Source organism: Arthrobacter sp. SD76 (assembly GCF_049726125.1).
Lineage (GTDB): Bacteria > Actinomycetota > Actinomycetes > Actinomycetales > Micrococcaceae > Arthrobacter > Arthrobacter nitrophenolicus.
In genome coordinates this window covers 227,549-283,194 of sequence record NZ_JBNBLR010000001.1, presented here as the reverse complement: position 1 = coordinate 283,194, position 55,646 = coordinate 227,549, and the positions used below count along the sequence as shown (strand labels likewise).

52 protein-coding genes and 6 pseudogenes (2 of these 58 running past the window's edge) are annotated in these 55,646 nt (G+C 66.6%); 34 read left to right on the top strand and 24 right to left on the bottom strand.

What is annotated here, in order from left to right; all coding sequences use genetic code 11:
- The 3 genes in view from ACPEE0_RS01355 to ACPEE0_RS01345 are tightly spaced (at most 58 nt apart) and all read right to left on the bottom strand, a layout consistent with a single transcriptional unit that may run on beyond the window.
- Window positions 1–473, bottom strand: the beginning of a protein-coding gene (locus ACPEE0_RS01355; RefSeq protein ID WP_009356722.1) for a tripartite tricarboxylate transporter substrate binding protein. The gene continues 526 nt to the left of window position 1, outside the view; only the first 473 of its 999 coding nucleotides appear in the window; the start codon lies at window positions 471–473; its stop codon lies off the left edge, out of view.
- A 58-nt stretch (window positions 474–531) separates the two neighbouring features.
- Window positions 532–2,034 carry a tripartite tricarboxylate transporter permease gene (locus ACPEE0_RS01350; protein WP_424573783.1) on the bottom strand — a complete coding sequence of 501 codons (1,503 nt, stop codon included), beginning with the start codon at window positions 2,032–2,034 and terminating at the stop codon, window positions 532–534.
- Between the two features lie 2 nt (window positions 2,035–2,036).
- Window positions 2,037–2,540, bottom strand: coding sequence for a tripartite tricarboxylate transporter TctB family protein (locus tag ACPEE0_RS01345; protein ID WP_407710102.1), 504 nt, complete (start codon window positions 2,538–2,540; stop codon window positions 2,037–2,039).
- A gap of 114 nt (window positions 2,541–2,654) precedes the next feature.
- Here ACPEE0_RS01345 and ACPEE0_RS01340 point away from each other — a divergent pair, with 114 nt between their 5' ends.
- Window positions 2,655–3,455, top strand: coding sequence for an IclR family transcriptional regulator (locus ACPEE0_RS01340; RefSeq protein ID WP_009356718.1), 801 nt, complete (start codon window positions 2,655–2,657; stop codon window positions 3,453–3,455).
- Between the two features lie 19 nt (window positions 3,456–3,474).
- On the opposite strand, the gene ACPEE0_RS01335 is transcribed toward ACPEE0_RS01340, so the two are convergent.
- The 5 genes from ACPEE0_RS01335 to ACPEE0_RS01315 form a co-directional block, all read right to left on the bottom strand.
- Window positions 3,475–3,930, bottom strand: coding sequence for a hypothetical protein (locus tag ACPEE0_RS01335; RefSeq protein ID WP_407710103.1), 456 nt, complete (start codon window positions 3,928–3,930; stop codon window positions 3,475–3,477).
- 280 nt (window positions 3,931–4,210) lie between these two features.
- The gene (locus ACPEE0_RS01330; protein ID WP_407710104.1) at window positions 4,211–4,411 is read right to left on the bottom strand and encodes a hypothetical protein; all 201 of its coding nucleotides are present in this window, start codon (window positions 4,409–4,411) and stop codon (window positions 4,211–4,213) included.
- A 75-nt stretch (window positions 4,412–4,486) separates the two neighbouring features.
- Window positions 4,487–4,906, bottom strand: a complete 420-nt coding sequence (locus ACPEE0_RS01325) for a YkvA family protein (RefSeq protein ID WP_407710105.1) — start codon at window positions 4,904–4,906, stop codon at window positions 4,487–4,489.
- Window positions 4,907–4,976: 70 nt separating this feature from the next.
- Window positions 4,977–5,441, bottom strand: a complete 465-nt coding sequence (locus ACPEE0_RS01320) for a pyridoxamine 5'-phosphate oxidase family protein (RefSeq protein ID WP_407710106.1) — start codon at window positions 5,439–5,441, stop codon at window positions 4,977–4,979.
- 10 nt (window positions 5,442–5,451) lie between these two features.
- On the bottom strand, window positions 5,452–6,279 hold the full coding sequence (locus ACPEE0_RS01315) for a ZIP family metal transporter (RefSeq protein WP_424575217.1): 828 nt from the start codon (window positions 6,277–6,279) through the stop codon (window positions 5,452–5,454).
- Window positions 6,280–6,480: 201 nt separating this feature from the next.
- Here ACPEE0_RS01315 and ACPEE0_RS01310 point away from each other — a divergent pair, with 201 nt between their 5' ends.
- Window positions 6,481–6,957, top strand: a complete 477-nt coding sequence (locus tag ACPEE0_RS01310) for a sensor histidine kinase (RefSeq protein WP_009356713.1) — start codon at window positions 6,481–6,483, stop codon at window positions 6,955–6,957.
- 77 nt (window positions 6,958–7,034) lie between these two features.
- Here the strand turns inward: ACPEE0_RS01310 and ACPEE0_RS01305 are convergent, their stop codons facing one another.
- Complete coding sequence (locus tag ACPEE0_RS01305; RefSeq protein ID WP_133347848.1) at window positions 7,035–7,646, bottom strand: NADPH-dependent FMN reductase; 612 nt, start codon at window positions 7,644–7,646, stop codon at window positions 7,035–7,037.
- Window positions 7,647–7,913: 267 nt separating this feature from the next.
- Between ACPEE0_RS01305 and ACPEE0_RS01300 the strand changes: the two genes are divergently transcribed.
- Entirely contained in the window at window positions 7,914–8,057 is a 144-nt protein-coding gene (locus ACPEE0_RS01300; RefSeq protein ID WP_165976893.1) for a hypothetical protein, read from the top strand.
- Between the two features lie 191 nt (window positions 8,058–8,248).
- Window positions 8,249–9,181 (top strand): SRPBCC family protein, encoded by a 933-nt coding sequence (locus tag ACPEE0_RS01295; RefSeq protein WP_407710107.1) that lies wholly within the window; start codon window positions 8,249–8,251, stop codon window positions 9,179–9,181.
- Window positions 9,182–9,286: 105 nt separating this feature from the next.
- Here the strand turns inward: ACPEE0_RS01295 and ACPEE0_RS01290 are convergent, their stop codons facing one another.
- Window positions 9,287–9,769, bottom strand: coding sequence for an Lrp/AsnC family transcriptional regulator (locus ACPEE0_RS01290; protein WP_133347844.1), 483 nt, complete (start codon window positions 9,767–9,769; stop codon window positions 9,287–9,289).
- A gap of 92 nt (window positions 9,770–9,861) precedes the next feature.
- On the opposite strand from ACPEE0_RS01290, the gene hisC reads away from it, so the two are divergent.
- The 3 genes from hisC (at window position 9,862) to ACPEE0_RS01275 (ending at window position 12,360) form a co-directional block, all read left to right on the top strand.
- Window positions 9,862–10,956 carry a histidinol-phosphate transaminase gene (hisC, locus tag ACPEE0_RS01285; RefSeq protein WP_407710108.1) on the top strand — a complete coding sequence of 365 codons (1,095 nt, stop codon included), beginning with the start codon at window positions 9,862–9,864 and terminating at the stop codon, window positions 10,954–10,956.
- A gap of 11 nt (window positions 10,957–10,967) precedes the next feature.
- Window positions 10,968–11,648 carry a YitT family protein gene (locus ACPEE0_RS01280; protein ID WP_407710469.1) on the top strand — a complete coding sequence of 227 codons (681 nt, stop codon included), beginning with the start codon at window positions 10,968–10,970 and terminating at the stop codon, window positions 11,646–11,648.
- A 70-nt stretch (window positions 11,649–11,718) separates the two neighbouring features.
- Window positions 11,719–12,360 (top strand): NADPH-dependent F420 reductase, encoded by a 642-nt coding sequence (locus tag ACPEE0_RS01275; RefSeq protein WP_407710109.1) that lies wholly within the window; start codon window positions 11,719–11,721, stop codon window positions 12,358–12,360.
- Between the two features lie 9 nt (window positions 12,361–12,369).
- On the opposite strand, the gene ACPEE0_RS01270 is transcribed toward ACPEE0_RS01275, so the two are convergent.
- Entirely contained in the window at window positions 12,370–13,293 is a 924-nt protein-coding gene (locus tag ACPEE0_RS01270) for a hypothetical protein (protein ID WP_407710110.1), read from the bottom strand.
- Between the two features lie 150 nt (window positions 13,294–13,443).
- On the opposite strand from ACPEE0_RS01270, the gene ACPEE0_RS01265 reads away from it, so the two are divergent.
- Window positions 13,444–13,782 (top strand): hypothetical protein, encoded by a 339-nt coding sequence (locus tag ACPEE0_RS01265; protein WP_009356705.1) that lies wholly within the window; start codon window positions 13,444–13,446, stop codon window positions 13,780–13,782.
- 33 nt (window positions 13,783–13,815) lie between these two features.
- Here the strand turns inward: ACPEE0_RS01265 and ACPEE0_RS01260 are convergent.
- Together ACPEE0_RS01260 and ACPEE0_RS01255 are read right to left on the bottom strand one after the other, a co-directional pair.
- A pseudogene (locus ACPEE0_RS01260) lies at window positions 13,816–14,747 on the bottom strand (threonine/serine dehydratase).
- Window position 14,748: 1 nt separating this feature from the next.
- Window positions 14,749–15,021 carry a hypothetical protein gene (locus ACPEE0_RS01255; protein ID WP_407710112.1) on the bottom strand — a complete coding sequence of 91 codons (273 nt, stop codon included), beginning with the start codon at window positions 15,019–15,021 and terminating at the stop codon, window positions 14,749–14,751.
- Window positions 15,022–15,234: 213 nt separating this feature from the next.
- On the opposite strand from ACPEE0_RS01255, the gene ACPEE0_RS01250 reads away from it, so the two are divergent.
- Both ACPEE0_RS01250 and ACPEE0_RS01245 read left to right on the top strand, forming a co-directional pair.
- A complete protein-coding gene (locus tag ACPEE0_RS01250; RefSeq protein WP_407710113.1) occupies window positions 15,235–15,852 on the top strand; it encodes a thymidylate kinase in 618 nt (205 codons plus the stop codon).
- A gap of 110 nt (window positions 15,853–15,962) precedes the next feature.
- Window positions 15,963–17,448 (top strand): annotated as a pseudogene (locus tag ACPEE0_RS01245) (cation:dicarboxylate symporter family transporter).
- Between the two features lie 73 nt (window positions 17,449–17,521).
- Here ACPEE0_RS01245 and ACPEE0_RS01240 read toward each other — a convergent pair.
- Window positions 17,522–18,346: a hypothetical protein gene (locus ACPEE0_RS01240; protein ID WP_424573782.1), complete on the bottom strand. Its 825-nt coding sequence runs from the start codon at window positions 18,344–18,346 to the stop codon at window positions 17,522–17,524.
- A 183-nt stretch (window positions 18,347–18,529) separates the two neighbouring features.
- On the opposite strand from ACPEE0_RS01240, the gene ACPEE0_RS01235 reads away from it, so the two are divergent.
- Both ACPEE0_RS01235 and ACPEE0_RS01230 read left to right on the top strand, forming a co-directional pair.
- Window positions 18,530–18,991 carry a GntR family transcriptional regulator gene (locus ACPEE0_RS01235; RefSeq protein ID WP_424573781.1) on the top strand — a complete coding sequence of 154 codons (462 nt, stop codon included), beginning with the start codon at window positions 18,530–18,532 and terminating at the stop codon, window positions 18,989–18,991.
- The gene (locus ACPEE0_RS01230; RefSeq protein ID WP_424575216.1) at window positions 18,942–19,280 is read left to right on the top strand and encodes a GntR family transcriptional regulator; all 339 of its coding nucleotides are present in this window, start codon (window positions 18,942–18,944) and stop codon (window positions 19,278–19,280) included. The genes ACPEE0_RS01235 and ACPEE0_RS01230 overlap by 50 nt, the downstream gene beginning before the upstream one ends.
- 107 nt (window positions 19,281–19,387) lie before the next feature.
- On the opposite strand, the pseudogene ACPEE0_RS01225 reads toward ACPEE0_RS01230, so the two are convergent.
- Together ACPEE0_RS01225 and ACPEE0_RS01220 are read right to left on the bottom strand one after the other, a co-directional pair.
- Window positions 19,388–19,662 (bottom strand): annotated as a pseudogene (locus tag ACPEE0_RS01225) (PTS sugar transporter subunit IIA).
- An 86-nt stretch (window positions 19,663–19,748) separates the two neighbouring features.
- Window positions 19,749–19,979 (bottom strand): glucose PTS transporter subunit EIIB, encoded by a 231-nt coding sequence (locus tag ACPEE0_RS01220; RefSeq protein WP_009356700.1) that lies wholly within the window; start codon window positions 19,977–19,979, stop codon window positions 19,749–19,751.
- A gap of 231 nt (window positions 19,980–20,210) precedes the next feature.
- Here ACPEE0_RS01220 and ACPEE0_RS01215 point away from each other — a divergent pair, with 231 nt between their 5' ends.
- The 5 genes from ACPEE0_RS01215 (at window position 20,211) to ACPEE0_RS01195 (ending at window position 26,115) form a co-directional block, all read left to right on the top strand.
- Window positions 20,211–21,461, top strand: coding sequence for a PTS transporter subunit EIIC (locus ACPEE0_RS01215; protein ID WP_407710117.1), 1,251 nt, complete (start codon window positions 20,211–20,213; stop codon window positions 21,459–21,461).
- A gap of 45 nt (window positions 21,462–21,506) precedes the next feature.
- Window positions 21,507–22,286 (top strand): glucosamine-6-phosphate deaminase, encoded by a 780-nt coding sequence (gene nagB, locus ACPEE0_RS01210; RefSeq protein ID WP_009356698.1) that lies wholly within the window; start codon window positions 21,507–21,509, stop codon window positions 22,284–22,286.
- Entirely contained in the window at window positions 22,271–23,068 is a 798-nt protein-coding gene (locus ACPEE0_RS01205) for a copper homeostasis protein CutC (protein WP_407710118.1), read from the top strand. The genes nagB and ACPEE0_RS01205 overlap by 16 nt, the downstream gene beginning before the upstream one ends.
- Entirely contained in the window at window positions 23,065–24,267 is a 1,203-nt protein-coding gene (locus ACPEE0_RS01200) for an N-acetylglucosamine-6-phosphate deacetylase (protein WP_407710119.1), read from the top strand. The genes ACPEE0_RS01205 and ACPEE0_RS01200 overlap by 4 nt, the downstream gene beginning before the upstream one ends.
- A gap of 87 nt (window positions 24,268–24,354) precedes the next feature.
- On the top strand, window positions 24,355–26,115 hold the full coding sequence (locus ACPEE0_RS01195; RefSeq protein ID WP_407710120.1) for an HNH endonuclease signature motif containing protein: 1,761 nt from the start codon (window positions 24,355–24,357) through the stop codon (window positions 26,113–26,115).
- Between the two features lie 54 nt (window positions 26,116–26,169).
- Here ACPEE0_RS01195 and ACPEE0_RS01190 read toward each other — a convergent pair whose 3' ends face one another.
- The 6 genes and pseudogenes from ACPEE0_RS01190 to ACPEE0_RS01165 form a co-directional block, all read right to left on the bottom strand.
- Entirely contained in the window at window positions 26,170–27,033 is an 864-nt protein-coding gene (locus ACPEE0_RS01190) for an MBL fold metallo-hydrolase (protein WP_424573780.1), read from the bottom strand.
- Window positions 27,034–27,142: 109 nt separating this feature from the next.
- Window positions 27,143–27,631 (bottom strand): hypothetical protein, encoded by a 489-nt coding sequence (locus tag ACPEE0_RS01185; RefSeq protein ID WP_407710122.1) that lies wholly within the window; start codon window positions 27,629–27,631, stop codon window positions 27,143–27,145.
- A gap of 75 nt (window positions 27,632–27,706) precedes the next feature.
- On the bottom strand, window positions 27,707–28,597 hold the full coding sequence (locus tag ACPEE0_RS01180) for a Rieske 2Fe-2S domain-containing protein (RefSeq protein ID WP_407710123.1): 891 nt from the start codon (window positions 28,595–28,597) through the stop codon (window positions 27,707–27,709).
- A gap of 153 nt (window positions 28,598–28,750) precedes the next feature.
- On the bottom strand, window positions 28,751–29,050 hold the full coding sequence (locus ACPEE0_RS01175; RefSeq protein WP_009358452.1) for a putative quinol monooxygenase: 300 nt from the start codon (window positions 29,048–29,050) through the stop codon (window positions 28,751–28,753).
- Between the two features lie 41 nt (window positions 29,051–29,091).
- A pseudogene (locus ACPEE0_RS01170) lies at window positions 29,092–30,467 on the bottom strand (cation:dicarboxylate symporter family transporter).
- A 366-nt stretch (window positions 30,468–30,833) separates the two neighbouring features.
- Window positions 30,834–31,862: an Lrp/AsnC family transcriptional regulator gene (locus ACPEE0_RS01165; RefSeq protein WP_407710125.1), complete on the bottom strand. Its 1,029-nt coding sequence runs from the start codon at window positions 31,860–31,862 to the stop codon at window positions 30,834–30,836.
- Between the two features lie 131 nt (window positions 31,863–31,993).
- Between ACPEE0_RS01165 and ACPEE0_RS01160 the strand changes: the two genes are divergently transcribed.
- Both ACPEE0_RS01160 and ACPEE0_RS01155 read left to right on the top strand, forming a co-directional pair.
- The gene (locus tag ACPEE0_RS01160) at window positions 31,994–33,280 is read left to right on the top strand and encodes a M20 metallopeptidase family protein (protein ID WP_407710126.1); all 1,287 of its coding nucleotides are present in this window, start codon (window positions 31,994–31,996) and stop codon (window positions 33,278–33,280) included.
- 76 nt (window positions 33,281–33,356) lie between these two features.
- The gene (locus ACPEE0_RS01155) at window positions 33,357–34,646 is read left to right on the top strand and encodes an MFS transporter (RefSeq protein WP_424573779.1); all 1,290 of its coding nucleotides are present in this window, start codon (window positions 33,357–33,359) and stop codon (window positions 34,644–34,646) included.
- A 100-nt stretch (window positions 34,647–34,746) separates the two neighbouring features.
- Here ACPEE0_RS01155 and ACPEE0_RS01150 read toward each other — a convergent pair whose 3' ends face one another.
- Entirely contained in the window at window positions 34,747–36,297 is a 1,551-nt protein-coding gene (locus ACPEE0_RS01150; protein WP_407710128.1) for a glycoside hydrolase family 32 protein, read from the bottom strand.
- A 401-nt stretch (window positions 36,298–36,698) separates the two neighbouring features.
- Between ACPEE0_RS01150 and ACPEE0_RS01145 the strand changes: the two genes are divergently transcribed.
- From ACPEE0_RS01145 to katG, 6 genes and pseudogenes are all read left to right on the top strand, one after another.
- The gene (locus tag ACPEE0_RS01145; RefSeq protein ID WP_407710129.1) at window positions 36,699–38,135 is read left to right on the top strand and encodes a glycoside hydrolase; all 1,437 of its coding nucleotides are present in this window, start codon (window positions 36,699–36,701) and stop codon (window positions 38,133–38,135) included.
- A 43-nt stretch (window positions 38,136–38,178) separates the two neighbouring features.
- Window positions 38,179–39,512 (top strand): annotated as a pseudogene (locus tag ACPEE0_RS01140) (ABC transporter substrate-binding protein).
- A gap of 82 nt (window positions 39,513–39,594) precedes the next feature.
- Window positions 39,595–40,476: a carbohydrate ABC transporter permease gene (locus ACPEE0_RS01135; protein ID WP_424575215.1), complete on the top strand. Its 882-nt coding sequence runs from the start codon at window positions 39,595–39,597 to the stop codon at window positions 40,474–40,476.
- Window positions 40,473–41,375 carry a carbohydrate ABC transporter permease gene (locus ACPEE0_RS01130; RefSeq protein ID WP_424573778.1) on the top strand — a complete coding sequence of 301 codons (903 nt, stop codon included), beginning with the start codon at window positions 40,473–40,475 and terminating at the stop codon, window positions 41,373–41,375. The genes ACPEE0_RS01135 and ACPEE0_RS01130 overlap by 4 nt, the downstream gene beginning before the upstream one ends.
- Before the next feature lie 38 nt (window positions 41,376–41,413).
- The gene (locus ACPEE0_RS01125) at window positions 41,414–42,499 is read left to right on the top strand and encodes a LacI family DNA-binding transcriptional regulator (protein WP_424573777.1); all 1,086 of its coding nucleotides are present in this window, start codon (window positions 41,414–41,416) and stop codon (window positions 42,497–42,499) included.
- 102 nt (window positions 42,500–42,601) lie between these two features.
- Window positions 42,602–44,896, top strand: a complete 2,295-nt coding sequence (gene katG / locus ACPEE0_RS01120; protein WP_424573776.1) for a catalase/peroxidase HPI — start codon at window positions 42,602–42,604, stop codon at window positions 44,894–44,896.
- A 60-nt stretch (window positions 44,897–44,956) separates the two neighbouring features.
- On the opposite strand, the pseudogene ACPEE0_RS01115 reads toward katG, so the two are convergent.
- Window positions 44,957–46,152, bottom strand: a pseudogene (locus ACPEE0_RS01115) (IS30 family transposase).
- 616 nt (window positions 46,153–46,768) lie between these two features.
- Here ACPEE0_RS01115 and ACPEE0_RS01110 point away from each other — a divergent pair.
- The 9 genes from ACPEE0_RS01110 to phnD form a co-directional block, all read left to right on the top strand.
- Complete coding sequence (locus tag ACPEE0_RS01110) at window positions 46,769–47,569, top strand: hydroxypyruvate isomerase family protein (protein WP_424573775.1); 801 nt, start codon at window positions 46,769–46,771, stop codon at window positions 47,567–47,569.
- A gap of 79 nt (window positions 47,570–47,648) precedes the next feature.
- On the top strand, window positions 47,649–48,527 hold the full coding sequence (locus tag ACPEE0_RS01105; protein WP_424573774.1) for a 2-hydroxy-3-oxopropionate reductase: 879 nt from the start codon (window positions 47,649–47,651) through the stop codon (window positions 48,525–48,527).
- A 237-nt stretch (window positions 48,528–48,764) separates the two neighbouring features.
- Window positions 48,765–50,555, top strand: a complete 1,791-nt coding sequence (gene gcl, locus ACPEE0_RS01100; RefSeq protein ID WP_424573773.1) for a glyoxylate carboligase — start codon at window positions 48,765–48,767, stop codon at window positions 50,553–50,555.
- Between the two features lie 3 nt (window positions 50,556–50,558).
- Window positions 50,559–51,755: a glycerate kinase gene (locus ACPEE0_RS01095; protein ID WP_424573772.1), complete on the top strand. Its 1,197-nt coding sequence runs from the start codon at window positions 50,559–50,561 to the stop codon at window positions 51,753–51,755.
- Window positions 51,748–53,091 carry an allantoinase AllB gene (allB, locus tag ACPEE0_RS01090; RefSeq protein WP_009358443.1) on the top strand — a complete coding sequence of 448 codons (1,344 nt, stop codon included), beginning with the start codon at window positions 51,748–51,750 and terminating at the stop codon, window positions 53,089–53,091. Before ACPEE0_RS01095 ends, allB begins: the two co-directional genes overlap by 8 nt.
- A 335-nt stretch (window positions 53,092–53,426) precedes the next feature.
- A complete protein-coding gene (locus ACPEE0_RS01085) occupies window positions 53,427–53,735 on the top strand; it encodes a winged helix-turn-helix domain-containing protein (RefSeq protein WP_424573771.1) in 309 nt (102 codons plus the stop codon).
- 80 nt (window positions 53,736–53,815) lie between these two features.
- Window positions 53,816–54,295 carry a thioredoxin-dependent thiol peroxidase gene (gene bcp / locus ACPEE0_RS01080; protein WP_009358441.1) on the top strand — a complete coding sequence of 160 codons (480 nt, stop codon included), beginning with the start codon at window positions 53,816–53,818 and terminating at the stop codon, window positions 54,293–54,295.
- Window positions 54,296–54,454: 159 nt separating this feature from the next.
- The gene (locus ACPEE0_RS01075; RefSeq protein WP_009358440.1) at window positions 54,455–55,033 is read left to right on the top strand and encodes a GNAT family N-acetyltransferase; all 579 of its coding nucleotides are present in this window, start codon (window positions 54,455–54,457) and stop codon (window positions 55,031–55,033) included.
- Window positions 55,034–55,182: 149 nt separating this feature from the next.
- A protein-coding gene (gene phnD / locus ACPEE0_RS01070; protein WP_354175689.1) for a phosphate/phosphite/phosphonate ABC transporter substrate-binding protein crosses the window boundary here: on the top strand, window positions 55,183–55,646 show its 5' portion. It continues 442 nt past the right edge of the window; only the first 464 of its 906 coding nucleotides appear in the window; the start codon lies at window positions 55,183–55,185; its stop codon lies off the right edge, out of view.

The window sequence follows — 55,646 nt, the reverse complement described above, 5'->3', positions numbered from 1 at the left end:
GCCTTGGCTGCGTCCAGGAGGTCCTTGAGGGTCTGGTACGGGCTGTCCGGCTGGACGGCGATCACGGTGGGGTCGATAACCTGCCGGCCGAGGGGCTGGAAGCTGTCCCGGGTGTACTTGGCGCCACGGCTGGGATCCAGCGGCGAGACAACCACGGACGGGGAACCGGTGGCCCCGATCGTGTAGCCGTCGGGCTTGGCGCTGGTGAGCTGCGTGTAGCCGATCTGTCCGCCGGCTCCGGGCTTGTTGATGACCTCCACGTTGGTGCCCAGTTCCTTCTCGAGGACGGGCTGGATCAGCCGGGCAGCCGTATCCACGGCGCCGCCGGAGCCGAAGGCCACCACAATTTCAATGGACTTGCCCTTCCGCGGGAAGTCACTGGCGGTGTTCGTGGCTCCGGCGTTCGCGCCGCAGCCGGTGAGGGCGAGGAGGCCTGCTGCTGCGACGGCGGCAAGGCGGATGCGGGTCTTCATGGGGCTTCTCCTTTGAAGGTGGTCTGTTGTGCAGAGGTTGGGGATGGAACGGGTGTCTTTAGGTTTCGGGGTCTTCGTTGAGCGCCTTGGGCTTACGGAGCTTGAGGAGCGGGCTGAAGATGATGAGGAGTCCCAGGCCGATGAGGACCGCAGAGATGGGGCGGTTGACGAAAATTCCGAAGTCGCCCTGGGAGATTTCAAGGGATTCACGCAGGGAACGTTCCATCAGCGGGCCCAGCACCAGGGTGAGCACCATCGGGGCCAGCGGGATGTCCAGGTGCCGCAGCGCGAGCCCGAGGAGGCCGAAACCGATCATGACAAAGACGTCGAAGACGGTGAAGTTGATGGTGTAGGCGCCGATGACCATGAACAGCAGGATGAGCGCCGTCAGGATCGTCGTGGGGACCCGGAGGATGGAGGTCCACAGGCCCACCAGCGGGACGTTCAGCAGGAGCAGGATCAGGTTGCCGATGAACAGGCTGGCGATGATGGCCCACGCGATCTCGGAGTTCTCCGTGAAGAGTGTGGGCCCGGGGGTGAGGCCCTGCTGCAGGAAGGCGCCCATCAGCACCGCGATGGTCGGGGATGCGGGGATGCCCAGGGTGAACAGCGGGATCAGTGCTGCGTTGGCGTGGGAGTTGTTGGCGGTCTCCGGGCCGGCCACGCCTTCGATGGCGCCCTTGCCCAGCTCGTTGCGGTGCCGGGAGAACTTCTTCTCGGCGCCGTAGGCAAGCAGGGAGGACACGGAGCCGGTCATGCCGGGAATAAGGCCCAGGCCGAACCCGATGCCGGTGCCGCGGGCCATGGCCGGGGCACTGCGCCGCCATTCCTTGCCGGTGGGCAGCAGCGACCGGAAGTTGGGTGCGTGGACTGCCGGTGCCGCAGCCCCTTTGCGGTAGGACAGCAGTTCCGAGAGTCCGAAGACTCCGACAATCACGGCCACGAAGCTGACGCCGTCCAGGAGCCTGTCCACGCCGAAGGTGAAGCGGGGTGCGCCGGCAACAGGGTCGATGCCGACCATGGAGATCAGCAGGCCGAGGGCGCCGGAGATCACGGCCTTGACCATGGACTTGCCGGCGAGGGCGACGAGCAGGGATATGCCCACTACCATCAGGGCGAAGAACTGGGGGGGCCCGACCAGCAGGCCCAGTTCGCCCAGCGGTTTCGCCGCGGCCACCAGCCCCACGGTCGCTATCGTGCCGCCAACGAAGGACCCGACGGCGGCGATGGTCAGGGCGGCGCCCGCCTTGCCGATCTTCGTCATGGCGTAGCCGTCAATGGTGGTGATGGCGGAGGCCGCCTCGCCGGGAGTGTTCAGCAGGACGCTGGTAATGGTTCCCCCGTAGGCCGTGCCGTAGAAAATGGCGCAAAGCATGATGATGGCGCCGGTCGCGTCCATGTTCAGGGTCAGGGGGATCAGCAGCGCGACGCCGGCCACCGGGCCGATGCCGGGCAGGACGCCGATGACGGTGCCCAGGAGGCAGCCTAGGAAGGCGAACAGCAGGTTCTGCCAGGTCATGGCGGCCGCGAAACCGCCCAGCAGTTCGTTGAAAATGTCCACGTCTAGAGTCCGATCGTGTTCAGCAGGGGGAAGGCAGAGACCGGCAGCGCGACGTTCAGTCCGTAGTTGAAGGCGTAAAAGGCGCCGACGCTTCCGGCCAGGGCAATGATCAGCGACGTGACCCAGGTCCGGCGTCCGCGCAGTTTCAGGTGGTACATGAGGAACAGGAACGTGCTCAGCTGGAACCCGAGAAGATCCATGACGGACGCCAGGATGGCCAGGCTGACCACCACGGCGACCACCAGGCCGCGGTCCACCCCTTCCGCCGTTTCACTTGGCCGGCGCAGCTCCTGGATCAGCCAGACCAGCGCCATGGCGACGAGCACCCCGCCCATCGCAAAGGGGAAGAGCCCCGGCCCGGGGCCGAGGGACGTCCAGAGGCCGAGTCCCAGGGAACTGACCAGGACGTAGATGCCGACGGCCGCGAAAGCGCCGATGCCCACCAGAACGGATGGAGCAACGCGTGCCGCGCTCTTGGGTGTCGTCGTCAGTGACTCCGTTGTCATGGTTTCCTTCTTGTGTTCGTGCCTTTCATAGAATGAAAGAGCCTTACGTGTATAGAAATAGTGACAGCAGACACACCCACTGTCAAGCGCAAGGGGATTACATAGAATGAAACAATGACGACCGCCGCATCCACCCCGCCGCCTTCCACGGATGAGGGGCCCAAAGCGTCAAACATGCGCTCCCTGTCGCGGGCACTGGAGGTGTACGCCGAACTGCAGCGGGCGGAGAGGCCGCAGCGGCTCAGCGACCTGGCCCGGGCGTGCGGCATGAGCCTGCCCACCACGCTGCGCATCCTCCGGGTGCTCCAGGACTTCGGCATGGTCAGCCAGACGGACAAGTCCTACCGGATCGGCCCAGCAGTCCTGCCGGCGGCCCGCAGCTATCTCGAAAACGATCCCCTGGTGGTGTCTTCGCGGCCCATCCTCCAGCAGCTGGCCACCTCGACGGGATTGACGGCGTCGCTCTACACCCGGCTTGGTTACGAGCGGATCCTCGTGGCGCGTGTCGACGGCGCGGCGCCCCTGCGCTACGACCTTCCCCTGGGCAAGCGCCTGCCACTCAGCCTCGGCGCGGCAGGCAAGATACTCCTGGCGTCTGCGCCCAGGGAAGAACTGGAGCAGGTAGCGGCCGCGGCCGTCGCCGCGGGGCACGAAGACAAGTCCTTCACGGCAGATGCCCTTCAGGCAAGGCTCCCAGAGGCGGGTGTGGACTTTTCTTATTCCGCGGACGAACGCGCCACCGGCGTCCTGTCAGTGGCCGTTGCCGTGCCCAACCGGACCGGCCGGCCCACGGAGTCCATTTCGCTCACGAGCCCGGTGGAGGCAGCCAGCGAAGACACGCTTAAGGCCGGCGTGCCGGAGCTCCGGCGCGCGGCCCGCACGCTGTCCGCGCTCCTTGAAGGCTCCGTCTACTAGGCCGGATTCAGCCTGAGGCTTATCGCGCAGCACTCCACCATCTCCCGCCCGACCGAACGTCCTCCCCCGCGGCTCGCACGAACTCCTCGACATCCTCCCGACAGCGCTCTCCTTGCTCGTTCAAACTCCTGCGGTTTTCGAGCTTCTTGAGGGCAGTGATGTTGTCAAGCGCAGTACGTGCTCGTTCTGCTGTCTGATCATTGCTGGTCAACAGGCGGACGCCGTAATAGGCGGACCAGGCTGTTCCTCTGGCGCGATGGACATCGTCATCATCCGTCCTGACGTCTACGCGGTGACCTTCAAACCATTCGTCCATCACCGCTCGCCGGTACTCCATAGCAGCCGCTGCAAAGTTCTTGTAGGTCTCTATTCGGGCCTCATGGAGGCGGGTCTCAAAGGCGTTCTTTCGATTGAATGCATAGGTCAGTATGACCCCGAGCAAGGCGCCAAGGAGGCCGATGATGGCAGCGTCCATCGGAACAAGTTAGCAGCCGATTGAAGAGTCGAAAAGGACTAGCTCCTGTGCGACTGCTCAGTCGTGACATAAGCCCGGCCCCACTGGCCCGCGCGCGTCTGCAGAATGGCGAAACCCCCGCGCGAGTCGGGCTCCAGCGCGGGGGCTTCTGTGCTTCCTAGTTGGGGAACTAACGTGGAAACAAGAAGAATTTACCGGCCAGTAGGGTTTGGAAATCTCCAAAACGGGCCGGTTTGGTAAATCTTGAGGGAATTTTGAGCAGCGCCGCCCACGCGAGGGTTTAGCTGCCCGGCTCCTCCGTGGAGTCCGGGTCTTCCTCGGGCTCGAACGTGTTGGGGTCGGTATCCGCGGCGATTCCGACGCCGTCGCCGGCCCGGGGGATCCCGCTGTCGTTCTGGGCAGATGTTCCCTTGCCTTCGGTGCCTGCCCCGCCCTCCTGAGTCTCGTCGTCGGGCAGGGAATCGGGTGAGTTGATTGTCATCGCTCCTCCTTCGTTGGCCGGGCCTCCACGCTAACAGCCCGCGCCCCGAAAGGAGCCGGAAGCGGGGAACAAAATCTATTGCGTCCGCCGGACGGGCCGCGCCGCCTGCAGGATGATGTCCAGCCCGGCCGGGCTGCCGGGCCAGTGCCGCCGGACGGCGTCTTCGCCGGCCCGTTTGATGACCGAGCGCAGGACCAGCGCGACTATCACGGCGTCATCTGCGTAGCCGATGACCGGAATGAAGTCCGGGACCAGGTCGATGGGAGACAGGAGGTAGGCCAGCAGCAGCACCAGCCGGATGCGGACGCCGACGGCGACGGTACGGTCCCCCGCGAGCCTGCGGATGAGCCGCAACAGGTCCGGCAACAGCCGCAGGGCATCCTTCATGGTCACGGTTTCAGGATGGCGCCGCGCGTACAGCCACAGGAGGAACAGCAGCACGGCGTAGGCCAGCAGGACGCCGGCCACAATTCCGGCAACGGTTTCCCACGACATCTTGCGCTCCTCCCGCGCCGGGGACCGCAACCTCCGGCACCTGAACGAGACTACTTGACCGCGGGGGCCGTCACTCCCAGTCCGAGGTGAAGTCCAGGGGCGGCCACCAGCGCGTCCGCGAATGGACGGCGAACCTGCGCCCGGTGACCTCGGTGGGATCAATCCGGATCAGGTGCTCCTTGAGGCTCGGCTCCCAGGGTTCACGGTCCGGATCGGCCAGTTCCAGGGGCATGGAGCCGTCCTCCACCGGCGAGGGCACGCCTTTGACGACGACGCTCCACACCTCCGTGCCGTAGACGTTGAGCGCATCGGTTTCCAGCGCCACCGGATTTCCCGTGAGCAGCGACCGGAGTTTTGTTCCGGGAGCCGTCCGCAGATAGAGCGTCCTCTCCGCGGGAACGAAGTTCACCGGGAAGATCTCCGGCGTGCTGCCGTTGATCACCGCCAGTCTCCCGATGTAGGAGGAGCCCAGGAGCTTCCAGCATTCCTCGACGGTCAGGACTTCGGTTGCCGATCCCGGCTGAGGGGTTCCCATGGGCGAGATTCTAGGTGTCCGTCACAGGCGGGGGTAGGGCCTTGAGTCCCCAGTCCCGCGCCGGCGCCACTGCCAGGCCGCCTGAACCCCCGAGGTGGTGGACGGTGAAAGCTGTCAGGAAGCCCACGGAGGCCGTGAGCCCGGTCAGGTTGTGGTGCTCCTCGAACGCCTCCGGGATCATCGTGTCCGCCAGCATGGCCAGGATTCCGCCGGCAGCCACGGCGGTGATGAAGGCCACCACCCCGCCGGGCGCATTCTCCAGCGCGGCATAACCCACCAGCGAGGCGACACCGCAGAGCAGGGCGATTCCACCCCACAGCCCAAAGACGTACCGGGCACTCCTGCCCGCCTTCTTCATGCCGGCGGTCCCGGACAGCCCCTCGGGGACGTTGGAAATGAAGACCGCCGCCATCATGGCCGGGCTGACCGCGCCGCCGGCGAGCATGCCCACGCCGAGCACCACCGATTCCGGCACGCCGTCCAGCAGCGCGCCGAAGGCGATGGCCGTACCGCTTCCCGGGTTCTCCTCCTCGGACGGCTGCTGGTGGCCGGAACGCTTGCGGTGTTTCGCCCCTGCCCGGGCGAGCATCGCGTTCGCCCCGACGTAGACCACCGATCCCGCCAGGAAGCCCGCCACGGTGGGCCAGAGACCGCCACCCGCCACCGCCTCGCCCACCAGTTCAAAGGCGAGGGCCGAGATCAGCACGCCGGCCCCGAAGGACATGATGGAGGACACCAGCTTGGACGGCAGCGACCACCGCCAGGACAGTGCCGCGCCCAGCACCAGCGCTGCACCTGCCGCGGTACCCCACACCAGTGCCTGCAGCCATACGGGCATTGCCACCCACTCTCCGGCTCCGCAGCGGAAGCCTTTCCATCCCAAGGCAGCAGCAGCGTGCGGCCGTAGAGCAGCCAGACTAGTGGAGGCCCCTGCCGCACGCAGAATTGATGGGATCTTGACCCAATCCTTGCGGACCCCTGAAGTTGCGGGTCCACGCTGGAGGCATCGGACCAACCAGCTTGTGGGGAGCAGGAAGTCATGGGAAACACGACAGCTTTTGAGGGCGACGTCACCACCGTGGGAGGCGTGCTGACAGACCGGCAGCCGCTCGATTTCCACGCATTGGGGCTGGCCGGCTGCATCGACCGGCTGACCGGGCCCATCCGCCGCAGGGGGACCGCAGTCTGCTGGGATACTCCGCACTGGGGCATCGAGATCCCGTCTGACTGCGCCTCCCTCCTCTACCAGTCCGCCCGCGAGGCGCTCAGCAACGCCTACAAATACTCCGAGGCGTCCCACCTCACCGTCCAGCTCGCCGCGGTGGACCACGGCATCCGCCTGGTAGTGGCCGACGACGGCACCGGCTTTGACAGCCGCCGCGCCACACGCGGGCGGCACCACGGCTATGGGCTGCGCCTCATGGCGGTGGCCGTCCGGGAAGCCGGTGGCAGTGTGGACGTCAGTTCCAGTCCCGGCCACGGCACCAAAGTCACGGTAACCCTGCCGCTGGACTGACACCTTGCCTACACAGACTCGGAGGCCCGCCGTACTGGGACGGCGGGCCTCCGTACGCCCGGAACCGGGTCCTGCGGTTACCGGGTCAGCTTGGCGTCGTCAGTCTCCAGGTCGCCGATGTGGCCCGGCGCGTTGGCGGCCAGGACGCGGGCAACGAACGCGGCGTACTCATCCATGTAGTGGCGCAGGAACTTGGCGGTGCCCTCGTTCTTGACCTCGCCGTCCGCTCCGAACACGGCCGCGTCGTAGTGGATGTAGGCCTCCGGGGCATTCAGCTGCGGCGCGTCCAGGAAGCTGAGGACGCTGCGGAAGGAGGACTGCATCACGGCAGTGCCGATGCTGCCCACGGACGCGCCGATGATGCCTGTGGGCTTGCGGGCGAACGAGTTGCTGCCCCACGGCCGGGAACCCCAGTCGATGGCGTTCTTGAGCGCGCCGGGGATGGACCGGTTGTATTCGGGGGAAACGAAAAGGATGCCGTCCGACGCCTCGATGGCCTCCTTGAGGGCGCGGGCCGCGGGCGGGAAGTCGGCGTCGTAGTCGTAGCTGTACAGCGGGAGGTCCCGGATGGGGATCTCGGTGAACTCAAGGTCTTCCGGGGCGAGCTTGATCAACGCCTTGGAAAGGGTCCGGTTGATGGAGGCCGTTGCCAGGCTTCCCACGAAATATCCGATCTTGAACGGTGCCATGAGTGTTCCTTCCGAGGGCCGGACGGCGCCGGCCTGTCCATGTTCTTTCGAAAAGGTGCCGCCCGGCTTCCTGCGGAAATGGCGGCGCTGGTTGGGTGCCACTGCACCCAACAGTCCAGCACAGATGGACCGTCCCGGCCAGACCTCGGGCCCACCTGGCTACCTCCTTGACAGGCCGCTCCCGGGAGCGCTGAATGATCTGTAGCAACCCGGTGTCGTTGCCGGCCCGCCGCCGCCCCTCTTCGCCTTCCAAGGAGCACACCAGCCATGACGGACAATCCGCTGGACGAGCGAGTCCACACCGAAGCACCCGCCGAGGGCGATCCGGACGCGGATGTCACGGAGATCCGCATGCATTCCCAGGACCCGGCAGAAGGGGCCGACGAACCCGCCCCACCGGCGTCCAAGTAGCGCCTCCGCACCCGGCCGCCCCGGACGCGGCCGGCCTTTGCCATGCCCGACGGCGGCACCCGCGCAGGTGCCGCCGTCGTCCGTTCCCCTTTCCTTGCTCTGGAAACGGACGCGCCCAAAAGGTATGTTGGTAAGCATGCTGATGATTTTTCCCGGGTCATCAGTTCCGGTGACAAAGCGAAGGAGACGTTATGAGCACGAAGGTGGAAAAACGCATTCTGGTGAACGTACCGGTGAGCACGGCCTACAACCAGTGGACCCAGTTCGAGGAATTCCCGCACTTCATGGGCGGGGTCAAGAGTGTCACGCAGCTGACCGATGACCGGCTGGAATGGGTGGCCGAGATCGGCGGCGTCCGCCGCCAGTGGGAAGCGAAGATCCTGGAGCAGGTCCCGGACCGCAAGGTGGCCTGGGCGGCCACCGAAGGCGCCACCAACGCCGGCGTTGTGGACTTCGAGGATGTGGGCGGCGGGCAGACGTCCGTCCGGCTGACGCTCGAATACGAGCCCGAGGGACTGATCGAGAAGGTGGGCGACAAGCTCAACGTGGTTGACCGGCAGGCCGAGGCAGACCTGCAGCGGTTCAAGGAATTCATCGAGGACGAAGGCTACGCGAGCGGCGCCTGGCGCGGTGCCGTCAACCCCGGCGCCACGGTCGGAACGCCCGGCGTGGAAGACGCAGCCGCTTCCCGCGGTGATTCCGGCAAGGCCGGCGTTTCGGGCAAGGTGGCCGCAGGACTCGGTGTTGCCGCAGCCGCCGGCGCCGCAGCCGCCATGGCTGCCGGAGGCAACAAGGGCGAGACTGCAGCTGCGGACGAAACGGTCACTCCAGCAGCCCCGGGTGAGCCGGCGACCGTCACGCCGCTGACGACGGACACCACCACGACGGACGCCACCACTACTACTGGCACGACGGCGGCCGCCGGGTCCACCGGTTCCGTCGCCGACCTGGGTGATGACAGGATCGGGCACGCCTTCGACCAGACGAACGGCCTGGTGGACACCACCGGCGAGTCCGACGAGACCATCGAGGGCGAGAACCTGAGCGCCGGCGAGCGCCGCGAGGATGACCGGCGTCCCGACGGCGGCCTGCCGCCCGTTGGCGGCAACCTCGGCCAGCACTGACCACAGGGCTGCCACACGCCGTCGCACATCTCGTAAGCAAAGCGCCGCCCGCCTCTCCCCCGAGGCGGGCGGCGTTTTGCTGTTACGTCTGCCGCGCTGTACTGGCTACTCCTGGCCCGCCACAGATTGCAGCAGCGGCACGGTCCGCGGGGGCATGACCTCCACCAGGGACATGGCTGTGCTGGTGCGCACGACGCCGGCAATCGCCAGCATCGCATTGGTCACCCGGTGGAGGTCGGCCGGGTCCTTCGCCGCCACCTTGGCCAGCAGGTCGGCATCGCCCGTGGTGGCGTGCATTTCGATGATTTCCGGGATGGTCCGCAGTGCGGCCGTGGCTTCGTCGCTTGAGGACTGGCTGATGGAGATCGAGATGAAGGCTGTGAGTGGCAGCCCCAGCGCCGCCGTCCGGACACGCTGGCTGAACGGCGCCAGGCTCCCGTCATTCACCAGGCGGCGCAGCCGGGCATGGACCGTATTCCGGGCTACCCCCAGCGTCCGGGAGAGCGACAGGACCGTCGCCTGCGGGTCGGCATCGAGTGTGAGGAGGATCTCGGCGTCAAGAGCGTCAAGAAGGTGCATACTGAGCATTTTGCCACTCCATCCGGCTGGCAAGACCGGATCTGTCCTGCCGAAAGCAGCTGTGTTGCGCATACGCACGTTCCTGGCCCACGATGCTTTTCATGACCAGCACCCTCCCCGAAACTGCCGCACCCGGGCTGCGCGCCGCCGTCGCAAACCTTCCCGCGTACGTTGCCGGTAGAAGCGCAGAATCTGAACTGACTGCCGCCCTGGCCTCGAACGAAAGCCACTTTGCTCCGCTGCCGTCCGTCGTCGAGGTTGTCACTGCCGAAGCCGGCCGGATCCACCGGTACCCCAGCATGGGCGCCGTGGACGCCCGCGAGGCCATCGCCCGCCACCACGGGGTGTCACCGGAGGAAATCGCCGCCGGCCCCGGCAGCTCCGGCGTACTGCAACAGATCATCACCGCCGTGTGCGATTCCGGGGACGAGGTGGTCTTCGCGTGGCGGTCCTTCGAGGCCTACCCCATCCTGGTCACCGTGGCCGGCGCCGCGCCTGTCCCGGTCCCGCTGCTGGACAATGAACAGCACGATCTCCCGGCCATGGCCGCCGCGATCACGGACCGCACGCGCCTGGTGATCCTCTGCTCCCCCAACAACCCGACGGGCGTCTCCATTGACGCCGGCGCACTGGAGGACTTCCTGCAATCCGTTCCGTCCCGGGTGCTGGTGGTGCTGGACGAGGCCTACATCGAATACCAGCGCGGCCCCGGCGTGGACGCGCTGGAGTTTTACCGGCGCTACCCCAACCTGTGCATCCTGCGCACCTTCTCCAAGGCCTACGGCCTCGCCGGCCTGCGGATCGGCTATGCCATCGCCCGCCCGTCCGTGGCTGACGGACTCCGCCGGACCGCCATTCCCTTCGGCGTCAACCGGATGGCCCAGGCCGCCGCCGTCGCGTCGCTGGCAGCCGGGGATGAACTCCGTGCACGGACCAACGCCGTGGCACAGGAACGCACACGGGTCATCGCCGCGCTCCGCAGCTTCGGCTGGGACGTCCCGGACAGCCAGGCCAACTTCTACTGGCTCCGCGCCTCGGACGGACTGCGGGAACAGCTGCTTGCTGCCCTGGCCGATGCGGACATCCTCGCCCGGGGCTATGCGGGCGACGGCGTCCGGGTCACCCTGGCGGACCGGGAAACCAATGACCGCGTCCTCGCTGTCCTGGCTGACCGCGGACGGTTCGCTGCCCAGTGAGTACCGCCACGATGCCCACCCCCACCGCAGACGTTCGCAGCGCCGGGCCGGGCACAGCGCACGGCTCGACGACGGCGGCGCCCGCCACGCCGCCGTCGGCCGTCCGCCATTCCCTGCTTGAGGATGTCCTGGGAATCCTCACCGGGACGTTCGCCGCGTCCCTGGGCCTGTACCTGCTCAAGTCCAGCGAGGCTGTCACCGGCGGCACGGCCGGCCTGGCCCTGCTGCTCAGCTACACCCTGCCGCTGCCGTTCGGCGTGATTTTCTTCGCTGTAAACCTGCCGTTCTTTGGCCTGGCGGTGTGGAAAAAGGGCTGGAACTTCGCGCTGCGCACCGGTGCGGCGATTGCCCTGGTCTCGGCCATGGCAAGCCTGCACCCCTGGGCGCTGGGACCGCTGGCCATCGACCCCGTCTACGGCGTGCTCGGCGGAAACCTGCTGGCCGGCGTCGGGCTGCTCATCCTGTTCCGGCACAAATCCAGCCTGGGCGGCTTCAGCATCCTGGCGCTGCTGCTGCAGGAGAAGCTGAAATGGCGGGCCGGGTACGTACAGATGGTGCTGGACGTGGCCATCGTGCTGGCGGCGCTGGTCCTGGTGCCTCCGTTGATGGTGCTGCTGTCCGCAGTGGGCGCCACGCTGCTGAACCTCATCCTCGCGCTGAACCACCGTCCCGGACGCTACCTCGGAAAGTAGGCGCCGAGAGGCTTGTTTATTCCCCGAAACCGCCAGAAATATCTTCGTGCGGGCGGTGGTTGGGGCCGATATGACAACAATCGGAATTATCGGTGCAGGACATATTGGAAGCCAGGTTGCCCGGAAGGCGGTGGAGTTGGGCTACGACGTGGTCATCAGCAACTCCCGCGGGCCGGAGACCCTGGCCGGACTCGTGGCGGAACTCGGGCCGAACGCCCGGGCCGCCACACCGGCGGAAGCAGCAGCGGCAGGCGATTTCGCCGTCGTCACGGTCCCGCTGAAGAACTACAAGGACATCCCCGTGGAACCGCTGGCCGGCAAGGTGGTCATCGACACCAACAACTACTACTGGGAGCGGGACGGCCGGATCCCCGCCCTCGACAACGGCGAGGCCACCACCTCCGGGCTGCTCCAGGAGCACCTGCCCGATTCCAAGGTGGCCAAGGGCTTCAACCACATCATGGCGTCCCAGATCACCACCGACGGCACTCCGACGGGTACCGAAAACCGCCGCGCCCTGGCAACCGCCAGCGACTACCCGGAGGCCGCCGAACTGGTGACCCGGCTGTACGACGAGTTCGGCTTCGACACCGTCAACATCGGGCTGCTCGAGGACAGCTGGCGGGTGGAACGGGACCGCCCGGCATATGTCGTGCGGCAGAACGCGGCCGAGCTGAAGGAAAACCTGGCGCTGGCAACCCGGACCATCTAGGCCGCGGGGCTATTCCCGGGCGGGGACCAGGACCACTTCGTGCAGATCCGCTGCCGGCTCGTCGAACTTGGCGTTCACCACTGCAAGGGTGTTGCCGAACAAGGCCGCCGTGGTGGGAATCTGGAAGCTGTCACTCGTGATGACGTCCCGGACCTCGCCCGAGGACAGGTCGTGGTTGAGCTTGACCCGGCTGACCTGGTTGAGGAAGTTCTGCACCACCCACACGGTCTTGCCACGGGCAATAATGCCGTCCACATTGGGAAGTGCTCCCGTGTCAATCAGCGCGCTCTGACCGGTGTCGGGATCCACTGTGAAAAGGGCCTGCTTGGCGGAATGTGCAACGATCAGCACCCGGTCGCCCTGCACCGACGTGATGCCGTTCAGGTTGAACGGCCCGGGCAGTTCGGCGGCCGGGCCCTTCAGCGGCACCGTCTCAAGGCCCTCCAGCTCCCCCTCCCGGCTGACCTGCAGCCGGTAAAGCTCTCCGCGTGCGGAGTTGGTGAACCAGGCCCCGTCCCTGGTGAGGGTGACGTCATTGATGAAGCCCGGCGCCAGGGTGAATTCCCCTACGGATTCCTTGGTCTCCGTGTTGTAGACGAAGGCCTTGCCCGTTTGGCCCCCTGCCACGAAGAGCAGGTTGGTGCCGGCATCGAACTTCATGCCCACCGCCTGCCGGCCGGCTGGCGCATCTATGAAACGCGTGGCCTTCGGATCCCGGATATCCCCCTTGAAGATGTCCCCGGATTCCAGCTCACCCGCATAGAAGGTAGTCCCCCGGCCCGCCGCGATGCCCTCGGCGGAGGTGGCGCCGTCGAGCACGATGACGCTGTCTCGCGGCGATTCACCCGCGGAGGCGGGAACGGCGGTGGGAAGGATGAGGGCCATTAAAGCGATGAACCCGATGACTGCACGGCGTTGTACTGTTCGGCGCATAATGCTTCCTGATCTGGATAATGCGCGGGGCCCTCTGCGGCAGCTCCACACGATGGTGTAGCCAGTTTAAGTACCGGAGTTGGGCCCGCCAAGGCATCGGAGCCCCCATTCTGCTTACAATCGAAACCTCTATCGACTACTGAGGGATCCATGAAGAAATTCGCCACAGTCCTGTTCGCCGCCGGCCTGGTTGCTTCGGCTACAGCCTGCTCCGCCTCCCACCAACTGTCCACCGCAGAAACCTGCGAGCGGATCCAGTCCGTTGTGTCGAACCCTGCCAACAGCGCCGGCAAGACGGGCATGAACCGGCTGGCAAACCAGATCCGCCCCATCCACGCCGTTGCTTCCGACGACCTGAAGCCTGCCCTCGCTTCGATCATCGAGTACACGGACGAGCAGGCGAAGGAGACGCCGGACGAAGCCAAGCTCGCCGAGCTCCAGGCCGATTACGAGGAAGCCGGCAGCACCTACAGCGAGTTCTGCAGCTAGGCAGCCGTCACGGACCGGGCCCGGCCGCCTGTGCTACAGGCTGGCCGGGTCCGTATTGGCGCCGCAGAGGATCACAGCCACACGCTCGTCCGGCCGCGCCCTGTAGGCGCCGCTGGTGAGGGCGGCATAGGCGGCAGCGGCACCATGCTCCACCACCATCCGGTAGGTGTTCCAGAGCTGCGTTCGTGCCGCAACAATGTGCTCGTCGGACACCAGGACGCTTTCGACGCCGGTGCGGACCGCCACGGAGAAGCCGATGTCACCGACGCGGCGGGCTCCCAGCGAATCGGCCGCGACGCCGGACACCGCCACGTCCACCGGTTCTCCCGCTGCAAGGGCGCTATGCAGGGTGGGCGCACCGTGCGGTTCCACGGCCACGACTTTTGCATGGCCTTCCACGGCGGCCGCAACGCCTGCCATCAGTCCGCCGCCGCCCACAGCCACCAGGACGGTTTCGACGCCGGGCACCTGTTCCAGCAGTTCGGAACCAACGGTTCCGGCGCCCGCCGCAATTTCGGGCTGGTCGTAGGCGTGGCAGTACACCGCGCCGGTTTCCCGGGCGTACACCACAGCCGCCTGGTAGGCCTCGGCGTATTCCGCACCGCCCTGCACCACCGTGGCGCCGATGGCCTTGAGCTTGTGGACTTTGACCTCCGGCGCTGCGGCCGGAACAAACACCGTGGCGGGGACGCCAAGCTGGGCTGCCGCGTAGGCGTTGGCGAGGCCCGCGTTTCCGCCGGAGGCCACCACCACGCCCACATCAGGCCGGAGTTCGCCGCGTTCCTTGCTGGCCAGGATCCGGTTCAGGGCACCCCTGGCCTTGAAAGTACCGGTGTGCTGCATGAACTCGCATTTGAACAGGCCTGCCCGGGGAACGCGTTTCGGTCGGCTTCCATAACGGGTGTCAGGCGGGTGAGGCCGGCGGTCCGGTCCGCAGCCTCGTCAACATGGGTACGGGTGATCACGTCAGACTTCGTCGTCCCAGGTTCCCGGCTCGTCGAGGGCTTCCTCGGGCTTGTGCTCCTGCCCTGGCTCTCCGCTGCCGACGTACGACGCCGGGACGGTGCCGCCGGCATGGGCCTGCTGCTCCTCGCGGATGTTGGATGCGCCCGGCAGTTCGGGGTGCTGGCCGCTTTGCGGAGCTTCCGTCCCCTGTCCGGGGGCGGTCTTGGCTTCGTCGGGGTCGCCTGGGCCGCGGAGGTCTGCGTCGTTCAGGGGCTCGTCATTGGATGTGGTCATGGTCCTGCCTTTCACCTTGGGAAACTCGCTGCTTCCGGCCATGCTGGCCCGGCCGCTTTCCAGCCTACGTTTTCAGGGGCCTGATCGCATGGAAGGGTGGAACCTGTGATTTGCCCGGGAAACCTGTGAAAAACGCCCGCCAGCTGTGAATCCGCCCGCAACCGGGACGTCGCGGGAACGGGGGGCGTTAAACCCTTGGCAGAAGGAGGCCACGTGATCATTGTTCTTACCGGAATCGACGGTTCCGGCAAGTCCACGGCTGCCCATGCCCTGGTGAATTCCGTTGCGGCCCTCGGCGGCAAGGCGGTGCTGCTGAACAACCACGCCGGCCGGCGCACCATGTCCGTCCTGTCGGCAAAAACGGGGATCCGCTTGCCCAAGCGCCTGGCCGAAGCACTCGAAACCACCTTCCGGGTGTGGAACGTGCTGCTTTCCCACCTGCGGGCAAGCCGCTTTGAGGGACTGGTGGTCATGGACCGGCACCTGTACTGCCAGCTGGCATTGCGGACCACTAAGGGACTGCCCCGAGGCCGCTTCCTGCCCTGGCTGCTGAAGGCGCTTCCGGCGCCCGACGCCGTCGTCCATTTTGATATTGACCCCGGCGAGGCGCACCGGCGGATCATGGCCCGGGGAACGGATGCCGAAACGCTGGAGGACCTCATCGCCTTCCGGGATGCCTACCAGCAACTGCCGGAATATCAGGACTTCGTGAAGGTGGACGCTACCTTGCCGCCGGCGGAACTGGCCCGGCAACTGGACGGCATCGTTGCCCGGGTGCAGGCGCACCGGACTGAAAGTACGCAGAAAGGCGCAGTCACAAAGCGAAATTAGTAGTTTCGCATTGTGGAAATGGAATTTCCTCTTGCGGAATAAGTGTGACCGGGATTACCTTGGGCGTAGGCCCGCATGGCGGGACGTTCCCAATTGATAGGCAAAGGTCAATGAAGATCCCAAACCCTGAGGCACTGAAGGCGAGTTCGGTGCCCGCGAAGAAGAAGCGGCTGTACAAGTCGCTCTTCTTCCAGATTCTGATCGCCGTCGTGGCAGGTGTCCTCCTGGGCATTTCTGGCCGGACCTCGGATCACAACTGAGGCCGCTCGGAGATGGCTTCATCAAACTCATCAAGATGATCATCGCGCCGCTGATCTTCCTGGTGATTGTCACTGGAATTTCAGCCGTTGGCGACGTCAAGGCGGTTGGACGGGTTGGGGTCAAAGCCCTCGTCTACTTCACTGCGGCAACCTTGTTTGCCCTCGTCTTCGGGCTGGTGGTGGCCAACATCGTCCAGCCGGGCGCAGGCTTGAACATCGATCCCGCAACACTCTCCCAGGCTGACCTGGATGCCAAGACCGGGGCGGGAGCCCCTAAGGATGCGGCGTCATTCATCCTGGACGTCATCCCCGCGAGCGTCATAGGGGCGTTCGCCAACAACAGCCTCCTGCAGGTGCTGTTCTTCTCCGTATTCTTTGGTGCCGCCATCGTGGTCATCGGACGGGACAAGTGCATGCCGGTCATCAGCCTGATGGAAACGGTCCTGGAACTGGTTTTCAAGATCATGTCCTGGATCATGAAGGTGGCCCCATTGGCGCATTCGGAGCCATGGCGTTCATCATCGGCCAGTACGGGCTGGACACCCTCAGCACCTACGCACTCCTGATCGCCGCCTGCTATGGAGCCGCCGTCGTCTTCATCGGCCTGCTCTTCATCGTTGCCTGGGCCACCGCCCGCGTCCCGCTCTGGCAGTTTTTGAAATACACACGGGAGGAATTCCTGCTGGCCCTGGGAACGGCATCAACCGAGGCCGTCATGCCGCGCATCATGACCAAACTGACCAACGCCGGCTGCTCCCGCGCCACCACCGGCCTGGTGGTTCCGACGGGATACTCATTCAATCTGGACGGCGCGGCGATCTACCTTTCCATCTCCCTGCTGTTCCTTGCGCAGGCCTTCGGCCACAACCTGGACCTCGGCCAGCAGCTGGCGGCCCTCGGAATCCTGCTGCTGACTTCAAAGGGCATGGCGGGCGTTCCCGGATCCTCCTTCCTGGCCCTCTCGGCAACCGCCGCCGCCCTGGGCATCTTCCCGGTTGCCGGCGTCGCACTCCTCCTTGGTGCCGACCGGCTCATGGACTCCATGCGCGTGGTGGTGAACCTGCTGGGCAACTGCGTGGCAACGTTCGTGGTTTCCAAGTGGGAGGGCCAGTTTGACCGAAGCGTCATGCTGCGCGCTTTCAAGGGCGAGATCACCAACCACGACTCAGCCATCATGCTGGGCAAGGAAGAAGTCTTCGAGGACCAGGAAATCCAGCGGATCAGCGAAGGGCAGGTACCTTCACCCAAGTTCCGCGGCGGGCCGAACCCGCAGGAAATCCCGCAGTTCCAGATGAGCAAGGTGGAGCGCGTGGGTACGGGCAACAGCCCGGACTGATTGACACCCCGGAAACAGCACAGGGCGGGCAGGACCAACTGGTCCTGCCCGCCCTTTCTGGTGAGATCAGCGACTAGCGCGACGCTGTCGGCGAGGCCGTCGACGTCTCCATATCCTCGGTCTCCGTGGCCATCGGTGACGCCGTGTCATCCGGCGAGGCCGTGGACGTAGCGGTTGACGTGTAGGTGGACGTCGGGCTTGAGGTGGCGCCGCCGTCGTCGTCGGCCTGCTCAAGCACCTCGTTGATGAGGTCCTCCAGCTCCTTCTGGTCAGTGTCGCCCAGCTCGGCGCCGCTCTTGGTGGCGACCACCAGCAGCCGTCCCTCCGCAGCGGAAACCTGCATCAGCTTCTGCTGGTTGTCCCCGCTGCGGGTGCTGAGGGTGGCGAACGTCTCGTCGGCATCCGTCTCCGCCTGCAGCTCCTCGCTGGAAACCTCGTAGCTCTGGCCCAGGGCCTCGACCTTGAAGGTGGCGCACTGGTCCATCTTGCCCTTGATGCCGGTGAGGACCTGCTCGGCGTCCTCCCCTTCGCCGCTGGACTGGGCGGACAGGGTGCGGGGCTGGTTGCCTTCGGAGATCGCGACAGCCACCTCGCCGTTCTCCACGGTGTCCAGCAGGCCTGCTGTGGCGATGTCCTTGCAGTCTTCCGGGTCCACCGTCGCGGTGCTCAGCAGCAGGTTGGCGATGTTTCCGCCCTGGTCCACCTGCTCCTTGGAGTACAGCTTCAGCTCGTTGCCGTCCGCGTCGGTCTTGCCGGAGATGAGCTCGCGCAGCTCATCCTCCGTATAGACCTTTTCTTCCTCGGCAGGTGAGGGCGAGGCCGTCGCGGTGGCAGTGGGGCTGGCCGTGCCGCCGCCTCCGCCGGTGCAGCCGGCCAAGGCCAGCATTGCCGCGGTCATCAATCCAAGCGCAGGAACTTTTCGCATGAGTACAACCCTTTCGAAAATAGCAAGCATGCTTAGTGTTTCCACCCTAAAGGGTGCAGCAGGCAGAGGGAAATAACAGGCGGATAACTTTGGCAATATGGAATAATCCGAGGTAGTGGTCCGCACCGGACCGCTCCACAGACAAGAGGGGCAACAGTGTCCGCCACAACTACCGGCACCGAGGCGGCGAGGGCGGCCATCAACAACTCCCAGGTCCCCAAGCACGAGCAGCTTCGGATGATCATCCTGCGGCTGGCCAAGGAGGAGCTGGGGCCCGGCGCCAGGCTGCCCAGCGAGCGGACCCTCATGGACTCCTACGGCGTCAGCCGCATCACCGTCCGCGCGGCAATAGGCCGCCTGGTCAACGAAGGGCACCTGGTCCGGGTTCCGGCCAAGGGAACGTTCGTGGCGGACTCCCCCGTCCAGTCCACGCTGCACCTGGCGTCCTTCACCCAGGAAATGGAGGCCATGGGCCACGTCCCCAGCACCGTAGTGCTGGTGGCGGAGTCAGCCGCGGCGCCCGACGATACAGCGGAGGCACTGAGCCTCCCCCGGGGGTCCGAGGGCCATCCACCTGCGCCGGCTCCGCCTGGCGGACGGCCGCCCGGTCAGTGTTGACGACGCCTGGTACAACCCGGAGCACGCCGCCGGACTCCTGGACATCGACCTGACCGGCTCGGTCTACAAGGCCCTGGCCGCCCAGTTCGGCCACCAGATTGACCGGGCACGCCAAAGCGTCCGGTCCGAGGGCGCCCCCGCCGATGTGGGGGCGCTCCTCGGCACCGGAACGGGTGCGCCGGTCCTGGCCTTCGACCGGGTTTCATACTCGGGCGCCCTGGCAATTGAGCACTCGCGCTCCTGGTACCGGTCCGACCGCTACTCGCTCAACATGGAAGTCCGGCTCTAGGCCGGACGTCCGTCAGTCCAGCGAAAACAGGCTGGCGCCCGCTGCCACGGCGCCGTCAGCCAGCAGCGTTGCCGTGTCCGGCTTGGTGTCGAGCACGACGACGGGACTCACCATCGAGTAGCCGGCCGCCAGGGCGGGGCCGGGTCCACATGCATGACGGGCTCGCCGGCCGCGACGGTGTCGCCCTGCGCGATCAGCAGCTTGAAGCCGTCGCCCTTGAGCTTCACGGTGTCGATGCCCACGTGCGTCAGCACGCCGCGGCCCGCTTCGCCGACCACCACAAAGGCGTGCGGCAGGAGCTTGACCACCTTTCCCGCCAGGGGGACACGACGTCGAACGCCTCACCGGCCGGGGGTTCAACGGCCGCGCCGGAACCCACCATCTGCCCCGCGAACACGGGGTCGGGAACATCTGACAGCTGCACCACTGCCCCGCTGATGGGGGCAAGGACCACCATGGACTCCGCCACTAGAGGAGGTCCTCGATGTCTTCGGCCAGGGAGTCGGCTTCGGGGCCGACGATCACCTGGACTGCGGTGCCGGCGGTGAGGACGCCGTGGGCCCCGGCGGCCTTCAGGGACGCCTCGTTCACCAGCGAGCCGTCCTTCACCTCGGTCCGGAGGCGGGTGATGCAGGCTTCCACCTCGACGATGTTGGCGGCTCCGCCCAGGCCTTCAATAATCTTCTCTGCTTTGGACATTGCTGCCCTTTCTGACGGTGCCCGTATGGAGCACTTCCTCAGCACCGGACCGGCGGTCCGGTGCGACCAATTCTGGCTTCCCCTCCTTCGAACCAACAGTCCCGACGGTGTTTTCCGCCGATCTTGACAGCCGGTCGTGGGATGAATCACACTGAACTGGTCATAACCAGACAGTACCGGCTGGAACCGCCACTTCACAAGCCCCCATCCCCAACCCGCAGAGGTGTACCCATGTCAACATCCGAGACCACGGCCTTGGCTCCGGAGAAGAAGCCAAACCGCGCCTTCGCCACCCTTCAGCGGCTGGGCCGCTGCCTGATGCTTCCCATCGCCGTGCTGCCCGCGGCGGGCCTGCTGCTGCGCATCGGGCAGCCGGACCTGCTCGGCGCCATTCCCGGCTTCGAAGGCGGCGCCGCCGTCATCTCCGCCTCAGGCAACGCGGTATTCACCTGGCTGCCGCTCATCTTCGCCGTCGGCATCGCCATCGGCTGGGCCAAGAAGGCAGACGGCTCCACCGCCCTGGCCGCCGTGGTGGGCTACATGGTGATCGACGGCGTCTTCAAGGCGATGTCACCGCTGGTCCTCGCCGGGCAGGTGGACCCGGCCGGCAAACAGGCCGTGATCAACTACGGCGTCCTCGCCGGCATCGTGGTGGGCCTGCTCTCCGCCGGACTGTGGCAACGGTTCTACCGCACCAAGCTGCCCGACTTCCTGGGCTTCTTCAGCGGCCGCCGCCTGGTGCCCATCCTGACATCCGTCACCAGCCTGGTTGCCGGCGTCGTGCTTGCCCTCTTCTACCCGCTCTTCAACGCCGGCCTCTCCGCAGCCGGCCAGGCCGTGGCCGGCAACCCGGAACTCGGCGGCGGCATCTACGGCTTCGCCAACCGCATGCTCCTGCCCGCAGGGCTGCACCACATCCTCAACTCCGGCCTGTGGTTCCTGATCGGCGACTTCACGGACGCCTCCGGGCAGCTGGTCCGCGGCGACCTCAACCGCTTCTTCGCCGGCGATCCCGCCGCAGGCGTCTTCATGACCGGATTCTTCCCCATCATGATGTTCGGCCTGCCGGCGGCTGCCCTCGCCATGTGGCGCCACGCCAAGCCCTCGCAGAAGAAGATCGTGGGCGGCATCATGCTCTCCACCGCGCTCACGGCATTCTTCACGGGCATCACCGAACCGCTTGAGTACGCGTTCATGTTCGTGGCCTTCCCGCTCTACATCGTCCACGCGGTGCTGACCGGCACGTCGATGGCCCTGGTCAACGCCCTGGACATCCATCACGGCTTCACGTTCTCGGCGGGTTTGATCGACTTTGTCCTCAACTTCGGGAAGTCGCAGAACGGCTGGATGCTCATTCCGATCGGGCTGGGCTACGCGGTGGTCTACTACTTCCTGTTCTCGTTCGTCATCAAACGCTGGAACCTGCGCACCCCCGGCCGTGAGGACGACGAAGTCACGGTGGACACCGAGGCCGCCAAGTAAGCAGCAGTCACCCCGTTCCGTCCACCAACCCGAAAGCACTCCCGCATGGAAATCATCATCCTTCCCACCGCTGACGACGTGGCCCGCACGGCCGCAGACGCCATCGAGGAACAGGTCCGCCGCGGCCCGTCCGTCCTGGGGCTGGCCACCGGCTCCACGCCGCTGGGCACGTACCAGGAGCTCATCGCCCGGCACCGCACGGGCGGCCTGAGTTTCGCACAGGCGCAGGGCTTCCTCCTCGACGAGTACGTGGGGCTGCCCGCTGCCCACCCGCAGTCCTACCACTCGGTGATCCGGGATGAGTTCACCGCCAGCGTTGACTTCGCCCCGGACGCTGTGCACGGACTGGACGGGATGGCGGAGGATCCCGAGGCCGAGGCCGCCCGGTACGAGGGCCTGATCGCAGCGGCGGGCGGGGTGGACATCCAGATCCTGGGCATCGGCACGGACGGGCATGTGGGGTTCAACGAGCCCATGTCCTCGCTGGGCTCAAGGACCCGGATCAAGACCCTCACCCGGCAGACCCGGCAGGACAACGCCCGCTTCTTCGACTCCGCGGACGACGTCCCGGACCATGTCCTGACCCAGGGCCTGGGCACCATCCGCGAGGCCCGGCACCTGCTGCTGCTCGCGATGGGCGAGGCGAAGGCGGAAGCCATCGCCGCCGCCGTCGAAGGTCCGGTCGCGGCAATCTGCCCGGCGTCGGCACTGCAACTGCACCCGCACGTGTCCGTCCTGGTGGATGAGTCCGCGGCCTCCCGGCTGGCGCACCGGGAGTACTACACGGACACCTTCGGACGGAAGCCGGCATGGCAGGGACTGTGAGCACGGAGCGGGCCGTTATCGCTCCTGAACTTGAACTCGCTGTGGAGGACGCCGACGGCGTGCGGCTGGCTGCCGCCGCCGGCGCCGCCCGGGTGGAACTCTGCGCGGCCCTGGCCGAGACGGAGGGCATCACGCCGAGCATCGCCGCAGTGGAGCAGGCCTGCAGTGTGGGCCTCCCGGTCCACGTCCTGGTGCGGCCCCGCCCCGGCAACTTCACCTACTCGGCCGGCGAGCTTGCGGTGATCGAGCGCGACGTGGCGGCGGCCATGGATGCCGGCGCCGCCGGCGTGGTGGTCGGGGTCCTGGCGGCCGACGGCGGACCGGACACCTCCGCCGTCGGACGCATTACCGAGGTGGCGCGGCGCTACAAACCGGCCGCCGAGGTGACGTTCCACCGGGCCTTCGACGCCGCCCTTGCGGCCGGCTTCGACCCGGCGGAAGCCCTGGCCCGGCTGGAGAAAGCCGGGGTTGACCGTGTCCTGACCAGCGGCGGCAGCCCGGACTGCGTACTGGGCCTTGGCATGATCGCCCGGCTGGTGGAGCTGGGACGGATCCACGCGCCGTCGGTCCAGGTCATGGCCGGCGGCGGAGTGACGCTGAAACTGGTACCGTCGCTGCTCGAAAGCGGCGTCCAGGCGGTCCATACCTCCGCCCGGGCACGCCACGGGCTCTCCGGCGCGGACCGGGTGGCCAACGCCGACCCCGCCCTGGCTGCGGCGATGGCCGCGGCAATGGCCAGGGGATCCATGGGGACACCCACTGCGGGAGGCACGGAAGCATGAACAACCAAGTGGTCCTTCGCGGCCGGATCGTCACCGGAAGCATGGACATTGCCGACGGGGTCATAGCGGCCGACGCCGGCCGCGTCACTTATTCCGGGCCGGCGTCCGAATACCGCGGAAAGGCAGGGCCCGCGACCGACAACATCCTGCTGCCCGGACTGGTGGACCTGCACTGCCACGGCGCCAACGGCTCCGACTTCTCTGACGGCTCGGATGACGGCGCCCGGTCGGCGGCCCGCTACCTGCACAGCCGCGGCACCACCACCCTGCTGGCCAGCCTGGTGACAGGCTCGCCGGCAAACCTGGTGCGGAACCTCTCTGTGCTGCGGACCCTGACAGCGGAAGGACTCATTGCCGGCTCCCACCTCGAAGGCCCCTTCCTGGCGGCAGGGCAGTGCGGCGCCCACGACCCCTCGCTGCTCCTCGAACCGGATCCGGCCCTGGTGACCGAACTGCTTGAAGCCGCCGGGCCATCCCTGGCGTCCATGACGCTGGCGGCCGAGCTTCCCGGGACATCCGGCCTGGTGGACCTGCTGGCACCACGCGGCATCATCCCGTCCCTGGGGCACACCGCCGCGAACCCGCCCGCCGCTGCCGAATTCCTGGAGCACGCTGCCGCCGCACTGTCTGCTCCGTCCAATCCAACCGGCCGGTTCAGGCCGACCGTCACGCACTTGTTCAATGCGATGCCCGCCCTGCACCACCGCTCCCCCGGCCCGGTCTCGGCAAGCCTCAGTGCTGCCCGGGCAGGCAATGCGGTGGTGGAACTCATTGCAGACGGCGTGCACCTGGCGACGGAAACGGTCAAGCTGGTGTTCGACCTGGTGGGCGCGGAAAACATCGCCCTGGTCACCGACTCCATGGCGGCCACCGGCCTGCAGGACGGGCCATACCAACTCGGTTCGCTGGGCGTCACCGTCGACCATGGTGTGGCGCGCGTGGACAGCACCGGGGCCATCGCCGGTGGAACCGCCACCTTGCTGGACGTTGTGCGAACCACCGTTGCCGCGGGTGTCCCGCTGCAGGACGCCGTCCTGTCGGCGACAGCCGTTCCGGCCGCAGTCCTCGGCTTGTCCTCGCAGGCGGGCGACCTCCGCGCGGGCCTGCCCGCCGACGTCGTCGTTGTCGGCCCGCGCCTCACCCTGGCGGGCGTTCTGCGCCGGGGCGAATGGGTGGCTGCCCTCGCGCCCACAGCGTAGTGCGGCTGCATTCCTGCGGGTGACCGATGCGGGGGGCCGGCGTTAGTGCAGGGCAGGAATGTCAGACCCTCCCGCGATGATTTAGGTATGGGAAACAGCACGGTCGTAGCAGCCCCGATGGAGGGTGTTTTTGCCTCCATGGCTGCCCTGAACGCGCTGTTCCTTGAAGAGGAAGCCCTGACCACTGGCCTGGCGGCGGGAGCTGATGGCGGCGCCGGCGTTGATCTTCTGGGCCGGCTCTACCGGATCCGGTTGGAGCGGCTGGGCCTGGAAAAGCGGCTTGAGGCACAGGTCGCCGCGCTCACGGCCCGCGACGCCGCCCAGTCCCTTGACCTGCAGCAGGCCATGACACCACCGGACGCCTCCACCCAGGACCGCACGTACGCGGAAATATCGGCAGTGGAAGAAATCGCCGGGGTCCTGACCATCAGCTCCGGAGCAGCAGGGGCGTTCCTGTCCCAGGCCCGGCAGGTCTGTTCCCTCCCATCCGTGTACGAGGCCCTGTCCACCGGGTCCTTGTCCTGGCAGGGCGCCAGGATCATCGCCGACGAAACCGAGAACCTGGACCACCCCGCCGCCCTGGCCCTCGCGGACCACTTCCTGGACCCCGACGCACCCAACCCGGCCCGCGGCTGCCCCGCCACAAACCTTGTACCGTCCCGGCTGCGGGCCAAGGTCCGAGCCTGGCGCGAACGCCACCACCACGACTCCATCGAAAAACGCCACACCAAATCCGCAGCCGACCGGCGGGTCGAATTCACCCCCGAACGCGACGGCATGGCCTGGTTCGCGATCTATATGCAGGCAGACTGCGCGTTGGCGGCCTGGAACAAAACTACAGCCATCGCCCGCGGCCTCCAGGGCCCCAACGAAACCCGCACTCTTTCCCAAATCAGGGCCGATGAAGTCGCCCGACGCCTCCTCGCCCCCGCCCAAGCCATAACTACCACCACAGACGCCAGCACCGGCGCCGGCAGCACTCCCAGCAGCAGCACCCCCGCAGACGGCGGGGACACAGAAGGCAGCCAGGAAAAGATCACCGGTGAATTCCTCGGGCTCGCCACGCTCGTCGGATCAGACGAACCAGCAGCGGACTTGAACGCCGATGACCAGACCTGCACCGACGCCATCGGAATTAACGGAACCGGTCTACACGGAACACCCGCTGCAACCAGCCCCGAAACCGGGAAAGTCCCCACACCCCGCGCCGACGTCATCGTCACCGTCCCCGTGTTCTCCCTGCTCGGCCTAACCGACGAACCGGCCACCCTCGACGGCTACGGTCCCGTCCCGGCGGCGATGGCCCGTAAACTCCTCGCCGAAGGGGCAGATTCCTTTACCCGAGTCCTCGTCGATCCACGCGACGGCGCACCCCTGGAGATAGGCCGCACCAGCTACCGGCTCACCAAAGCCATGCGACAAGCCCTCACCCTCAGGGACGGCAAATGCACCTTCCCCGGCTGCAACAACAACGCCCTGGACAACGAAGCCGACCACCTCCAAGCGTGGCACCACGGCGGCACCACCGGGATCAGCAACCTGGCACAACTCTGTCCAAAGCACCACCGCCTGAAACACAACAGCGGCTGGACACCCACCCAAGCCACAAAAAACGAACCACCCGGATGGACCTCACCCACCGGCCGCACCTACCCCGCCGAACAACCCGACCGGGAACCGCCTCAATTGCCCGCCGGTATGCCTTCCCCGGATGTGGCCGGCCCCAGGCTTCTGCCGTCCGAGGCTCCGTTGGCGTCTCCTGCCGGCGTCATCAGTGTGGACTTTCGTCCGGCATTGTCCCCGGCGGAAGAATGCCTTCTGAGGTACCTGCGCAAGGCCAGGGCATAGCGTGCCCGCGGTGTTTTCCTACGTTCCCACCGCGGCGTTAGTCAGGGACGTCCGCTACGTGGCCCTGAGTCCTCCCCGCACCTGGCTGGGCCTGGTCCGCTGTTTGGCTTCCTGCCCGGCCAAGGCATGCAGCCGGGACACAACGTCCAGAGCGAGGGGACGCCCATGCCCCGGTGCCAGCAGCCGGGGGCCAAGGTTGGCAAGCCGGTCCACCGATTCCATGGCCACCTTCCAATCCCAGGTGGTGTACCAGGGGGGACCTGCAAGGTCCGGCCTAGCGAGGAGGATGCCCGGGAGGGAGTTCAGGTTTACCGTCACCACCGCATCACCCGAAAGCAGAACCCTGTCGCTGGGCCGCCAAAAAGCTACGTGCCCGGGTGTGTGCCCCGGTGTGGGGACGGCGTTCCAGCCCGGCAGGCCCGGCACTTCCCTTCCCGGCCCAAGCGGTTGGACGACGTCGGAAATGTCCCCGGCGGCCTCGATCCGCCGGCGGAGCGGGGCCGGCAGCGAGCGCATGACGGGCATGACCACCCACCGGTCCAGCGGCATTGAGAAGTCGGCCCGGTACCTCCCCTGGGCCATGGGCAGCTCGGCCGGATGGACGTACACGGGAACCTGCCACAGCCGGGCCAGGGTGCCGGCGGCGCCGGAGTGGTCGGGGTGGAGGTGGGTCAGCAGGATTGCACGGGGTTCTCCCCGGGACCGAGCATTCGCTGGACAGCCATGTGTACTTGCTCCGCGCTGGCGGCCCAGCCGGTATCGACCAGCACCCGGGCCGATCCGGACCGGACAAAGTAGAGGTTGGACGCGAATGCTCCCGATCCCGAGGTTATGAGGACAACCCCGGGAGCGATTTCCCGGATTTGGCTGATGCGCTTCATTGCCCTTCCATTTTCCTCCAGGACATCGCGCTTTCACATCATCCGGCGGCGAATGAAGCGAACCTTTGCCCGCCCATGCGTAGCGATGGATTTAGTCCTGCCGCTGTTCCTTACCGGTGCAGCGTTCCTTACCGGGTCACAGTCCCTTACCGGGTCCGCAACCGCTTGAACGGTGGCCCGGCGGCCGGAACGGCTCTCGCCTGCGATTCAGGGGAGGTGGCTGAAGTATGGCCGATCAAGCCGAGGGACAGCAGCAGGAGGCCAAGTTCGGCCAGGCCGGCTGCGAAATAGACCGCCTGGAGGACGGTGAAAGGGATGATGACCATCTGGACGAAGATCCAGATCAGGATCGAATAGCCGGCCGTCGCTGCCGCAATGGCGGCCCAGCGGTGGTTCCTGGCAACGAGGATGAGTGCGGCGAGGTGCGTGCCGCCAACCACCAGTGCCAGCAGCAGGCCAGGAAGAAAGTAGCTGTTGAAGGGCGACCCCGCCAGCATGCTCTCGGGCATGACCAGCTGCGCCGGCAGGCCCAGCCGTTCGGGCCCCAGCCAACTTCCGAGCGCCATCACCAAGCCACCGGCCAGTGCAGTCAGGCCAACGAATCCCAGGACGGCCAGAAGCCCTGCCCGCCTCACGGTCCCACTCCGATTGACTCTTGCATGCTGCCAGTCTCGCCCCGCCGCCTGGCCGGCAGTAGGGGCGAAAGGCCCTCAGCCGTCGGCGCCCGGCAGGCAAACCTCCACGATGCCGCCGGTGATACGGGTATCAAAACGCGGTTGCCGGGACGTGGCAGGGCCTGCCTGCACCTCGCCCGTACGCAGGGAGAACATGCTCCGATGCCAGGGACAGACGACGCATGGTTCGCTGCCGGTCCCGGCATCTCCGGCCTTGAGTTTGCCTTCGTGCAGCGGCCCGGACAGGTGGCTGCAGACGTCGGACAGCACGTTGACGCTGTCGCCCTCCCGGTGGACGAGCAAGGGCAGTCCGGCAACTTCGTGCTTGAGCAGCTTTCCCTCCGGCAAATCCGAAAGCTGTGCCAGGGAATGCCATCCTGACGGGAAGCGGTGCGGTATCTCCTCGCTGTGGTTCACGCCCGCTGCCTGCCGGTAGGTGAGGTGGCCGCCCAAGAAACCGCCGGCACCTACTGTGGCAAGCCCCAAGTAGGCGAGGACCTTTCCGCTGTTCCGGCTGCCCCTCGCCCGCTGGATCAGCGACGCAATGTAGAGCCCCGTCGCCGTCACATTGGCCGCGGCGTGCACCAGGCCTACCCTTTGCTGCTGCGGGTGGAGCTGCGACCAGTCGGTGAAACCGGCCAGCGCCGACGGAAGCACGCTTGCAGTGCCAACCCCCACCAGAATCCCGGCGGCCTTTTCCGTGCCGGGGATCGCGTCCAGGACCCCGGCGGAAACCCAGGCACCGATCGGAACCTGGACTGCGAGCGGATGCACCGGATGGCCAATGGGAACACCGTGGAGCACGTCCCTCGCCCATTGTGGACGGAGGACCTTCCTGACGACTTTCCGGACGCTCTTGGCCACGGGGTCAAGCCATTCGGCGTCCTCGAGGCGGGTGACAAGCTCAAGTGCAGGCAGCGGCTTCATGGGTCTCCCTTACCCTGTTTCCTGGAATCCAGTCGGTGCCCAGAGCCTAGCTGGTGACCGTGCCGGGGAACAGGGCCAGGCAACAGACGCCGGGCAGCGACGCCGGGACGGAAGGGGAAGGCCGGAAGCCGCCGCTGGCAGCACCGGCACCGGTTACCGCAGCGGCGACCCCACCACCGTGAACTGGCTGCCGCCCATCTCGCCGGACAGCAGAGGCATGGCCTCGGCGATCGCGGCCCGCACACTGTCCAGCTGCAGTGAGGCCCGGTGCGCCTCCGGCGACTCCCACAGTTCGCTCACAAACACCGTGTCAGGAGCGTCGTCGTTCACGCCCACCTCGTACAGCAGGCAACCGGCTTCCTTGAGTCCCTCCATCGGCCGGAGCAGGATGGACACGACGGCGTCCCGCTGGCCGGGCTTGGTTCCGAGGCTTCCCACATTCGCAAAGGTCATGGTGCCCAGTCTGCAACAACGGCAGGACAGATTCCGTCAGGCTACTTCGCTGCCGCCGACGCGGCAGGCTCGGCAACCTGTCCCGCCGTCGCAATCTCTCCCCTGGCCGCAACCTCGCCGTTGAAGGCACGCAGCATGGCCGTCCGGTCAAACTGGCCCTCCCATCTGGCGACAACGAACGTGGCCACACAGTTGCCCAGCAGGTTCACCACCACCCGCATGGAATCCATAAGCCGGTCGGCGCCCAGGAGCAGCGCCACGCCGGCCACCGGGAAAATCCCGAGCGCACCTGCCGTGGCGGACAGCGCCAGGAATGCGGACCCGGGGACCCCTGCCATCCCCTTGGAGGTCAGCATCAGCACGCCGAGGGCGGCGAGCTGCTGGCCAAGATCCAGGTTGTACCCGAAGGCCTGGGCCAGGAAGAGAAGCGAGATCGACAGGTAAAGGGCGGCCCCGTCCAGGTTGAAGGAGTAGCCGGTAGGGACCACCAGGCCCGTGGTGGCGCGGGAGCAGCCGGCGTTTGTCAGCTTGGTCATGATGCGCGGCAGCACAGACTCCGTGGACGCCGTCCCGAGTGCGAGGAGGAATTCCTCCCGCGTGTACTTGATGAACTGCCACAGCGGCACCCGCGGGTACACCCACGCAACCACGAAGAGCGGCCCGATGAACACAAGCGCCGCACCATAGCAAGCGGCCACGAGCAGCGCATAGGTGCTCAGGGACCCCAGCCCGTACTGGCCGATAATGAACGCCATGGCACCGAAGGCGCCTATCGGCGCCGCCCGCATCACCCAGCCCATGATCTTGAAGAACAGCTCCAGCACAGTTTCCATCAGGGTGATCACGGGGAGGCAGCGCTCCCTGCCCACCACCACAATGGCGGCTCCAAAGAAGACCGAAAAGCACAGGACCTGCAGGAGGCTGTTGCTGGCAAACGCGCCCACCACGCTGGTGGGAATGATGCCCAGCAGGAAGGCTGCGGCATCCTTGGGCGGGGCCGTGGAAGTTTTGGCATCAAGGGCGTCCTGCGAGAGCGACGCCGGATCAATGTTCAGGCCTGCGCCCGGCTGGACCACGTTCCCCACTACCAGGCCAAAACCAGGGCAAACAACGTGGCGGCGGTGAAGTATGCCAGGGCCTTGACGCCCACGCGGCCCACGGCCCGCACGTCGCTGACAGCAGCAATCCCCGTCACGATCACCAGGAAGATCAGCGGGGCGATGATCATCTTGATCAGCTGGATGAAGCCATCCCCAAGCGGCCGGAGTCCCGCGCCGATCTCCGGCCAGAAGTGGCCGACCACAATGCCCGCCACTACGGCTGCCAGGATCTGGAAGAAAAGTGATTTGTAAAGGGGTTTCCTTGCTGCCCCGCCTGCATGCGGTTGCGGCGCGGAGAGGAGCGCTGGGTTCTTCATCGCGGTGCCTGTTCTTTGGAATGTGTCGGCACCCGGGGCGCCGCAAGGTCATCCGTAACGCTAGGGCTCCCATGTTTCCGGAAAGATAAATCCGCAATGCGGAAGTATTAAGAGGAATGGCACGTGCGCGTACACCCGTCACCTGCGGCCACGGGAACGACGGCGGCGCGCGGTCGCCGTCGTTCCCTTCCCTTTCGGCTGGCTGGCTTCCTGGCAAGCTCCCCGCAGTCGTTGCACCCCTGCGATTGGATCGCTCCTGGTCCTGCGGGCGTACGCAAAGCCGCCGCAGAAGCCGGACCATTCGGTGGCTGCCTCGCTGGCGCTGGTCAAGGCCCCGGACCCCGCACGCTTTCCGCGGGCCTGACCTCAGTCCGCGGCACCCGGGGTTCCGGCATGGACCACGGCGCCGCTCGCCGTCGTGTCCTCGTTCAACATCCAGCCCACGCGCTTGACCGTCCGCAGCATCACCACGCTCTCCACCAGTTCGATGCCCGGCACTTTCTGCTGCAACGCCAGCTCGGCCGTCATGACGTCGGCCAGCGACTGGAGCCACATGATGATCACGAAGTTGGTGGGGCCCGTGGTGGACGCGCTGAGCCGGACATTGCTGATGGTGCGGAACGCGGCGGCTGCCTCCTCATGCCTGCCGGCCGGGACGTTCGCGAACCACTGGCATGTCACCGGGAACGATGAGTAGCGCTGCGCCAGCTCGCAGCGGAACAGCAGGATCCCGCTGGCCAGCACCCGGTTCAGCTGCCGCTGCACCGTGGCTGGGTGGCGGCCCAGCCCCCGGGCAATGTCCGCCGCCGTCGCCCTCCCGTCCCGCGCCAGGTACGGGAGCAGGGCCAGGTGGCTGGGCGGGAGGTCCCCAGCTGCCGCAGCATGCCGGCCCGCGCCCTCGGCGCCTTGTCCCAGCGTCCGCAGCGTTGCCAGCTGAGCCTTGTCCAGGATGTTCAGCCGCCACTCGTCGGCGCTGGTGTGCAGCCGGGTGCAGAGCGCTGTCTGGTACTTGGTGAGGCCCTCGATGGCCTTCAGCCTGGCGACGACGTTGGTGCTGAATTCCTCAAGCGACCTGGTGATGACGGTCAGCATCAGGTCGCGGTTGCTGGCCGCTTCCTCCACCGTGACGATCTCGGGAAGGGCCGCCAGCTGGGCGGTGACGGCGTCCCGCTGGTTCATCTCGCAGTCGACGGCCACAAAGGCGAGGAGCATCTGCTGGGGGTTTCCGGCCAGATGCGCAGTGACCCAGGCCGCGCCGCTGGACCTGAGCCGCTCCCAGCGTGCGGCCAGTGTGGTGGCGTGGACGCCCAGCACTTTGGCGGCGTCGGCCCAGCCAAGCCGCGGGTGGACCTGCAGCACCTGGATCAGGGCGAGATCGTCCTCGCTGAGTTCCATGGGCCGTCCTTTCGTGCATGAATCCTGCTACCAAGTAGGAGCAGAAGCATAATTACTGCGCTTTCGACGAATGTGAAGCGCACCACTCCAGAATAGTCCCCAAGCCGGAAGCCCACGCCAAGGAGTACAACTTGCCCATCACCGAAGACGCCCGCGACCTGCAGGAAGACCTGGTCCGCCTCCGCCACGACCTGCACCGGCGGCCGGAGATCGGCCTGCACCTTCCCCGCACCCAGGAGCGCGTCCTCCAGGCGCTGGACGGCCTGCCGTTCGAGATCACGCTGGGCAAGGAAACGACGTCGGTCACTGCCGTCCTGCGCGGCGGCGCCGGTATGCAGGCGGGTGGCGGGACCCCGGCGGCCACAGCTTCACCGGCGGGCACAGATTCCCCGGCGGGCGGCAAAGCAGCCGAACGGCCCGCCGTCCTCCTCCGCGCGGACATGGACGGACTCCCGGTGCAGGAGAAGACCGGAGTGGACTACACATCCCGGACCGACGGCGCCATGCACGCCTGCGGCCACGACCTGCACACGTCCATGCTCGCCGGAGCCGCCACGCTCCTGGCCGAGAAGCGGCACCTGCTCCGGGGCGACGTCGTCCTGATGTTCCAGCCCGGTGAGGAAGGCTGCGACGGCGCCAGCTACATGATCCGGGAAGGCGTCCTGGACGCCGCAGGCCCCCGCGTCCAGGCAGCGTACGGCATGCACGTCTTTTCCTCCCTGGAGGAACACGGCCAGTTCTGCACCAAGCCGGGCGTCATGCTCAGCGCTTCGGACGGCCTGGCGGTCACCATCCTCGGCGCCGGCGGCCACGGATCCGCCCCGCACGCCGCCAAGGACCCGGTGACCGCGGCGGCGGAGATGGTCACCGCGCTGCAGGTGATGGTGACGCGGCAGTTCAACATGTTCGATCCCGTGGTCCTGTCCGTCGGCGTCCTGCAGGCCGGCACCAAGCGGAACGTCATCCCGGAGACGGCCCGCATCGAAGCCACCATCCGGACCTTCTCCGAGGGCTCCCGCCTCAAGATGATGGAGGCCGTACCGCGGCTGCTCAAGGGCATCGCCGCAGCCCATGGCCTTGACGTGCACGTCGATTACCAGGCGGAGTACCCGCTCACCATTACGGACGAGGACGAAACCACTACTGCCGAAAAGGTCATCTCCGGCCTGTTCGGCGAGCGCCGGCTCTCCCGCTGGGCCACCCCGCTCAGCGGCTCCGAGGACTTTTCCCGGGTGCTGGCAGAAGTGCCCGGCACCTTCGTGGGGCTCAGCGCCGTCGCTCCCGGTGCTGATCCAGCAGCCTCCCCCTTCAACCACTCGCCGTACGCGACCTTCGACGACGGCGTCCTGGCTGACGGAGCAGCGCTCTACGCAGAACTGGCCATTTCGCGTCTCGCCTCGCTTTCCGCAGCTTCATAGTACGCAGCCACTCCCCACCGCCGGCAGCAGCGCCGCCGCCGGCAACCCCATTCGCACCGACCACCAGGAAGTCATCATGTCCATTGCAGTAACAAGGCAGCAGACTGGACGCGTGTCCACCGCGAAAACCATCGTCGGAACCGGCATCGGCAACGCCGTCGAGTGGTACGACTGGGCCATCTACGCCACGTTCACGCCCTTCATCGCCAGCCAGCTCTTCAGCAAGGCCGACCCCGCCTCCGCGGTACTCTCCACCCTGGCGATCTTCGCCGTCGGCTTCGTGGCCCGGCCCTTCGGCGGGTTCGTTTTCGGCTGGATCGGCGACAGGGTGGGCCGCAAGACGTCCATGACGCTCGCCGTCGGCCTGGCTTCGCTGGGCAGCCTGATGATCGGCATCGCGCCCACCTTCGCGGCCGTGGGCGCCTGGGCATCCCTGATGCTGCTGGTGGCCCGGCTCATCCAGGGCCTGGCACACGGCGGTGAGCTGCCGTCGTCGCAAACCTACCTCTCCGAAATGGCACCCAAGGAGCACCGCGGGTTCTGGGCCACCCTGATCTACACCTCCGGAACGGTGGGCATCCTGTTCGGCACGCTGCTGGGCGCCGTGCTGAACATGACGCTGACCACCGAGGCGATGAACGCGTGGGGCTGGCGGATCCCGTTCCTGCTCGGCGCAGCGATGGGCCTCTACGCCCTGATCATGCGGGCCCGGCTGCACGAGACCGAGGCCTTCGAGGGCGAATCCACCGCCGTCAAGCGCGCGCCGATCTGGCCGCAGATCGTCCGGCACCGGAAGCAGGCCCTGCAGGTGATCGGGCTGACGGTCGGCCTGACGGTGATCTACTACATCTGGGGCGTGGTGGCACCGAGCTACGCCACCACCGCCCTCAAGATCGACCGCGGCGAAGCCCTGTGGGCCGGTGTTGTTGCGAACATCGTGTTCATTGCCGCGCTGCCGGTCTGGGGCAAGCTGTCCGACCGGATCGGGCGCAAGAAGGTGCTGTGGTCCGGTGCCATCGGTTCTGCCGTGATGCACTTCCCCATGACCTGGCTGCTGAAGGATTCCGCCTGGCAGCTGGCGGTGGGCATGTCCGTGATGCTGGTCTTCATCGCCGCGAGCGCCGCCATTGTCCCGGCCGTCTACGCCGAGCTGTTTCCCACCTCGATCCGCACCGTGGGCGTCGGGGTGCCCTGCTCCATCTGCGTGGCCGCGTTCGGCGGGACCGCGCCCTACCTGCAGCAGTGGCTGGGCACCTCGCTGGGCGCGCCCCAGGTGTTCAACATCTACGCGGTGCTGCTCCTGGTCATCAGCGCGGCGTTCGTCTTCACCATCCCGGAGACCAAGGGCAAGGACCTGACGCACTAGCCGCTCCAGGGCTGGCTCCTCCAGGCGGGTCAGCGGGCCCCGGTGCATGGCGCACCGGGGCCCGCGGCGTGTCGGGGAGTGCCCAGGCTTCCGGGACTGCTTAGGCGAAGTTCCTGATGGTGATGCCGGAGAAGGTTGCCGGGCCGCCGTCGGTGTAGAACGAGATCCCGGTGTCACCCGCGGCGAAGTGCACCTGCTGGGACAGCACCGTGTGACCGGCGTTCACGAACACCTCCACGCTCTGCCTGTCCACGAAAATTCGCAAATGCACTGACCGCGCAGCGGCATCAATCGGTGCCGCCGCACGCGTGAACGGCACGAGTGAAAAGCCGGCCAGGTCCGACGGCCCGCGGTCCACATACAGTTCCGCCCCGTACTTCCCGATGTTGGTGTGGCGCGTGCCGTCCGCGGACCGGCCCACCGAGACGCCCACGTTGGCGGCGGCATCCCAGGAAATATCGAGCTCCAGCTCGTACGCGTAGCCGCTCCACGGCAGGACTGCGCTGCCGCTGACAGTACGGTCCGGAAGCACCGTGGTGGAGCCCGCGTGGCCGGCGAGCGCCGGGACGGGACTGCTGAGCAGGCTGTACCAGCCCCCGGCCTGGCGGGCAAGGCGCAGTTCGCGTACCACCGAGTTCTGGCCGTTGTATCCGTCGCTGGCATCCGTGGGAACGTCCCGGGCGGCGTACTTCCAGTTGTTCATCCAGCCGATCGCGTACCGCCGGGTGTCGGGTGCCTCCGCTGCCGGCCAGGTCACGGCGCCGTACCAGTCCCAGCCCCAGTCGAGCCACTGCGGGTCCAGGTTGTCCGCGAGGAACTGCCCGCCGTCCCAGGTTCCCGTCCAGTAGGCGTAGGTCATGGGCAGGCCGATACTGTAGGCATCCATGCTGGCGCCCAGCACCCAGTGCCGGGTGCCGTCGTCTGCCGTCATCTCGAACAGGTCCGGGCATTCGATCCCGCCGAGGGCATGGTTGGGGTAGTCGAAGTTGCGTTTCAGCTGCCAGTCGCGCAGGTTCTGCGAGGTATAGAACGCGGCGTACCGGGCCCGGCCGATCACGCACACCCATTCGCTGCGCGCCGCATCCCAGTGGATCTTCGGATCGCGGAACCATTCCGCGTTCTCGATCTCGGCCTGCGTGGTGGCGGCCCGTCCATCCGTGTTCACGATCACCGGATCAGGCAGCGCCGTGAAGGTGGAGCCGCCATCGGTGGACCAGTAGAGGTACTGCTCCTGGTACTTGCGGATCCCTCCAGTGGGCTGCGTGGCGAGGACAACGATGGCGCCTGCCCCAAAACCGGCAGTGTTTGCCGTGTCCACCACCGCCGAGCCCGACCAGACAGGAAAGTCCGGCTGCAGCGGGATGGCAACCCCGTGATGGTCGAAAGCCACGCAGTCCGTGGTGGTGGCGTGGTCCCATCCGCCCGGGCCGTTGTTCTGCGCGGAATGCAGGTAGTAGAGGTGGTACGCGCCGTTCACGTAGACCGGACGTTGGGGGTCGCACAGCCAGCCCGACGGCGGCGTCATGTGGTACACGGCGCGTAAAGACTCCTTGGCCTTGGCGGCTGCCGGCAGCACGTTGCTCATGAACAAAGCCAGCGCTCCTGCGCCGGTGCCCTGCAGGACGTTGCGCCGGGACAAATGGGGCGTCATGGTGTTTCCTCTCGAAAGTGGGCTGCATCAGGGCGTGCGACAGCCACTGGCGCACGCGGCGATGACGACGGCGGCGCAGCAGTCCCAGGCGGAGACGCCGGGCGGGTGCGGGTTGCGTCGCGGCCCGGATGGAGGGACGGCCCGCCGGTGCTGGATGGCACCGGGAGGGCCTTGGAAAAGGTACTGCTCTAAAGGTGGAACCTTCATTGGTTCGGGGGCTGACGCCGTCGTCGGAAAATCGCTTGGCCCCAAAACTAGGGATGCAAACAGTGTTTGGTCAAGCGTTTTATCGCAGACGGCCGGATCCAGAAAAAAGTTTCGCTAAAACGCTTGATCAAACCCGGCGGCATCATCTACCTTGAGGTGATCAAACGCTTTAGCAGAACGGAACATCAGCGCCGATGAGTTATCCAGTCTTCTTCCAGCCCGCCGACGGATGGGTGGGAGACCTCATCCCTTTCCAAAAGGACGGGGAGTTTTGGCTCTTTTACCTCCACGAGGTCCGCTCCGACCCCAAGCCGGGAACGTCGTGGAACCTGGTCACCACCAAGGACCTCATCCAGTTCCAGGACCAGGGGGTGGCACTGCCGCACGGAACAGATAACGATCCCGACTTCAACGCCTACACGGGCAGCGTGGTGGTTGACGAGTCCGGCATCCACCACCTCTTCTATACCGGGCAGAACCCGAAGAACCTTGGCAAGGACGGGCTGCCGCTGCAGCTGGTCATGCACGCCACCAGCACCGACGGCATGCGCACCTGGGTGAAGCACCCCGAGCTTACGTTCGGTGCACCTGCCGGCTACGAGTCCGGGGACTGGCGGGACCCTTACGTTTGCCACGACCCGTCCTCCGGCCAGTGGCGCATGCTCCTGGCGGCCCGGCACGCCGAAGGACCCGAACGCCGCCGCGGAGTCATCGCCCAGTGCGTGTCCAGCGACCTGGTGAGCTGGCAGTACGCCGAACCGTTCTGGGACCCCCGCCGCTACATTACCCACGAGTGCCCGGACGTCTTCGCCTGGGGCGGCTGGTGGTACATGGTCTACTCCGAGTTCTCCGAGAATTTCACCACCCGGTACCGCATGGCGAAAAGCCCGGATGGACCGTGGCTGGTGCCGGACCAGGACAGCATCGACGGCCGCGCGTTCTACGCGTCCAAGACCGCGGAACGGGACGGGCGTCGGTTCTTCTTCGGCTGGATCGCCAGCAAGGAAGGAAATTCCGACAGCGGCTCCTGGCAGTGGGCGGGCACCATGTCCGTCCTGGAGGCCCGGCAGAACCCGGACGGGACCCTGGCGTTCGGCTTCGCCGACGAACTGGTGGACAGTTTCTGGGACGAGGTTGCCGTGACCTTCGACGGCGGCCTGCCCGCCAGGCTGGACGTCCCGGACGGCTACACCGCCACCGTCTCCCGGGAGGAACTGCCCTCCCAGTTCTACGCCAAGGCAATCCTGGACATCAGCCCGGGCACCACAGAGTGCGGGCTGCTGCTGCGGTCCAGCGCCGACGGCGACAGCTCCTACGTGCTCCGGCTCGAACCGAAGCGCGGGCGCCTGGTCTTCGACCAGTGGCCGCGGGCCGTCACGGGGGAGGCCCAATGGCATGTCTCCGGGGACGTGCCGTTCGAGATCGAACTCGAGCGCCCGTGCAGCCTTCCTCCCGGCGAACACACGCTGGAAGTCATCGTCGACGGCGACCTGTGCGTCGCCGTCGTGGACAGGCAGGTGGCCCTCAGCACCAGGATCTACGACCTGCCGGCGGGCCGGATCGGCGTCTTCGCCGGCGAAGGATCCGCCACCGTTACACATCTCGAAGTACGCAAGCGCACCGACAACTGAATACCCTCCCGCATCCTCCGTTCAAACCAAGGGAAAGACCGCAATGAAGAACCTGATCCGCGCCGCCGCCGTCGCAGCAGCCACCGCCCTGGCCCTCACAGCCTGTGGGGGCGGAAGTTCCACCGATCCCTCCAACGTCAGCCCCACCGGCGAGATCAAGCCCCGGGAAATCTCCTGGCTGCTCTCGCGGCCCGCTGACGGCGCCGTCATCAACATCATGAAGAAGCTGGCCGACGACTACGCCAAGGACCACCCCGGCTTCGAGCTGAACCTGATCACCACCCCGGACCGGCCCTCCTACATCCAGAAGCTCGAGACCCTGGCCGCAGCCAACAAGCTCCCCGAGCTCTTCGACACGGATGCCACACCCTTCGCCCAGCAGCTGGCCAAGCAGGGCAAGATGGTGGACGCCGAAAAGCTGCTCAAGACCCTGGATGTCTACGACGACTACCGCCCCGGCGCCCTGGACTACCAGCGCTTCGACGACGGCTCCCTGTACATGATCCCGTTCCAGTTTGAGCTGGAATTCATCTGGTACAACAAGGCGCTGCTCGAAAAGGCAGGCGTGGCGGTGCCGAAGTCCCTGGACGACATTCCCGCCATGTGCACGGCCCTCCGCGAGGCCGGCATCACCCCGATCGCCATCGACGGCCAGGACCAGTGGCCGCTGGAACGCTACATCGCCTACCAGCCGTTCCGGGAAGCCGGACCGGACTTCGTGACGAAGCTGAAGAAGGGCGAAGCGAAGTTCTCCGACCCCGCCGGGCAGAAGACCGTCAACTGGATGGCTGAACTTGGCAAGGCGAAGTGCTTCCAGGAGGGCTTCTCGGCCCAGGGCTACTCAGACGCGCAGAACCAGTTCACGTCCGGCCAGGCGGCGATGTACAACATCGGCACCTGGGAGCTGTCCAGCCTGGCCACGGACAAGCTGGACCCGCCGTCCGGGACGACATCGACTTCTTCACCCTCCCCACCACGGCGGGATCCGTCACGGCAGCCAACGAGTTCGTTTCGCCCTCGGGCATCGGCATGGCGGTGAACTCGAAGACCTACGATCCCCTGGTGAGCGACTTCCTGAAGTTCGCCCTGGAGAAGTACCCGGCCGAATACGCCGCAACCGGCGCGCTCTCGCCCACCACCGACGTCGAAACCGCCGTCCCGGCCAACGCAACGCCGCTGTACCGGAAGGCGCTGGACCAGGCGAAAGACCTCGGTTCCAAGCAGGCCATGCCCTGGGACACGCAGCTTGATCCCACCACCAACGGACGCCTGCAGCAGGAGCTTGTCCTGCTGGTCCAGGGCAACATCACGCCGGAGCAGTTCACCAGCACCATGGACAACACCATCGCGCAGAACGCCCCGAAGTTCTTCAAGTAAGCGCTGTTCTTCAAGTAAGCAACCACTGCGGCGGGGGACTCCGGTCCCCCGCCCGAAAGGCCCGGCCATGCTCCCCAACAGGATGCTTCCCAACAGGTCCAGGACATCCGTCCTCGTCTTCCTGCTCCCTCCCCTGCTGCTCTACTGCGCAGCGGTGTTGTTTCCCATCCTCCAGTCGCTGTTCCTGAGCTTCTTTTCCTGGAACGGCATCAGCGACATGGAGTTCGTGGGGGTCGACAACTACGTCCGCATGTTCGTCAAGGACGACATTTTCTGGCGGGCTTTCCTGAATGCCCTGATCTACCTGGCCATCTGCCTGGTCCTGCAGCTCGGCGGGGCCTTGGTGGTCGCCAGCCTGCTCACGTCCCTGCGCCGCGGCCGGGAGCTGGTGAAGACGCTCTACCTGCTGCCGGCCGTAATCTCCACCGTTGCCATCGCCTTCCTCTTCGTCCGGATCTACTCCATCGACCCCGTCGGCCTGCTCGACCAGCTGCTGCACTGGATCGGGCTCGGCAGCCTCGAGCGGCCCTGGCTCTCGGACGTCACCACCGTCCTGGCCGCCGTCTCGGCGCCGGAAGGCTGGCGCTTCACCGGCCTCTACATGCTCATCATCTATGCGGCCCTGCTGGCCGTGCCGAAGGAACTGGAAGAGGCCGCCGTGCTGGACGGGGCCTCCCGGTGGACGCTGTTCACCAAGATCCGCTTCCCCTACATCCGCCCGGTGTGGATCACCACCACCATCATGGCCACCACCTACGGCCTGCGCGGCTTCGACATCCCCTACCTGATGACCAACGGCGGGCCCGGACAGTCGTCTGAACTGCTCACCACATACATGTACAAGACGGCGTTCACCAGCACCGACTTCGGCTACGCCAGCACCATCTCGGTGTTCATCGTCATCGAGTGCCTCGTCGCCGTCGGCCTCATCCTGTTCCTGCTCAAGCGGAAGGCAGACTCATGATCACCCAGGCAGCCCCAGCCGTTCCGCCCGCCGTGGTGCCGCCGCGTCCGGCAGCCCGCCGCCGCCGTCGCAGGCCCGACCTGTTCCGGACGCTCTCACGCGTCCTGATCATGCTCATCGTGATCGTCCAGGTGTACCCGCTGGCCTGGCTGTTCCTCACCAGCCTGCGCACCGAGCAGGACTTTGCCAGCGGCGATCCGTTCGCCCTGCCCAGCTCGCTGACCTGGGAGAACTACGCCCGGGCCTTCGAAACGGGGGACCTGGGCCGGAACATCATGAACAGCTTCATCGTTACCATGGGCGCCAACATCCTGATCGTCCTGCTGGGCATGATGGCCGCGTACGCCATCCAGGTGCTGGGGTTCCGGCTCAGCAAGCTGGTCCGCGGGCTGTTCCTGATCGGCATCATCGTGCCCGTCCAGATCGCCCTGGTGCCCCTGTTCATCGACTACTCGGCGGTGAACCTGCTGGACACCTACCAGTCGATGATCATTCCCCTGGCCGGGTTCTCCCTGCCGATGTCCATCTACCTGTTCTGCTCGTTCTACGAATACATCCCCAAGGAAACGTACGAGGCAGCGTCCTTGGACGGCGCAGGGCCCTACCGGATCTTCGGCCTGATCACCCTGCCGCTGTCGCTCAACACGGTGGTGACCGTGGTCCTGGTCAACAGCATCTTCATCTGGAACGACTTCATCTTCGCCAACACCTTCGTGCTGTCCGAGGAACTGAAGACCATCCCGCTGGGCCTGCAGAACTACATCGGTGCCATGGGCAAGGTGGACTGGACGGCCACGTTCGCCGCCGTGTGCGTCACCATCACCCCGCTGCTGCTGGTCTTCCTGGTCCTCAACAAGGCCATGATCCAGGGACTCGAGAGCGGGGCGACCAAGGGATGACCGCCGCAGCCGCCGGATATACTCCTGACGGAGGGCAGATGAATTCAAGGGAGAACAAGCCTGGGGAAGCCGCGCCTGCGGCCAGTCCCCGGCACCGGCCCGAACGAGCCCACCCCGTCACGCTCCGCGACGTCGCCGAAGCGGCAGGGGTCTCGACGGCCACCGTGTCGCTGGTGGTCAACAAGAAAAAAGACGCCCGCATAGCCGAAGAAACCCGCCAGCGCGTCAAGGATGCCATCCGCGCGCTGGGCTACCGGCCCAACGCGATGGCCAAGACCCTGGTCAGCGGCACCTCCCGGTTCATCGGGCTGGTGGCCGACGGCGTTGCCACCACGCCCTTCGCCGGCCAGATCATCCACGGCGCCCAGGACGAGGCATGGAAGCACGGCTACGCGCTCCTGATCGCGAACACCGAGGGAAACCGGGCGCTTGAGCAGGACGCTATCAGCATGATGCTTGAGTACAAGGTGCGCGGCATCCTCTACTCCACCTGGTTCCACCGCGAAACCGACATTCCGGCCTCGCTGCGGGAAGCAGACTTTGTCCTGGTGAACTGCTTCGCCGCCGAGCCTGGGGCCCGGGCCGTGGTACCCGACGAGGCGCAGGGCGGAAAGTCGGCCACCGAGATCCTGCTCCGGCACGGCCACCGCCGCATCGCCTTCATCAACGCCACCATCCCCGCCCCTGCCAAGGACGGACGGCTCCTGGGATACAGGCAGGCACTCGAGGAAGCCGGCATCGCCTTCGACCCCGGCCTGGTCATGGAAGCCTATCCGGACCAGGAAGGCGGCTACGGCGCAACCGGTGAGCTGCTCAAGCGCAGCGCCACCGCCGTCTACTGCTACAACGACCGGATGGCCATGGGCCTCTACGACGGGCTGCGTGAGCACGGTTTGTCCATTCCGGAAGACCTCGCCGTGGTCGGCTTCGACAACCAGGAAGTCATCGCCGCGCACCTGCGGCCCCCGCTGTCCACCGTGGCGCTCCCCCACTACGAGCTGGGCGCAGCCGGCGTCCGCATGCTGCTCGGGCTGGAGGAGACAGCCGGGGCGGAGGCAGCGAAAATCCACTGCCCCACGGTGGAACGCAATTCGGTCCGGGTCGCAGCGCGCGCAAAAACATAAGGCCTGGGAGGGGTTCAGCGGGCGGTCCGTACATGGTCAAATGGGAGGGTTGTACCGGCCGCCCGAGTCCGACCACGGCCTCGGCCACATGGAAGGAAGCACATGACCGATCACCAGGACCACCCCCCGATCCCCACCCCGGGAAGTGCCCAGGGCCTGGACCGCAAGGTTGAGGGCGGGTGCCCGGTCGCACATGACAGCGTGACCTCACACGGCAGCGAGAGCGAGAACCCGGCGATCGACTCGCCGGAGCCCAAGGGACACCGGCCCCGCACCGTCGCGGACTGGTGGCCGAACCAGCTCGACCTCTCCGTGCTCCACGCCCACAACCAGGCGGGCAACCCGCTCGGCCCCTCGTTCAGCTACCGCGAAGAGTTCCAGAAGCTCGACGTGGAGGCACTCAAGCAGGACATCACCCAGGTCCTGACCACGTCCCAGGACTGGTGGCCTGCGGACTTCGGCCACTACGGCGGCCTTATGATCCGGCTGAGCTGGCACGCCGCCGGTACCTACCGCGTCCATGACGGCCGCGGCGGGGCGGGTGACGGCAGCCAGCGGTTCGCCCCGCTCAACAGCTGGCCGGACAATGCCAACCTGGACAAGGCCCGGCGCCTGCTGTGGCCGGTCAAGCAGAAGTACGGCCAGAAGCTCTCCTGGGCGGACCTGCTGGTGCTGGCGGGCAATGTGGCCCTCGAATCGATGGGCTTCAAGACGTTCGGCTTCGCCTTCGGCCGCGAGGACGTGTGGGAGCCCGAGGAGATCTTCTGGGGGCCCGAAGACACGTGGCTAGGCGACGAACGCTATATCGGCGAAGGCCAGATGGCCGAAGATGTGGGCTCCACCGAGATGGGCCTGATCTACGTGAACCCCGAGGGGCCCATGGGCAACCCGGACCCCAAGCTCGCGGCCGCGTACATCCGTGAAACCTTCAAGCGGATGGCGATGAACGACGAGGAGACCTTCGCGCTGATCGCCGGCGGCCACACGTTCGGGAAGACCCACGGTGCCGGCGACGCCGACGCCCATGTTGGTCCCGAGCCGGAGGGCGCAGACCTCGAGACGCAGGGCCTGGGCTGGCTCAGCACATACGGCAGCGGCAAGGGTGCGGACACGATCACCTCCGGCCTGGAGGTCACCTGGACGGACCGGCCAACCCAATGGAGCAGCCGCTTCCTCGAGATCCTGTTCGAATACGAGTGGGAGCTGGTCAAGAGCCCCGCGGGCGCCCACCAGTGGGTTGCCAAGGATGCCCCGGAGATCATCCCGGACGCCTACAACCCCGAGAAGAAGCACCGGCCCACGATGCTCACCACCGACCTGTCGCTGCGCTTCGACCCGATCTATGCAGAGATCGGCCAGCGCTTCCTGAAGAACCCGGATGAGTTCCAGCTCGCCTTCGCCAAGGCCTGGTACAAGCTGCTGCACCGCGACATGGGTCCGGTGGGCCCGCACATGCTGGGGCCGTGGGTTCCCGAGCCGCAACTGTGGCAGGACCCGGTCCCGGCCGTGGACCACGAACTGATCGGCCAGCAGGACATCGACTCGCTCAAGGCGCAGCTCCTGGATTCAGGGCTGACCGTCGCACAGCTGGTCCGCACTGCCTGGGCGTCGGCTTCCACCTACCGCAAGACGGACCGGCGCGGCGGTGCCAACGGCGCGCGGATCCGGCTGGAACCCCAGCGCGGCTGGGAAGTGAACGAGCCCGACCAGCTGGGCACTGCCCTGCAGGCGATCGAGAGGGTCCAGCAGCAGTTCAACTCCGGCCAGGCCGGAGGCAAGAAGGTTTCGCTGGCAGACCTGATCGTCCTCGGCGGCTGCGCGGCGGTGGAGAAGGCCGCCAGCGACGCCGGGTTCCCCGTCACCGTGCCGTTCCGCCCCGGCCGCACTGACGCCTCCCAGGACCAGACCGACGTCGACTCCTTCCAGTACCTGCAGCCGCGGGCCGACGGCTTCCGCAACTACGTCCGGCCCGGGGAAAAGCTCCAGCCGGAGACCCTCCTGCTGGACAAGGCGTACCTGCTGGGACTCTCCGCGCCGGAGATGACGGCGCTCGTGGGCGGCATGCGCGCCCTCGGCGCCAACCTCGGCGATTCCCTGCATGGCGTCCTGACCACCCGGCCGCAGGTCCTGACGAACGACTTCTTCGTCAACCTGCTCTCCCCCGGCACCAAGTGGAAGGCGTCCGAAGCGGAGGAAAACGTCTACGAGATCAGCGACGTCACCACCGGGGAAGTAAAGTGGACCGCCACGCCCGTGGACCTGGTGTTCGGCTCCAACTCGCAGCTGCGGGCGCTGTCCGAGGTGTACGCGAGCGAGGATGGCAAGGAGAAGTTCGTCAACGACTTCGTGGCCGCATGGACAAAGGTCATGGAGGCTGACCGCTTCGACCTGCGGTAAAAGACCACCTCAGGGGCCGGCTGCTTGGCGGTTTCAAGGGGTCGTTGCAACACCTGCTGGTTAGGTGGTTAGTAGTAAATCACGTAAACGCTCGGCTGGAGTTTTCCAGCCGAGCGTTTTGCGTGGGCGGCCGTTGAGTTCCTGGGCGACGTGTTCGAGGTCCTCGGGTCCGAAGACAGACAGATCGGTGCCTTTGGGGAAGTACTGGCGCAGCAGGCCGTTGGTGTTCTCGTTCGAGCCGCGTTGCCACGGGCTTGCGGGGTCGCAGAAGTAGACCTGCATGTCGGTGGCGAGAGTGAAGGATTTGTGGGCAGCCATTTCCGATCCCTGGTCCAGGTCAGGGATCCCCGAAGGTGCGCCGGAAGGGTGGCCATGGTTTTGATGAGGCCGTCACGGACGGTTGAGGCAGAGTGGTCCTTTGGCAGGTGGACGAGCATTAGGTAACGGGTGGTGCGCTCGACCAGGGTCGCGATCGCGGACTGGTTGTGGGCGCCAGTGATGAGGTCCCCCTCCCAATGCCCCGGTATGGCGCGGTCCTCGATCTCGGGCGGACGTTCGGAAATCATGATCATGGGGTCGGTGAACCTGGGAGTGCGCTGATCACCGGTGGCATGGGGTTTTCGCCGGGTCCGGCCGGTCCGCAGAGCTGCTTGCACCTCACGTTTAAGTCCGCCTCTGGCTTGGAGGTAGAGGGCCTGGTAAATCGTCTCTGGGCTCACGCGCATCTCCGGGTTGTCGGGGAACTCTTCGACCAGCGTGTGGCTGATCTGTTCCGGAGACCAGCGTAGGAGCAGCTTGTCCTTCACGTACTTACGCAGGTCCGACTCGCCCGCGAGTTTGGCTGTCTTGGGCCGGGCCCGCCGGGCAGTTGCCTTCCGATGTGCACCGTGGGGAAGGTAGCCCATCCGCGGATCGGTGTTTCGGGCCAACTCGCGGCTGACTGTTGAGGGCGATCTGCCGAGGGCGTGGGCGATCGCCCGCACCGAGGATCCGGCGGCCTGCAGGTCCCGGATAAGTTCCCGTTCCTTGACGTTGAGGTACCGCGGGTGGATAGGTTTCTCCAGCGCGGCCACCGGGACCTGGACCGTTTCTGTTGTGCCGGCGGCAGAGGTCATAGTGATCACACCACGTTTGTAGTCGACCACCCGGCCATCCGGATAAATGCGTCGTCCGCCGGACTTCCGGATTCCCTGGTCCCACTCCTCAGCGGTCCGTAAATGAATACCAACTGCCGCGGCAGCTTTCCGTCGGCTCACGCCGGCGTTGCGCAGCCGGGAGAACTCGTCCCTTCCAGGGTGTGGACCTGTCCCCGGCTTTCCCTGACCCTTCAGCCCGGCTTTCCGCACCCACGCGGCGCACGTATTGGGATTCAGCCCGAGTTCCTTTGCAGCCTCCGTGGTGCTCTTAAGACGGTCGAACACGGCGAAGAACTGCTCTTTCTGCCTAGCCGTGTACTTCCGGTGCACCGACTGCTTCCGTACTTTGCCCCGGGGCAAACCAGCCTTGCGGATCCATTGGTGACAGGTCATCACATTGAAACCGAGTTCCCTCGCGGCGGCACTGACATTTTGAACCCGATCGAGGGCCGCAAAGAACTGATCCTTCTGCTCCTGCGAATATCTCCGCCGCCCAGCGGGCTTCTCCCTTAAGACGACACGGTCGTTGCAACTCCCAAAAATTCTGGGTGTTGCAACGACCGCTAGAACCCGCCCTTTGCAGCCGGCCCTTTCTCTTGCCCTTCCCCTTGACTCTCCTTGCCCTCCTTCCCTACACTTTTCATAAAGCAGAATCTAAATTCCACAGAGCGGAAACCAGCAGGGAGCCGGTGACGCAGGGGAAGATAGATCAAAGCCCTCCCCGGAAGGACCTACGATGACGTACACAGTGAACTGCTCCATCCTGCTGACGGAGCTTCCCCTGCTCGAGCGGCCGGCCGCAGCCAAGGCAGCAGGCTTCGACGCCGTCGAGTTCTGGTGGCCCTTCGAATCCTCCGTTCCGGCGGACGCCGAGGTCACCAGGTTCGAGAACGCCATCAAGGACGCCGGGGTGCAGCTCACCGGCCTGAACTTCAACGCGGGCAACATGCCCGGCGGCGACCGCGGCCTGGTTTCGTGGACGGGCCGCGAGTCCGAGTTCAAGGACAACATCGACGTCGTGGCCGGCATCGGCGGGCGCCTGGGCTGCAAGGCCTTCAACGCCCTCTACGGCAACCGGCAGGACGACACCACCCCCGAAGAGCAGGACGAGCTGGCCGCCAGGAACCTGGCCGCAGCAGCCGAAGGCGTGGCCCGCATCGGCGGCACCGTCCTCCTCGAACCGGTCAGCGGCGCCGCCAAGTACCCGCTCCTCACCGCCGACGACGCTCTCAAGGTCATCGCCCGGGTCAAGGCGGAATCCGGCGCCGGCAACATCAAGCTCCTCGCCGATTTCTACCACCTCGCAGTCAACGGCGACGACGTCGAATCCGTCATCGAGAACCACGCCAAGGACTTCGGCCACATCCAGATCGCCGACAACCCCGGCCGCGGCGCCCCCGGCACCGGAACCCTCCCGCTCGGCGAATGGATCGCCCGCAGCCGCGAACTCGGCTATGAGGGCTACATCGGCCTCGAGTACAAGGAACCGCAGGAAACGGCCTTCAGCTGGGCCATCCGCCAGCGCATTAGCCAGTAACCGGTGATTGAGCCTGTCGAAATCCGGTTTCGACAGGCTCAACCACCAGCCCCACAAAGACTTCAGAAAGAGAACCATCATGAGCAACGTTGCAGTTATCGGACTCGGAATCATGGGCCTGCCCATGGCCATCAACCTGGTCAAGGCCGGCCACACCGTCACCGGCTTCAACCGCAGCCAGGACAAGATCGACAAGCTCGTCTCCGAAGGCGGCAAGGGCGCCTCAAGCATCGCGGACGCGGTCAAGGACGCCGACGTCGTCATCACCATGGTCCCGGACTCCCCCGACGTCGAAGGCGTGGTCAGCGGCAAGGACGGCGTCTTCGCCAACGCCAAGCAGGGCACCCTGTGGATCGATGCGTCCAGCATCCGTCCCGACGTCGCCAAGCGCCTCTCCGACGAAGCCCGCGAAGCCGGCATCCGCCCCCTCGACGCCCCGGTCTCCGGCGGCGAACAGGGCGCCATCGACGCCGTCCTCTCCATCATGGTCGGCGGCGACAAGGCAGACTTCGAGGCAGCCTCGGACGTCCTGAACGCCGTCGGCAAGACCATCGTCCACGTCGGCCCCTCCGGCTCAGGCCAGACCGTCAAGGCAGCCAACCAGCTCATCGTCGCCGTCAACATCGAGGTCCTCGGCGAGGCCATCGCGTTCCTCGAGGCCTACGGCGTGGACACCGATGCAGCCCTCAAGGTCCTTGGCGGCGGCCTGGCCGGCTCCAAGGTCCTGGACCAGAAGGGCCAGAAGATGCTGGACCGCAACTTCGACCCCGGCTTCCGCCTCGCCCTGCACCACAAGGACCTCGGCATCGTCACTTCCGCCGCCCGCGAAGCCAACGTGGCCGTCCCCCTCGGCGCCGTCGTCGCCCAGCTCGTCGCCGCCACCGTCAACCAGGGCGACGGCGCACTGGACCACTCCGGCCTCTTCAAGCAGGTCCTCCAGCTCTCCGGCAGGAAATAGGACAGGCCGCAGCTAAGCGGTGATTGAGCCGGGCCCACGCCAGCCGGGTTCCCTGAGCGAGCTTGCGAGCTTAGGGGCTGGCGGGGAGCGAAATCCAGGTTTCGACAGGCTCAACCAACGGCCCCATCACAGGCTTTTTAGGCCCCACAATCGCCGGGCCTTCCTTCAGCACACCCAAAAACAGGTTTCGACGGGCTCAACCACCGGGCCCCAACCACAAGCTTTCAAGGAGCACCCATGAGCAAGATGCGTACCGTTGATGCAGCGGTTGCCATCCTGGAAAAGGAAGGCGCCATCGAGGCGTTCGGCCTGCCAGGCGCTGCAATCAACCCCTTCTACTCGGCCATGCGCGCCCACGGCGGCATCCGCCACACCCTGGCCCGCCACGTTGAGGGCGCCAGCCACATGGCGGACGGCTTCAGCCGCGCCAAGGACGGCAACATCGGCATCTGCATCGGCACGTCCGGCCCCGCCGGCACGGACATGATCACGGGGCTCTACGCCGCCTGGGCCGATTCCATCCCCATGCTCTGCATCACCGGCCAGGCGCCGGTGGCCAAGCTGCACAAGGAAGACTTCCAAGCCGTGGACATCGAGTCCATCGCCAAGCCCGTCACCAAGATGGCCATGACCATCCTGGAGCCCGGCCAGGTTCCCGGCGCTTTCCAGAAAGCCTTCCAGCTCATGCGCTCCGGCCGCCCCGGTCCCGTCCTGCTGGACCTGCCCATTGACGTGCAGCTGGCCGAGATCGAATTCGACATCGACACCTACGAGCCCCTTCCCGTTGAGAAGCCGAAGGCCTCGCGCAAGCAGCTGGAAAAAGCCCTGGACATGCTCACCAGCGCCAAGCACCCGCTGATCGTGGCCGGCGGCGGCATCATCAACGCCGGCGCCTCCGCCCAGCTGGTGGAACTGGCCGAGACCCTGAACGTTCCGGTCATCCCCACCCTGATGGGCTGGGGCACCATCCCGGACGACCACCAGCTCATGGCGGGCATGGTGGGCCTGCAGACCTCGCACCGCTATGGCAACGAAAACTACCTGCAGAGCGATTTCGTGATCGGCATCGGCAACCGCTGGGCCAACCGCCACACCGGCGGCCTGGAAACCTACACCGCGGGCCGGAAGTTCGTGCACATCGACATCGAGCCCACGCAGATCGGCCGCGTGTTCTCCCCGGACCTGGGCATCGCGTCCGACGCCGGTGCGGCGCTGGCAGGGCTGGTTGAGCTCGCCAAGGAGCGCAAGGCGGCAGGGTCCCTGCCGGACTACAGCGGCTGGGTTGCCGAATGCCAGGACCGCAAGGCCTCCCTGCACCGCAAGACCCACTTCGAGAACATCCCCATCAAGCCGCAGCGCGTGTACGAGGAGATGAACAAGTCCTTCGGCCGCGACACCACCTACGTGTCCACCATCGGCCTGTCCCAGATCGCCGGCGCCCAGATGCTGCACGTGTTCGGCCCGCGCAAGTGGATCAACGCCGGCCAGGCAGGCCCGCTGGGCTGGACCGCCCCGGCCGCGCTCGGCGTCGCGCGTTCCAACCCGGACGAAACCGTGGTTGCCCTGTCCGGCGACTACGACTTCCAGTTCATGATCGAGGAACTGGCCGTGGGCGCGCAGTTCAACCTCCCGTACATCCACGTGGTGGTGAACAACTCCTACCTGGGCCTGATCCGCCAGTCCCAGCGCGGCTTCAACATGGAGCAGAACGTGTCCCTGGCGTTCGAGAACATCAACAGCTCGCACCTGTCCGAGGACACCCGCGGCTACGGCGTGGACCACCTGAAGGTGGCAGAGGGCCTGGGCTGCAAGGCCGTGCGCGTGGAGGACCCCAACGACCTCGCCGCCGCCTTCGACAAGGCCAAGGCACTGATGGGCGAGTTCCAGGTTCCCGTGGTGGTGGAAGTGATCCTGGAAAAGGTCACCAACATCTCCATGGGCGTGGAAATCAATGCCGTGAACGAGTTCGAGGAACTGGCAGAGTCCGCCGCGGACGCCCCCACCGCCATCCTGGCGCTGCAGGCCTAAACCATGCGCATCGTCATTGCCCCGGACAAGTTCAAGGGATCCCTCTCCGCCCCGGAAGTCTGCGCGCACCTGGAAAAGGGCCTGCAGCGGGGTGCGGGCGGCAACCTTGACGTGGTCCGGATTCCGGTGGCCGACGGCGGCGAGGGCACCCTCGATGCCGCCGTCGGCTCCGGCTTCACCCGCCGCACCGCCACGGTGGCCGGGCCGCTCGGCCAGCCTGTGGAAGCGGACTTCGCGGTCCGGGACCACGAGGCCGTCATTGAGATGGCCACCGCCTCCGGGCTGGCCCTGGTTCCCCAGGTGGCGCGCGGCGGCCGGCCGGACTCCGCTTCCGCCCTGACCGCCACCAGCCTGGGCACCGGCCAGCTGATCCGCGCCGCCCTGGACGGCGGCTGCCGCCGCATGGTGTTGGGGGTGGGCGGCAGCGCCAATACCGACGGCGGCGCGGGGCTCCTGCAGGGGCTCGGCGCCAGGTTCCTGGACAGCAGGAACAACGAGCTGCCGCCGGGCGGTGCTGCGCTGGCCAACCTGCACAGCATCGACTTCACCCACTTTGAGCCCCGGCTGGTGGACTCACGCTTTGTGCTGGCATCCGACGTCGACAATCCCCTGCTCGGCGCCTCCGGTGCCGCGGCGATTTTCGGCCCGCAGAAGGGTGCCACACAGCAAGACGTCGACGTGCTCGACGCCGCCCTGGCCAGGTTTGTCGAAGTCCTGCGCCAGGGAGATCGGATTCCGCGCGGTCAAGGCCGCCGAAGCCCCCGGCGCGGGGCAGCCGGCGGGGTGGGCTACGCCGCCATCGCTGCGCTGGCCGCAACCCGCCGGCCGGGCATCGACGTGGTCCTCGAATTCACCGGCCTCGCCGACCGCCTGGCCGGCGCGGACCTGGTCATCACCGGCGAAGGCAGCCTGGACGAGCAAAGCCTGCTGGGCAAGACGCCCATGGGCGTGGCCCGCGCTGCCGCCGCCCGGGGCATTCCCGTGGTTGCCGTCTGCGGCCGGACCACGCTGGAAGAGGGCCAGGCGGCCGCCGCCGGGTTCGGCGAGGTTTACGCTTTGACCGGGCTCGAAAGCGATGTAAACAGGTGCATAGCAGAGGCAGCGCCGCTTCTGGAGCAGCTGGGCACCCAGATCAGCGGAAAACTGGCAGCCGGCGGGTTTGCCGGCACCGCACGTACCAAGGAGGACCTCCGTGTCTGAAGAACGTTTTGACCTCGTCATCCGTGGCCAGCGCATCCTGACCACCGCCGGGATCGCCCCGCGGGAAGTGGGCGTCCGCGGCGGAAAGATCGTGGCCATCGAGCCGCTCGGAAACGGCCTGGCCGGCGCCGAGGTGGTTGAACTCGCCGACGACGAGACCCTGCTCCCGGGGCTGGTGGACACCCACGTCCACGTCAACGAGCCCGGCCGCACCGAGTGGGAGGGGTTCGCCTCCGCCACCCGCGCCGCGGCCGCCGGCGGCGTGACCACCATCATCGACATGCCGCTGAACTCCGTGCCGCCCACCACCACGGTGGCCAACCTCAAGCTCAAGCGCGAGGTGGCCGAGGACCAGGCGTTCATCGACGTCGGGTTCTGGGGCGGCGCGATTCCCGGGAACAAGGCGGACCTGCGCCCCCTGCACGACGACGGCGTTTTCGGCTTCAAGTGCTTCCTCCTGCACTCCGGCGTGGACGAGTTCCCCCACCTGGACGCGGACGAGATGGAGGAGGACATGGCCGAGCTCAAGTCCTTCGACTCGCTTATGATCGTCCACGCCGAGGACTCGCACGCGATCGACCGGGCCCCGCACCCCGGCGGCGACCACTACGAGACGTTCCTTGCCTCCCGGCCGCGCGGCGCCGAGAACAAGGCCATCGCCGAGGTCATCGAGCGGGCCCGCTGGACCGGTGCGCGGGCGCACATCCTGCACCTCTCGTCGTCGGACGCGCTGCCCATGATCGCCTCCGCAAAGCGCGACGGCGTGAAGCTCACCGTGGAGACCTGCCCGCACTACCTGACGCTGATGGCTGAGGAAATCCCGGACGGCGCCACGGCCTACAAGTGCTGCCCGCCCATCCGCGAGGCTTCCAACCGGGAGCTGCTCTGGCAGGGCCTGCTGGACGGCACCATCGACTGCATCGTCTCGGACCACTCCCCCTCCACCCTGGACCTGAAGGACCTGGAAAACGGCGACTTCGCCGTGGCCTGGGGCGGCGTCTCCTCGCTGCAGCTGGGCCTGTCCCTGATCTGGAGCGAGGCCCGGCACCGCGGCATCCCGCTGGAGCAGGTGGTGTCCTGGATGGCTGAGAAGCCCGCCAGCCTGGCCCGCCTCACCAACAAGGGCCAGCTGGCGCTCGGCTACGATGCCGACTTCGCCGTCTTCGCCCCGGACGAGGCGTTCGTGGTGGACGTGTCCAAGCTCAAGCACAAGAACCCCATCACCCCCTACGACGGCAAGACCCTCTCCGGCGTGGTCCGCAAGACCTTCCTGCGCGGCGCCGTGGTGGACGGCCAGACCCCCACGGGCAAGCTGATCCGCCGCGGCGGAGTGTAAGGACGCGCCATGGCAGTGGAAGTCCACCATCCGCGGACGGCCCACCGTCCGCGGATGGCTTTCCCGCCGCGAACAGTCCAGCCCAAAGCTGCCGCCCGCGGACTGGCCGTGTGGGTGGTCCCGGAAGAGGGAACCGATCCCGAACTCCTTGCCCGCGCCGCCCAACTGGTCCTTGCAAGGGCCCTGCAGACTGCTCCGGAGGCGGAAGTCCACTGGCCCGCCGCCGGAGCTCCCAAACCGGTGCCGTCGCCGTCCCCCGCGGAGGACTCCCCGCAGGGGACGACGGCGGCGCCCCTTCCCTCCCGCCGTCGGCCGGTCCCGTCAGCCGCATGGCCGTGGACCTGGCCGCCGACACCGTCCTGCTGGATGGCAAGCCGGTACCGCTCACCGGCGTCGAATTCAAGGTGCTGCGGTACCTGGTGACGCACCTGTCCCGGACCGTCAGCCGGGAGGAACTGCAGGGGTTCCTGGACTCGTTCGAGACGCCCGGCGCCTCGGCCCGCTCCATCGATGTCTACGTGGGCAGGATCCGCCGGAAACTCGGAAATGCACGCCACGCTGTTGCCACCGTCCGGGGCGGCGGATACCAGTTCGTGCCGGGCCAGTGCGCCACTGTGCGCGGCCCGGCGGAATACTGCATATGACGCCGGAGTTGTACCTCTGAGCGGGAAGCCGCTTCACTTGTTGTTTGGCCATTATTGACCGACCCTTCCAAAGGAACACCATGAGCCCCACCCTGACCACCAAGCTGCAGCCCGGAACCGAGGCCCCTGAATTCACCCTCAGGGACGCCCAGGGCCGCGAAACTGCCTTGGCCGACTACCGTGGCAAGAACGTCATTGTGTACTTCTACCCGAAGGCGGCCACCCCCGGCTGCACCACCGAGGCCTGCGACTTCCGCGACAGCCTGGCCTCCCTGCAGGGGAAGGGCTACGAAGTCATCGGCATCTCCCCCGACGCCCCCGAGGCCCTGGCGGGCTTCAGCGGCGACTTCTCCCTGACCTTCCCGCTGCTCTCCGACGAGGACCACGCGGTCGCCCTGGCCTACGGCGCCTGGGGCGAGAAGCTGGTCAACGGCGAAATCGTTGAGGGCATTGTCCGCTCCACCGTGGTGGTGGACCCCGACGGCAACGTGGTCCTGGCCCAGTACCAGGTCCAGGCCGACGGACACGTCGCGGCACTCAAGGAAGCCCTGGGCATCTAGGACCCTCTCTCCCTTCCTGCGCCTTTCCAGCCAACGCTCCCGCAGTCTTGGCGCGTTTCCAGCCGATGCTCCCGCATTTTCCGTGCGGGAGCATCGGCCGTTAACGGGACCACTTCGGCATCGTTGCCGTGTTGTCCGGCGCGGTGTCAGGATGGCGTCATGGCGATTGAGGTCCGTCCCGCAACCACTTTCGAGGACGTCCGGGCGCTGGTGGGGCCCAAGCGGCCGGACGCCAACGTCTGCTGGTGCCTGAGCTACCGCATCCCCTCCAAACTGAACCAGTCGCTGCAGGGAACGGAGCGCGGCGAGCTGGTGAAAAAGCTGGTGGGACAGGATCCCCCGCCAGGGGTGCTGGCGTACGACGGCGGCGAGCCGGTGGGGTGGGCAGCGGTCCACCCGCGCGCCGACACCAGTTTCGCCGGGAACAGGAAGATCCCGCACGTGGACAGCCTGGACGTGTGGTCGGTGTGGTGCATCCGCGTGCGGCCGGGCCACCGCGGCAAGGGCATTTCGCATGCCCTCCTGGCAGGTGCGGTGGACTTCGCCCGATCCTACGGGGCACCCGCCGTCGAGGGCTACCCGGTGGACAACGCCGGCGCCAAGGTTGACCTCACCATGGCGTACGTCGGCACCCGCAAACTCTTCGAGGACGCCGGCTTCACCAAGGCAGCGGACACCCAGTCGGTGCTGAACGGATTCCCGCGGGTGCTGATGCGGCTGGAGATAGGCACCCCATAACCCCTTAGCCGCTTAAGGATCCGCCCACGTCACGGATTGTTTACCTGCCGTTTCTTTAGCAGTACAGCGTTCTCGTAATTCCGCGTTGCCTGCCGCGGTTTGGATATTGGTGTTCTCGAAAATCCCCCACATCATCCGAGAAGGACACCATGCGTTATCCCACCCTGCCCGTCCTGGGCATCCTGAGTGCCGGCGCCCTTATTGCACTGACCGGCTGCCAGGCCCCCGCCGCCGAACAAGCCAGCGCCGTCAACGCGCCCATTACCATCGCCACCATCCCCCTGGGCGACGACCCCACCCAGGAGAACCCGATCGAGGCATTCGCGGAAATCCTCGAAGCCGAAACAGGACGCGAGGTGGAGGTCACCGACGTCCCCGACTACCTCAGCGTCGTGGAAGCGATCCGCGGTGACCACGTGGACATCGGCATCATGAGCGGCTTCCCGTCAGCTCTGGCCGTGAACACCGGCGAGGTGGACTCCCTGATGGCATGGGCCGGCAGCGAGGACCCCGTCTCCACCTGCGTGGTGCTGGACGGGTCACCCGTGCAGAAGCTGGAGGACCTGCGCGGAAAAACCGTCGCCTTCGCGGACCAGGCCTCCAGCTCGGGCTA

Coding starts and splice junctions, on each gene's coding strand:
- ACPEE0_RS01275 (WP_407710109.1), top strand. CDS start 11,719: ATGACAACAATCGGAATTATCGGTGCAGGACATATTGGAAGCCAGGTT.
- hisC (WP_407710108.1), top strand. CDS start 9,862: ATGACCAGCACCCTCCCCGAAACTGCCGCACCCGGGCTGCGCGCCGCC.
- bcp (WP_009358441.1), top strand. CDS start 53,816: ATGAGCCCCACCCTGACCACCAAGCTGCAGCCCGGAACCGAGGCCCCT.
- nagB (WP_009356698.1), top strand. CDS start 21,507: ATGGAAATCATCATCCTTCCCACCGCTGACGACGTGGCCCGCACGGCC.
- ACPEE0_RS01175 (WP_009358452.1), bottom strand. CDS start 29,050: ATGACCTTTGCGAATGTGGGAAGCCTCGGAACCAAGCCCGGCCAGCGG.
- ACPEE0_RS01150 (WP_407710128.1), bottom strand. CDS start 36,297: ATGACGCCCCATTTGTCCCGGCGCAACGTCCTGCAGGGCACCGGCGCA.
- ACPEE0_RS01335 (WP_407710103.1), bottom strand. CDS start 3,930: ATGGACGCTGCCATCATCGGCCTCCTTGGCGCCTTGCTCGGGGTCATA.
- ACPEE0_RS01075 (WP_009358440.1), top strand. CDS start 54,455: ATGGCGATTGAGGTCCGTCCCGCAACCACTTTCGAGGACGTCCGGGCG.
- ACPEE0_RS01110 (WP_424573775.1), top strand. CDS start 46,769: ATGACGTACACAGTGAACTGCTCCATCCTGCTGACGGAGCTTCCCCTG.
- gcl (WP_424573773.1), top strand. CDS start 48,765: ATGAGCAAGATGCGTACCGTTGATGCAGCGGTTGCCATCCTGGAAAAG.
- ACPEE0_RS01340 (WP_009356718.1), top strand. CDS start 2,655: ATGACGACCGCCGCATCCACCCCGCCGCCTTCCACGGATGAGGGGCCC.
- ACPEE0_RS01145 (WP_407710129.1), top strand. CDS start 36,699: ATGAGTTATCCAGTCTTCTTCCAGCCCGCCGACGGATGGGTGGGAGAC.
- ACPEE0_RS01220 (WP_009356700.1), bottom strand. CDS start 19,979: ATGTCCAAAGCAGAGAAGATTATTGAAGGCCTGGGCGGAGCCGCCAAC.
- ACPEE0_RS01155 (WP_424573779.1), top strand. CDS start 33,357: ATGTCCATTGCAGTAACAAGGCAGCAGACTGGACGCGTGTCCACCGCG.
- ACPEE0_RS01255 (WP_407710112.1), bottom strand. CDS start 15,021: ATGACCACATCCAATGACGAGCCCCTGAACGACGCAGACCTCCGCGGC.
- ACPEE0_RS01205 (WP_407710118.1), top strand. CDS start 22,271: ATGGCAGGGACTGTGAGCACGGAGCGGGCCGTTATCGCTCCTGAACTT.
- ACPEE0_RS01280 (WP_407710469.1), top strand. CDS start 10,968: ATGCCCACCCCCACCGCAGACGTTCGCAGCGCCGGGCCGGGCACAGCG.
- ACPEE0_RS01200 (WP_407710119.1), top strand. CDS start 23,065: ATGAACAACCAAGTGGTCCTTCGCGGCCGGATCGTCACCGGAAGCATG.
- ACPEE0_RS01315 (WP_424575217.1), bottom strand. CDS start 6,279: ATGCCCGTATGGCTGCAGGCACTGGTGTGGGGTACCGCGGCAGGTGCA.
- ACPEE0_RS01215 (WP_407710117.1), top strand. CDS start 20,211: ATGTCAACATCCGAGACCACGGCCTTGGCTCCGGAGAAGAAGCCAAAC.
- ACPEE0_RS01300 (WP_165976893.1), top strand. CDS start 7,914: ATGACGGACAATCCGCTGGACGAGCGAGTCCACACCGAAGCACCCGCC.
- ACPEE0_RS01135 (WP_424575215.1), top strand. CDS start 39,595: ATGCTTCCCAACAGGTCCAGGACATCCGTCCTCGTCTTCCTGCTCCCT.
- ACPEE0_RS01095 (WP_424573772.1), top strand. CDS start 50,559: ATGCGCATCGTCATTGCCCCGGACAAGTTCAAGGGATCCCTCTCCGCC.
- ACPEE0_RS01130 (WP_424573778.1), top strand. CDS start 40,473: ATGATCACCCAGGCAGCCCCAGCCGTTCCGCCCGCCGTGGTGCCGCCG.
- ACPEE0_RS01320 (WP_407710106.1), bottom strand. CDS start 5,441: ATGGGAACCCCTCAGCCGGGATCGGCAACCGAAGTCCTGACCGTCGAG.
- ACPEE0_RS01310 (WP_009356713.1), top strand. CDS start 6,481: ATGGGAAACACGACAGCTTTTGAGGGCGACGTCACCACCGTGGGAGGC.
- ACPEE0_RS01330 (WP_407710104.1), bottom strand. CDS start 4,411: ATGACAATCAACTCACCCGATTCCCTGCCCGACGACGAGACTCAGGAG.
- ACPEE0_RS01265 (WP_009356705.1), top strand. CDS start 13,444: ATGAAGAAATTCGCCACAGTCCTGTTCGCCGCCGGCCTGGTTGCTTCG.
- ACPEE0_RS01325 (WP_407710105.1), bottom strand. CDS start 4,906: ATGTCGTGGGAAACCGTTGCCGGAATTGTGGCCGGCGTCCTGCTGGCC.
- ACPEE0_RS01290 (WP_133347844.1), bottom strand. CDS start 9,769: ATGCTCAGTATGCACCTTCTTGACGCTCTTGACGCCGAGATCCTCCTC.
- ACPEE0_RS01240 (WP_424573782.1), bottom strand. CDS start 18,346: ATGACCGCGGCAATGCTGGCCTTGGCCGGCTGCACCGGCGGAGGCGGC.
- ACPEE0_RS01165 (WP_407710125.1), bottom strand. CDS start 31,862: ATGGAACTCAGCGAGGACGATCTCGCCCTGATCCAGGTGCTGCAGGTC.
- ACPEE0_RS01305 (WP_133347848.1), bottom strand. CDS start 7,646: ATGGCACCGTTCAAGATCGGATATTTCGTGGGAAGCCTGGCAACGGCC.
- ACPEE0_RS01195 (WP_407710120.1), top strand. CDS start 24,355: ATGGGAAACAGCACGGTCGTAGCAGCCCCGATGGAGGGTGTTTTTGCC.
- katG (WP_424573776.1), top strand. CDS start 42,602: ATGACCGATCACCAGGACCACCCCCCGATCCCCACCCCGGGAAGTGCC.
- ACPEE0_RS01105 (WP_424573774.1), top strand. CDS start 47,649: ATGAGCAACGTTGCAGTTATCGGACTCGGAATCATGGGCCTGCCCATG.
- ACPEE0_RS01345 (WP_407710102.1), bottom strand. CDS start 2,540: ATGACAACGGAGTCACTGACGACGACACCCAAGAGCGCGGCACGCGTT.
- ACPEE0_RS01270 (WP_407710110.1), bottom strand. CDS start 13,293: ATGCGCCGAACAGTACAACGCCGTGCAGTCATCGGGTTCATCGCTTTA.
- ACPEE0_RS01295 (WP_407710107.1), top strand. CDS start 8,249: ATGAGCACGAAGGTGGAAAAACGCATTCTGGTGAACGTACCGGTGAGC.
- ACPEE0_RS01180 (WP_407710123.1), bottom strand. CDS start 28,597: ATGAAGCCGCTGCCTGCACTTGAGCTTGTCACCCGCCTCGAGGACGCC.
- ACPEE0_RS01125 (WP_424573777.1), top strand. CDS start 41,414: ATGAATTCAAGGGAGAACAAGCCTGGGGAAGCCGCGCCTGCGGCCAGT.